We start from the raw sequence: 57,027 nt of genomic DNA on the forward strand, positions 1-57,027 counted from the left end.
CTGGGTCAGCTGTCGGTATTCCATACTCTGCTTCACTTTGGTCGGTGAGCCGAGAAGGGTACCGGCGCTGGCCCTCCTGCCTCTACCGTGCGGTCCAAAGTGCTGCGGTTATTCTATGAATCCAGGAGCCAAAGAGAATTATGCTGTCGATTAAGTTGATTTAAATATACCTGCGAGCAACCAAAATATATGATGGTCTTTGCATGCTCCTAACTTCATGCCCACCATTTCTGAGGCAATCATGACACGCACACTAATAACAACTGTACTCATGCTTACCATTACAGGTTGCTCTACTACGCCAATTTCATCATTAGATGCCGACCCCGTCCCTCCTGAACGAATCTATGCACACAATCAACCTTTACAGGAGGAGCATGGGACATTGACTCTGACCCGTGATAGTGGGCTGTTAGGCAGCGCTTGCGGGATCATTGTAAAAATCAATGGAGTTCTAACCGCCAAGCTTGACCCTGCAGAAACTGTCTCGCTGGATCTTACTCCGGGTACATATATCGTCAGCGCTTCAGCGGATCAAGGGCTTTGTGAGACTGGAGTAAAAGAAGTGAAAGACACCATTACTCCCAATACAACAATACGCTATAGAATGGGGTATGACCCAAGCGGAACACTGGGGCTTTTCCCGACAATGTATTGACCAAAATCACGACAGGCGGCCGCTGGCCTCCAGTTGATCGAACATGTCGTGCAGCGTCGCCTCGAGGGGCCGGTAGATCAGACCCAGCTGCTCGCGGCTGCGGGTATTGTCGAAGACGAAGGGGTGGCCCACGTTGCGCGCGACGACCTTGCGGGTCACGGCCTTGTTGGCCAGCGGACCCGCCAGCCACACCAGCCATTTGGGTAGCTGGCGAGTGGGAATTGCGTAGTGCGGGCCGGCGTGTTGACTCAACAGGCGCCCCAGCGCGATGAAGCTTGAGGGATGCCCGGCGACCAGGTGACGCCCATTGGCCGTGGGCAGAAATCCCGCCGCCAGATGCGCCTCGGCCACATCCCGCACATCCACCACGCCCATGCCGTAATCCGGCGCGCCTATCCTGAGCGTGCCATCACATAGCTGTGTCATCAGGCTGAAGGATTCACCGCGCGTGTCATCGCTGATCGCGGGGCCAAGTACCAGAGAGGGATTGATCACCACCAGCCGCCAGCGTGACTGCCGCTCGGCGACCTGCCACGCGGCCTGTTCCGCCAGTGTCTTGGAATGGGAATAGGCCTGATGCTCAAGCGATGCCGTGGTGTTCCAGACGCTTTCGTCGAAACATCCGCGTGGGGTATCCAGCGCATCGGCATTGTCGCTGTAGATGGCGGCACAGCTGCTGGTCAGCACCACCCGTTCGACACTGGTCTGACGATTGGCTTCTTCCAGAACATTGCGCGTGCCGTACACCGCCGGACGCACCAGATCGCGTTCGGGGTCCAGGACGCTAACCACGAAGGGTGAGGCGGTGTGAAAGACCACCCCACAGCCTGCCATCGCCTGTGCGTAGGAGCCCTGTGTGAGCAGATCACTGGCAAAGACGCGTAGCTTGCCCGGCAAGCGCTCGGCCAGCGTCTTGAGCGCCGCCAGACGTTCGCTATTGCCGGGATCGCGCACGGCGGCATGCACCGTCAGGCCCTCTTGCAGCAAGCGACGAATCAGCTGCCCCGCCACATAGCCGGTCGCGCCGGTCACCAGTACCGGGCGCGATCGCTCCAGCCCTGCCAATGAAGCTTGCGTAGACGCATTGAGCGGCATGTAAGACTCCCAGAATGCAGTCATTGGCGATCTGACGGCACAATGTACGCGGCAATGGCGTCAGGCAGACAGTCTGACGAACCAGGTCCACAGACCGCCCAGAATCAGCGACTCGGCGGCGAAGCGGAACAGATGGCGCATCTCGATGCCATCCAGCATCAGTCCCATCAGACGGGCCGTCATGATGCCGGCGATACCGGCCACCGCGAGCGTCACCAGCACCGGCAACAGACCCAGGCCGATCGGCGGATACATCAGCAGGTACCCCACCGCGATGACCCAGCCCCAACGAATGCGCCGCGAGATCGCCGCGCCGGTTTCCTTCGGAACAGTCAGCGGGGTGTCGTTCGGCCCCTTGAAGCGGTTGACCAGCTCCGGCACTGCCGCCAGCAGCACCCCTGCTGTCAGCACGAAGCCGCCCAGAATCTGCAATACCATCATCATCTCGCCATCTTCCCTTATCCGGTAATCAATGGCGCACATGCTACCAATACTGTCGGGCAAATGCCTGACTTAAGCCGCCGGCATCAGGTTGGCTCAGCCTCGTTCACGGCTGGCAGGTCGCTGGGCTCACGCCACAACGACATGAATGTAGCAACGCACATCAGGATCATCAGCAACGAAAACGGCAGAGAAGCGATGAGCATTGCCTTCTGAATCGCCGCCAGGCCACCCGCCAGAAGCAATGAGCCCACCACCAGTGTCAGCAACACACCCCAGATGATGCGGTGACGGCGCTCGTTGGTTTCCTCTCCCCCGGCCATGATGGCGTTGAGCACCAGCACGCCCGAGTCCGCACTGGTCACCAGATACGTGATGATCAGGATCAAGGTGCCGCCGACAATGACATGGATCAAGGCGCCGGTATCCAGGTAATCCAGCGTCACGAACAACACGGTGGCGATATGATCGCGCACGGTTGCCAGAATCGTGCCTTGCGCCAATCCGCTGGTTTCCATGTGCAGACTGCTGCCACCCATGTAACAGATCCATACGAAGCACATGAGACTGGGAGCCACGACCGCCCCCAACACGAATTCACGAATCGTGCGACCACGTGAAATACGCGCAAGGAAGAGCCCGACAAATGGCGCAAAGGCAATGAACCAGGCACGCTGCAGAATGGTCCAGTCGACCTGCCACTGGCCTAACGCACTCGTCACCGGCCAGGTTTGGAAGCTGCGTTCCGGCAGGGTTCTCAAATAATCCCAGGTCGCGGAAACCAGCAGTTCACTGGCAAACAGACGACTGCCGAACCAAATAAAGACGGCCAGCAGGGCAAAGGACAGCAGCATGTTGAACTGGCTGAGCCAGTTGACACCGCGCTTCACTCCGGTCACGGCGGACAGTGTCGATAGCCCCATTATCACGACGAGTGTCAGGATCAACGGCCAGGGGCGTGGAATACCGGCGGAGTCCAGCAGCTCGGTACCCGGCATCACGAAATCCAGCCCTGCCACCAGCTGACTGACACCGGCGCCCATGGTGGTGGCCACGCCCAGAGTGGTCGCGACCACGGCGATGATATCCACGGCGTGACCCAGGGGGCCATCCAGCAACCGCTTGCCGAAGATGGGCATCAAGGTACTGCGAATGGTCAACGGCAAGCCACGACGATAGGCGAAATACCCCAGCGCCAGCGCCACAGAGGCATAGATTGCCCAGGCATGCAGCCCCCAGTGCAGGAAGGTATAGCTGACGGCACTTTCAATGGCCTGTTCGGACCCCGCCTGCACCTGGCCTGCCGCGATATCCGGATTGAAATTGAAGTGCGAGACAGGTTCCCCGATGGAGTAGAACAGCAGCCCGATGCCCATCCCGGCGCCGAACATCATCGAAAACCAGGCAAAACGCGAAAATTCAGGCACTTCATCATCACGTCCCAGTCGCTTGCGCCCCAACGGCGACACACACAGCACCGTGCAGAACACCAGATAGAAGGCGACGGCATAGACGTAATAGAGATTGAAGTGCTCAAGCATGGTCTGATTGATCGTGGTCAACAGCGCTACGGCCCGATCAGGGAGGGCCACGGCAAATACCACGAGAAGAGTGATGATCAGTTTGCTGATCAGCGTCACTGGAATGTTGAGTCCTCGGTACAACCCCGTTTTCTGGCAAGTGATAGTGATGCTGCTGTCATTCACATCGGACGACATGTCTTTACCTCACATCAGTAGGCGCGCAGCCAGCCGTCCCTCACGCGCCATAGACACTGGTACATGAAGGAAGCAGACAATGGCGGCACGATCATTTATTGGAATTATGGTGATCTGTGTCTCTACATCTGTGTCACTACGAAACGCGTCAGGAGATTGCGATCAGGCAGCTGCCCGACCGAACGCCCCGGAGTATGAAAACAACGTCATTGCGGACGGCAGACTGCGGGCCAACGAGTGTCATGGCGCTGCTTGATCAGCAGCGCCATCCTGAAATCATCAGTTCAACAAGGCTTCCTCGAACGGGAACTTGCTCAGGATCTCGAGGCCGTCTTTGCGCATCACGCACTGCTCCTCGAGCTTGACGCCTTCCCCGGCTTCGGGGTCGCCGATATAGCTCTCGACGCAGAGCACCATGCCCGGCTCGATCACGCCGTCGTAGCCTGAGACGGCAAAGTCGGCATGGTGATACAGGTAGGGATATTCGCCGGTCATGCCACAGCCATGGGCAGAGAGGTAATAGCGATTGGCATGGAAACGCTCGGGGATGTTCCAGGCCTTCTCGGAATATTCACGGAAGCTCATGCCGGGACGCAGGATGTCGAGATTGTGCTGTACCTGCTCATGGGCGGTGCGATACAGCAGCTTCTGGGTCTCGGTCGGCTTGTCAGGGCCGACGTGGAAGGTGCGCGAAAAGTCGGAGTAATAGCCGTGGCAGCCGACGACGTCCGTATCCAGTGCCACCAGCTCGTTGGCGGCCAGTCGCTTGGTCGCGGTTTCCTGGAACCAGGGATAGGTGCGCGGGCCTGAGTTGAGCAGGCGAGTCTCACAGTAGTCGCCATTGTCAGCGATGATGGACTGATGCAGCACCGACCACAGCTCGTTCTCGGTGATGCCGGGGCGAATCGCTTCACGCAGACGTCCTACGCCGCGCTCGGTAGCACGCAGCGAGGCTACGACACACTTGAGCTCTTCGTCAGACTTGATGGCACGTGCACGTTCAAGCGGTGCCTGGGCATCGACGACGCGCGCGCCCAGACGATCAAAGGCGATGGCGGTCCCGGCATTCATGCGCTCCATGCCGATCACCGCTTTCAGACCGCACAGCTCGGTAATGGTCGCCAGCATCTCGCGCGCCCATTGCTGTTCACGCTCAGCGATATCGTGACCTGCCGCAACGAAACTGGCAGTCATGGCCGGGCGCACTTCGTCGATGGTTTCCAGGCCATCGGCGAGATGCTCACAGCCCGTGAATTCGAACAGCACACTGCGATGCTGGGTCAGCAGCAGGTAACGCGCCGGAGTATTGCGAGCGCTGAAGACCTGCATGTTGCGTGCGCCGCTGGCGTAGCGGATGTTGACCGGGTCCGAAATGATCAAGGCATCAACGCCCTGGGTGCTCATCTCTTCGCGCAGGCGATTCTGTCGATAACGACGCACGGCCACCAGGTCGATGCCTTCACTTTCAGGGGCATTGTCCTGAAGCTCCAGCGGGTGAAGGTCACTACGGTCGGCATGCCAATCAAGTTCATTCATGTTTGCTACCCAGTCAGGTCACGGAGTGTCATGCTGATAGTCCGTGGTCATCTACGGAATACCCTATGCATCACGATGACATCAGTGTGAACCTGATGATTCCAGCTGTGTATAGCCTCAATCCTGATCAACCTTGATAACCTGAAATCATCAAGCATTGACCTATCAGCCAACGTTCCCCTCCTCGTCTCGGAGCCCTGCATGAAGAGCTTTCGTCATCGCCTTCCGCCTCTCAACAGCCTGCTGACCTTCGAGGCAGCCGCGCGTCACGCCAACTTCACGCGTGCCGCCAGCGAATTGCATATCACCCAGGCTGCCGTCAGCCGTCAGATCGCCATCCTTGAGCATCACATCGATACCAAGCTGTTTCATCGCCATGGCAGACGCGTCTCTCTGACCGCAGCAGGACAGCAGTTGAGCCAGCGCCTGGCGACCAGTTTCGACTTCATGATCGACGCACTGGAGAGCGTCAGCCGCCCTTCTCCCAATGCCCGCCTGACACTGGCCGCCAACAGCGCCATCTCACATCTATGGCTGGGGCCGATGTTGAATCGACTTCGCGCCACCCAGCCGACGCTTGCCAGTGGCCTGCGCCTGATCACTGCAGATCATCATCGCGACATCCTCACCGAGGATGTGGATCTCGCCATCTGCTATGACATGGCGCCGCATCCGGACTGGCAATTGACCCCTCTGTTCACCGAGACGCTCTATCCGGTGGCGTCACCCGACTTCCTCGCCGAGCAGCCACAAGGTGCCCGCGACTGTCGGGAGCTACCTCTGCTGGCGGCTCTGCCACTGCTCGACTACGAGCGCCTCGAACCCAACTGGATCAACTGGCCACGCTGGTTCAGCGGCATGGGCAAGCCGGGGCTGGCACTCAATGTGCAACGTCAATTCACCAGCTACCACCTGGTGCTGGATGCCGCATTGGCCGGGCAAGGCGTCGCGCTGGGCAGTCATCAGCAAGTCAGTGCATTGGTAGCACGAGGGCAGCTGGTGCGGCTGGGGACGCTGGAGTATTCCTCCGGCTGTGATTACTGGCTCGCAGCGCGTCTCGAGAGCCAGAACCCTCGTCAGGCAGCATTGGCCAGCTGGCTGCATGAGCAGGTCTGAGTTGGCCAGCACGAATACTGATGGCTGTCAGCCCAAGACAGGGGGATGAAGATCGAGCGCTGAAGATCGAGCGCTGATGACCGAGAGCAGAGAGCACACTTCCCATCTGCGGCACGCTGATCTATCATCGCACCATCGTCATTTCGACAAGTCTCGACATATGGACAGATCAAATGAATGACTCCGACAGCCTGCCCGACCCGCAGGCCACGCTGGACACCTTCGCGGCGCTGTCCCAGGCCACGCGTCTGGACACGTTTCGCCTGCTGGTCCGCCATGAGCCACAAGGCCTGCCCGCCGGCGAGATCGCACGCCGTCTCGAGGTGCCGCACAACACGCTCTCGACCCATCTGGGCGTATTGAGCCGCGCGGGGCTGATCCACTCCCAGCGCGAAGGCCGTTCGCTGATCTACCGCGCCAACCTCGAGCATATGCTCGCCACCGTGCAGTTTCTGGTACGTGACTGCTGCGCGGGCTCCTCGGTGGTCTGCGACCCACTGCTGGCCTCGCTCACCGTGCCCGACTGCAGCGCCTCTGCCACCCCCTGTGCTTCTCAGGAGCCTCGCAACGATGACTGATTCCGCCCGTACTTCCGGCAAGATCATGATGTATCACAACCCGGCCTGCGGCACGTCACGCAATGTGCTGGCCATGCTCAAGGCCTCCGGCGAGACACCGGAGGTGATCGAGTATCTGGTCACGCCGCCGACGCGCGAGACGCTGGAATCCCTGATTGCCGCCATGGGAGGTGGCCCGCGCCCGCTGCTGCGCCGCAAGGGCACGCCCTATGACGAGCTCAATCTGGATGACCCGTCCATGAGCGATGCCGAGCTGATCGACGCCATGATGGCCCACCCGATCCTGATCAACCGCCCCATCGTCGTGACGCCCACGGCCACGCGTCTGTGCCGCCCATCGGAGACGGTACTGGAGCTTCTGGACAATCCGGTCGCGCAATACACCAAGGAAGACGGCGACGTCGTCCACGCCCCCAAGGACTGAATCATGAACGCACACACTCCCGACACGTCTCACCTGCCGACAGGTGACACCATGACCAATGAACTCATGACCGATGAGATGAAAGCGGCACTGGCCGACCTGCCCAATATCGATGCCGAACACTGGCGACCGCTGGAGATCGATCGCCTGGTCGGGCCGGATGCCCCGCGTCACGCGCCGCGCATTCTGGTGCTGTACGGCTCCCTGCGTAAGCGTTCCTTCTCGCGCTTCGCCGCCGAGGAAGCGGCGCGCCTGCTGCGCGCCTTCGGTGCCGAGGTGCGCCTTTACTCGCCTGCCGGCCTGCCATTGCCGGATGATTGCGAGGCCGATCACCCCAAGGTGCAGGAGCTGCGCGAGCTGGCCCAGTGGTCCGAGGGCATGCTGTGGGCGAGCCCGGAGCGTCACGGCGCGATGACCTCGATCATGAAGGCACAGATCGACTGGATTCCCCTGTCACTGGGCGGCGTGCGCCCCACCCAGGGCAAGACGCTGGCCATCCTGCAGGTCAGTGGCGGTAGCCAGAGCTTCAACAGTGTGAACCAGATGCGCATTCTGGGTCGCTGGATGCGCATGCTGACCATCCCCAACCAGTCATCCGTGCCCAAGGCCTTCAATGAATTCGACGAGCATGGCCGCATGCGACTGTCGCCGCTGTATCTGCGCATCGTCGATGTCTGTGAAGAGCTGATGAAGTTCACCTGGCTGAACCGCGACCGCAGCGCCTATCTGACCGAGCGCTACTCGGAGCGTGTCGAGAGCGCCGAAGAGGTCTCCCGTCGCGTCAATCAGAGCACGATCTGACGCCATCCGTGGCCGCACACGCGGCTTCTCACTGACTCTTCACCCTCGACAAGGAGACGTCATGCTTGCCTTGGCAATCTTCGCCATCACGCTGGCACTGGTGATCTGGCAGCCACGTGGGCTGGGCATCGGCACCAGCGCCCTCGGCGGCGCCGTGGTCGCGCTAGCCTGCGGCGTGGTCAATCTGCCGGATGTGCTGGTGGTCTGGGATATCGTCTGGGACGCCACCTTCACCTTCGTGGCGCTGATCATCATCTCGCTGATCCTCGATGAGGCGGGCTTCTTCAGCTGGGCCGCACTGCATGTCGCACGCTGGGGCGGCGGCAATGGACGCAAGCTGTTCCCGCTCATCGTGCTGCTGGGCGCGGTGATCGCGGCCTTCTTCGCCAATGATGGTGCCGCCCTGCTGCTGACGCCGATCGTGATCGCGATCCTGGTGCGCCTGGAATTCTCGGCGGCGGCCTCGCTGGCCTTCATCATCGCCACCGGCTTCGTGGCCGACTCCACCAGCCTGCCGCTGGTGATCTCCAATCTGGTCAACATCGTCAGCGCCAACTACTTCGACATCTCCTTCACGCATTACGCCGCCGTGATGGTGCCGGTGGATCTGATCGCGCTGGCCGCCACGCTGATCGTGCTATGGCTGATGTTCCGCAAGGAGCTGCCCTCGCACTACGCACTGGAGAAGCTCGAGGCACCGTCGAGCGCCATCAAGGACCCGCAGGTATTCCGCGCCGCCTTCCCGCTGCTGGGGGTACTGCTGGTGGCCTACTTCGTGACCGCGCCGCTGGGCATCCCGCTCGCCGCCGTCACCGGCAGCGCCGCGCTGGTTCTGCTGACCATCGCCGGGCGCTGGCTGGGCAGCGGTGAGGCCGTGATCGAACTCGGCCCGGTACTGCGCGGTGCGCCGTGGCAGATCGTGCTGTTCTCGGTGGGCATGTATATGGTGGTCTACGGGCTGGGCAATGCCGGCCTGACCGATCACGCCAGCGACATCCTCGCCTGGCTTGCCAGTCAGGGCGAGCTGGTCGCCACCCTCGGCACCGGCGTGCTGGCCGCCGTCACCGCCTCGGTGATGAACAACATGCCGGCCACGCTGATCGGCGCGCTGGCCATCGACCACCTCAGTGCGCAACAGGTCAATGACGCGACGCGCGAGCTGATGGTCTATGCCAACGTGATCGGCAACGACCTGGGGCCCAAGTTCACCCCGATCGGCAGTCTCGCCACACTGCTGTGGCTGCACGTGCTCGATCAGAAGGGCCATCACATCAGCTGGGGGCAATACATGAAGGTCGGCTTGATCCTGACCCCGCCGGTACTGATCGCCACCCTGCTGGGGCTGTGGGCCTGGTTGGGTGTGCTCAACGGCTGATCGCGACCCGCCGGGGTCATCGACGATGATGGCAATGAGCGCCAAGGGAGGATTAGTAATCCACAGGCAACAATAACGTGAATTGCACCGCGATTATCTCTTCTGCGGTGCATGCCATACTGCATGCCGTTGTCTGATTAGTCCTTTCCTGGAGTCACTCATGAAGAAATTGATCGTCATCACCGGTGCCAGCGCCGGCATCGGTACTGCCATTGCTCAGACACTCAGTGCTGCCGGGCATCCGCTACTGTTGCTGGCACGCCGCGTGGACGCACTCGAGGCACTGGCGCTCCCGAACACGCTGTGCGCCAGCGTGGATGTCTGCGACAAGGCCGCCATCGAATCGGCCATCGCCGAAGCTGAGGCCCACTACGGTGAAGTAGATTGTCTGGTCAACAATGCCGGCACCATGCTGCTGGGCCAGATTGCCGACCAGGACCCCGGCGAGTTCCAGCGCATGCTGGATGTCAATGTGATGGGCGTCCTCAATGGCATGCAGGCCGTCCTTGGCAAGATGCAGGCACGCAAGGGTGGCACCATCATCAACATCAGCTCGGTGGCAGGACGCAAGACCTTCCCGGGACACGCGGCTTACTGTGGCACCAAGTTCGCGGTACACGCCATGAGCGAGAACGTGCGCGAGGAAGTCGCCGCCGACAACGTCCGCGTGATCACCATCGCGCCCGGTGCTGTCGAGACGGGACTGATCGATCACACCACCAGCGACGAGATCAAGGACGGCTACAAGGCGTGGAAAGAAGAGATGGGCGGCGTGCTGGCACCGGAGGATGTCGCTGCCAGCGTCCACTTTGCCTACCAGCAGCCTCAATCCGTCTGCATCCGTGAAATCGTGTTGGCACCGACAGGCCAGCAGCCCTAACGCGCATTTCCGGATCGCGCTTCACGTGTTCCCGAGATGAACCCGGGCACGCCTCAGCCCCTGCCGAGCCTCTCGGTGGGGGCTTTTTCGTGCCAGCCAGTCCATGCCAGGCAGTTCATGCAATCCACCCACTCAGGCGTCAGATATCAGGCATCAGCAATATATCCACTATCCGCCACCTCGCCCTCAGCGGCGATCTGCTCGCACATCCAGTCTCGGAACTGTTTTACGTGCGTCGCGGGCTGCGGATGATGAAACAGCCAGTAGGCACGCTGACGGTTGGCAGCCATCTCGAACAGGCATTCGAGGGTTCCGTCCCCAAGCTCATTGCGGATCAGACGTGGAGGACACAGCGCGACACCCTGCCCCGCAACCACCGCCGCACTCAGCAGGCTGAAGTCCTGATAGAGATCGCCCTTGTCGAGCTGAGGGGGATACAGGCCACAGTTGTTGAACCAGTCATGCCAAGGCTGGCGCGACTGATCATGCAGCAATTCAAGCTTGAGAAGATCCGCTGGCTGACTCGGGCGGCGGTGGTGCTCCAGATACAGGGGGCTGGCCACTGGCTGGGTGGCCCCGGAGAACAGCCGGACTCCCTGTACGGTCCTGGCGGGAAGTTCATCCTGCCAGGTGATCATCACATCGACTTCCGGCAACAGCCCTCGTGCACTGATCCCCGCATATTGCAGGCTGACCGCGATGTCGGGGCACTGCTCACGGAAACTGTTGAGTCGCGGTATCAACCAGCGCACCGCCACCGAGGGCAGGCAACTGACACGTAGCTGGCGTCGGTGCTGCCTGCCGAGTGATCCCACCTCGAACTCGGCCACTGACTGCTCGATTCGGGCAAAGCCCGCCTGCAGGCCATCCGCGAGTCGGCGTCCGGCATGGGTCAGCACGACACCGCGTCCCGCCCTTTCCAGCAGGCTCACCTCCAGAGCAGCTTCGAGTCGACGTATCTGATGGCTGACCGCCGACTGGGTGATATTCAATTCGTGGGCCGCTGCACTGAGGCTGCCCAGGCGCGACACGACTTCAAAGGCATTGAGCGATGAAAGACTGGGGCGCATCGAGTTTTCCTGTGATCAAGCCAAGCGAGCCGCCAGCGATCGACGCTCAAAGTGACGCATGACGACAGGCCATGCTCTGCAGATACGACGTCCTGTCATGACGATGGCGTCATCACATCTGACTCATGACATTCAGTCATGTATCAAACGATAAATGGTCACTTTTTTGCAACCCGGCTCATGGATAAGGTGAGGGTGTCAGTGCCGGCACACTCGCTGTCAGGCAGCCACCTGCTGCAGCACGACACCAAGCACGACACCACTGTTGAACAATAACAAGACGCCTTGGCGTCACCATGAGGTCTCCCGGGATGAACTTACCTGTCCTGCTGTCATTCGGACTCTATTTGCTGCTGATGCTGGGCATCGGCATCTACTTCTATCGCATCACCCACGATCTATCGGATTACATCCTCGGGGGACGCTGCCTGCCGCCCAGCGTCGCTGCCCTCAGTGCCGGGGCCTCTGACCTGAGCGGCTGGGCGCTGATGGGCCTGCCCGGCGCCATCTTCAGCGGTGGCCTCTCCCAGGCCTGGATCGCGGTATGGACGCTGGTCGGTGTCTACCTGAACTGGACGCTGGTCGCCGAGCGCCTGCGTGTATTCACCGAAGCCGCTGGCAATGCATTGACGGTGCCGGACTACCTGGAAGCGCGTTTCGAGGACCGCTCACGCGTGCTACGCACCCTATCATCCGTGGTCATGCTGGTGTTCTTCACCTTCTATGTCTCGGCGGGTCTGGTCGGTGGTGCCGTGCTGTTCGAAGGCCTGTTCGAGATCGATTATCGGGTTGCCCTGTGGCTGGGTGCACTGGTCATCGTCGGCTATACCTTTCTCGGCGGATTTCTCGCGGCCTCCTGGACCGACCTCGTCCAGGGCCTGATGATGGCGGCTTCCCTGTGTGCCGTGGCTGCCATGACGGCTGTGGCGCTGTTCGGCGATGGGGCAGCCGCTCCGGCAGCGGCGCAGGATGTCGCTCCCATCGGTGGCATGCTGGAAGGCGTGACCTTCCTGGGCATGCTGTCACTGGCCGGCTGGGCCATTGGCTACTGTGGCCAGCCCCACGTAGTGGTGCGCTTCATGGCCGTACGCAAGCGGGAAGATATCAAGGTCTCCCGACGTATCGCCCTGCTGTGGTCCGCCATCACGATGGCGGCGGCGGTCGCGGTGGGTGTGCTGGGGTATTACTGGTTCGGAGGTGAGCTGGGTGACGGTCTCACGGACAGCGAGCGCGTCTTCATCACCTTGAGTCAGATCATGCTCAATCCCTGGGTGGCAGGCTTCATTCTTGCGGGTGTGCTGGCCGCGATCATGAGCACCGTCGACTCCCAGCTGCTGGTGTGCTCCAGCGCCATCGCCGAAGACATCTACCGCGGCCTGATTCGTCCCAAGGCGTCACAGCAGGAGCTGGTCTGGTTGAGCCGTGCCAGCGTGATCGGCATCGCGCTGCTTGCCACCGTAATGGGCAGCGAGCGTGACAGCAGCATCCTCGGCCTGGTGTCCTACGCCTGGGGTGGATTCGGCGCCGCCTTCGGTCCCGTCATCCTGCTGTCACTGTTCTGGCGCGGCATGACCCGCAACGGCGCCATTGCCGGCTTGATGGTCGGCGCGCTCAGCGTCGCGATCTGGAAGCCGCTGAGCGGCGGGCCGCTGGGAATCTTCGACATGTTCGAGGTCGTCCCCGGCTTCCTGTTCGCCCTGATCGCCGTCGTCATCGTCAGCCGCATGAGCACAGAACCTGCCGCTAGCGTCTGCTTCGACCGTCTGATGAAGCACTGGCACCGCGAACAGGCATGATCCCGCGCGAGAGAACCAAGAATTTCTCTCTGGCCCCCACAGAAACCGCCACTGCCGGCCATCACACTTGCCGGCAGTGCTCGCAAGCCCCGGCCGGGCAGCGAATTCCAGGCAGTCCGGCCTGGTCATCAGATCCAATTTCGACTCACGAGGAGTCCTGCCATGAGTGATGTACCTGCCGCCTATCAAGCCAGCAAGGGGTCGATTCTGGACGTCGATCGCGACTTCTACGACAGCCTCACCGAAGGCAAGGCTGAGCGCACGCTGATCGCGACCCATAGCGTGCCGCTGCGTGATGGCCTGGCATGGGAAGTGCCGGCGGGCCACGTACTGCGCATCAAGATCACCGAAGGCTCACAGGTCGGCGATTTCAACATGTGGAATCTGCACAACCCGCGTGAGCGCATGTGGGCGTCTCGCACCCGCCAGCTGCAGCGCGCGCATGTCAGCACCTATGATCGCCTGTGGTCGACACTGCCCTACCTGCGCCCGATGGCGACCATCATCGATGACACCCTCGCCGACTATGGCGTCGATGCCGAAGGCGGCCGCGTGCATGACCTGCTAGGCACGCGCTGCGACCCCTACGTGAATCGCCTGTTGACCGGCGAGGACTTCGATCACCACTGTCACTCCAATCTGGTTCGCGCAGTGGCGCCCTGGGGGCTGACCGAATTCGATATCCACGATGTGCTCAATATCTTCCAGTGCACCGGTCTCAACAGTGAAGACAAGTACTTCATGAAAGCCTGCCCGGCACGCAAGGGCGATTACCTCGAGTTCTTTGCCGAGACGGACCTGCTATGCGCGATGTCCTGTTGCCCGGGCGGTGACCTGTCAGTCGACCTGTGGGGCCCTGATGCGCGTGACCCGCTCGAGACCTGCAACCCGCTGGGTGTCGAGATTTACCGACTGGAAGGCGATGTTCTCGCAGGCTGGGAGTCGCCCAAGGTCGCGGCTTACGCTGGCAACCACGGCCGCCAGCACCCCACCACCGATTGGGCCGCCATCAAGCGTGAGCGCTGCTGCTGAGGCGGCTCATGGCTCGCTGATCGCCTTTGGCGGGTACTGATGTAGCAAGGCCCCCTGCCGAGACTCTCGACAGGGGGCCTTGTGTTTGCAGGACTGCACCACGTGAGCTGACACCAGCGCCTCATCCTTGACTGGTCAAGGCAAACAGGCGGCGATGCTCGGCATGCAGTGGCCTCCACAGTGGCGCCATACGGGCAACCAGGCGCGGGTCGAACTGCTTGCCGGATTCCTCGCGAAACAGTCTGACCAACCGCACCAATGACCAGCCCGGCTTGTAGGCACGCGGCGAAGCCAACGCATCGAAGACATCCATCATCGCGACGACCTGACAATACAGCGGCAGGGATTTGCCGCCTGTTCCGGTGGGATAGCCCGTGCCATTCCAGGCTTCGTGATGGGTGATCGCCACCTGGCAGGCAAGCGCTCGCAGAGGGCCACGCAATGAAAGCAGCAGGCGCCCGCCATGACTGGCATGGCCGCGCATGGTGATACGCTCTTCTTGACTGAGCGCACGCGGTGCCGTCAGGAGCTCGTTCGAGATGTCGATCTTGCCGATATCGTGCAGCAGAGCGGCACTGTGCAGGTCGGACAATGGCACATTGCGCTTTGCAGCCGGCAGCAATTTCGAATAGAGAAAGACCGCAAGTCCCGCCACTCGCCAGGAATGTGCCAAGGTATCGCTGTCATGCTGGTACAACACGCGAAGCAGGCAGATGACTGCCGGCTCGAGGGGCTTTTCCCCGGGGGGCGGCAAGGCGAGATAGCCCGGCAAGGGGTCATCACCGTCAAGCACGACCCGTGTCGCGAACAGGATATCTTCCATGGGGGCTCCTTGTGCAATCTGCCTGTCAAGGGGCGTGAGTCATCAGGGGGCTCATGATCGATGCGCCACCGGGGTCGCATCAGCCCGGAATGACGAAAGACTATTTCTTGTTCGTTTTTTTAGATTTGTGTTTCACATTCATCTGGCAAGCTCAAGCCTTCACATCCATTTTGAAGACCAGCTCTTCCAAGCCCCTGCATTTGCTAAAAAGGATCTGATAGACAGCACGTGATAAAAAAGTACCTAGTGAATATTAGGCGATATCAATGACGTATCTCAATGTTTCCTTCATCAAGTCTTTACCTTATTCGTATTGAAGCATGACGCATACCGCGCTCAGAGACGCGCATATCATCTCGCGAACCATTCCAGCAGATGCTCGATCAAGCGCACCGTGCGCAGCGGGCGATGGCGCTCACGATGATAGATCAATGATAACGGCACATCCGCCGGCTGCCAGTCGCTCAGCAACTCCTGCAGCTCCCCTCGCGCGAGGGCTGATTCACAGTAGAGCCTGGGCACGCGAATGATGCCGTTGCCGGCGATGGCACCACTGACCAGCACATGCCCGTTGCGGCATTCAAGCTGGCCACCGACGTCTACCTGCAATTCGCGAGACTCTGCCCCACGCGCGGTGAAGGACCAGCGCGAGACCGAGCCGACCAGGCAGCGGTGATCCACCAGCTCGCCGGGCGTGTCTGGCGCGCCATGGCGAGCGAGATAGTCGGGGCTCGCCACTACCACGTAGGGCAGTGTCATCAGCGGACGCGCAATGAAATCGGCATCCTCGAGGGCACCCATGCGCAGCGCGATATCGAAGTCATCACGAATCAGATCCACGCGATGGCTGCTGAAATCCAGCTCCACCTGCACGCCCGGCCACGCCTGCATGAAGGCGTGCACGGCGGGTGCCAGCAATTGCTCGCCCACCGGTCCACCGACGCTGTTGATGCGCAGCCTCCCGCGCATGGCGTTGCGCTCCTCGCGTACCAGCGTGACGATCTGGGTGATGTCGCCCAACGCACTGCGACACTGGGCATGCAGCAGATGACCGCTTTCAGTGAGACGCAGCGAGCGTGTCGAGCGCTGCATCAGCGACACGCCCAGTGCCTGTTCAAGCGCAGTGACCTGTTTGGAGACCTGCGACCGCGAGACACCCAACTGCTCGGCGGCGCGGGTGAAGCTGCCATGATCCGCCGTCATGACGAAGGCACGAATATCGGCCAGAGGAAGCGATTCGAGCATGGGGCTCTCCAGGCAGGTTGGATGTCGAGAGGGAACACAGAGGCAGCACGCCAAGATACTCAATCGAAGATACTCGACCGCAGACATGCGATCGAAGACAGTCAGTGACAGAGCATCATGTCAGCAGTCTACCAGCCGCATCGACGTCTTCAGCGGCAGCGCAGGCTTTCATCACGAAGTTTCCCCGACGACGAGTGGCTCGTGGGATCTTGAGCGGTAAACAACACATGCAAAAAGGGGCGCTGATGAGCGCCCCTTTTTATTTCTAGATCACCAGTCTATTTCTAGATCATCAGTCTATTACCAGATCACCAATCTATGACCAGGTCACCAGATCACCCGACTCCCGAAACTGACTTATATCGTCTGTCTTGGCTGTCTGGATGTCTTGCCTGCCTGAATGTCTTGCCTACCTGGATGTCGTGACTGTCTATATGCCGTGACTATCCTGGCATCTAGCCACCCCTGGCGAGTCAGCCTGCCAGAGGCGGCCGCATTACCAGCCGACGCTGGCAGACAGGGTGATTTCCATCGGGTCACCCACCAGCACACGGGTATCGCCACCACTGCCGTAGTAGTAGCCGGTATCGAACAGGTTCTTGGCATTCAGCTTGAATTCGGTGTCCGGGCCGAAGAAGTCATGACGCCATCCGACGAAGGCATCTGCCACGGTGTAGGCATCCATCGAGAAGCTGTTGTCGTCATCGCCTTCACGCTCGCCGACATAACGTACGCCACCCCCGACACGCCACTCCCCATAGGACGGATCGATCGCCAGGTCATGTGCCAGATAGAGGCTGGCCGCGTTGAGCGCCGCATTCGGCAGACGATTGCCCTCGGTGCCTTCGGTATCCTCCAACACTTCGGTATCGGTATAGGCATAGCTGAACAGCAGGGACGTGCGATCCGTCAGGGCCCCTTCGAGGCTGAATTCCAGGCCCTGCGAGCCGGCTTCCCCGATGGTGCGTGTCACACCGTTGTCAGTGACTGCGACGTTTTCCTTGCGGATCTGGTAGAGCGCCACGGAGGTCGCCAGACGCGGATTCCACTGACGCTTGTAGCCGATCTCGTAGCCCTTGCCGAGCTCGGGGTCGAGGCTCTCGCCGCTGTCACTGTCGCTGCCGTTCGGCACGAAAGATTCGCTATAGCTGATATAGGCGGAGCTGGCATCGTCAATGCGATACAGCAGATTCGCGGAGGGCAGGAACAGGTCGTCGCTGTAATCGGGGTCAGACACGAAGTCTTCGCCCTGCCCGCTCTGCTGATCGAACCAGGTGTAGCGCCCGCCAAGGCCCAGAATCCACTTGTCGGTCAGATACCAGCGGTCGCTGACATAGACCCCGATGGCCTGGGTCTCGTCGAGACGATTGCTGCGCGAGGTATTGATGTCGTCGGGGGTCACCTGGGCCAGCTGGCCGTGGTTCACGTCAGTGACGGTGGAAACCGTGACCGAATCGCCGAAATAGCGCTCATCCAGATAGTCGCGAGTGGTCTCGTAGTCCGCCCCGATGACCAGCTGGTGACGCTGCCCCGCGATCTCGACATCGCCCATTGCATCCAGCGCCGTGTAATGCTCGCTGCGATCATAGCCCTGGTTCTCTTCCGCTCGCACGGTCACATCACCGCTGTCACTGACATTCGTGACGTTGGCGCGTGCATCACTGTACTGGCGCCGCGTCCAGCCGTAGGTCAGTTTCATGTCCCAGTTGTCGGTGACTTCCTGCTTCCACCAGGCATTGACGGACTCGTCATGGCCATAGACACGGTTCCAGGACTCATCGAAGCGCGTGCCCCGTGTGACGTCGGCGGCACTGCCATTGTAGAAGACGGTGCCACGGTCGATATCCAGCTCGTAGTCCTGGTAGACATAGCTGATCTGGGCACTGCTGTGCTCGCCTTCCCAACGCAGTGACGGAGCGATGGTGGTACGACGGTCATTGCCGTACTCGCGCCAGGAGTCTTCATCCTCATGCGAGAGGATGAAGCGATAGGCCAGACCGGTGTCCTCGATGGGGCCGGTGGTGTCCAGGGTGGTATTGCCACCGCCGAAGGAGCTGACTTCGCCACTGATCTCGGTGTGCGTCTCGTACTGCGGACTTTTCGTGACCATGTTGATCACGCCGCCGGGATTCTGCTGGCCCTGGAAGAGCGATGACGGCCCCTTGAGCACCTCGACGCGGTCCACGGTCGCCGTGGTGTAGGTACGCCGCGGCTGACGAATGCCATCGATCAGCATCGAGCCATCACTGTTGCTGCCGAAGCCACGCTTGACGAAGCCGTCTTCGGTGCCCCCCAGGGTGTTGCCCAGCTGGATACCCGCGACCGGCTGCAGTGACTCTTCCAGATCATCCAGATTGAAATCCTGCATGACCTGCTGGGTCACGACATTGATGGTGCGCGCCTGCTCGAGGAAGTCCACCGACTGCTTGTTGGCCAGGCTCGAGGCCTCGGCGCGGTAGCTGCCCGGCGCCACTTCGCCTTCACGCTCTCCGGTCACCACGATCACCGAATTCGCGACTGGCGACTCGCCTGAGATGGTGTCTTCTGCCGCCAACGAAGTGCCCGGCAATGTCATCAGACTGAAGATCAGGCAGGAGAAATGCCCCTTGTTCGTGCTTGAAGCGCTATCCCGAGAATGATTTGGCACCTGAAAACCCTTTGTACGCGATGCGACAGCGTCCTGCTGAACCACACCTTTCATCTGCCCAGTGAGCAGAAAGTGGCCATGACTGACGCCCCCCGCGCCAGCAAATGAGTCGCGAATGCTAATCTTTATCAAATGCTATCGCAACGAAAAGTGCGTGATTTTTCCGCGAATTGACCTGAGCTTTGCCTTATTCAACGCTCAGAAAACCCCTATTTGCGTAATTCTACTGACATCGAAGCGTCACACACGCAATGCGCGACTTCAGGCCATGGGAGCAATGACACAAGGCTTGGGAAACGCTGCATTGACACAGGGAGAGCGATCGCTCTACTCTGCATCGCAACTCGAGTAGAACGATCGATCTCCCTGATATCTGAACCACGGTCCCGACATGATTCAGCACGATATCGCCGCCCGTCTGGAGACGCTCTTCAGCCAGCGCGGCTTCGCAGAACCGAGTGTTGCCGAGCTCAAGGCAGCGTCAGACGTCAGTCTGCGCACCCTCTATCGCCACTTTCCCTCCAAGGAGAGCATGGTGATCGGTGCGCTTCAGCATCGCCATGAGCGCTACATGGCCTTCCTCGACGAGGGAGTGCCCGAGGATGGCGTTGCTGCGCTCAGCCACCTTTACCAGCGGCTGGGCCACTGGATGGCGTTAGAGGCACCCAACGGCTGCATGTCGGTCAATGCCCTGGCGGCCTTTCCCGACAACCCGCAGGTGCGCGAAGCCGTGGACCGCCACAAACACGAGATTCTCCAGTGGCTGGGCCAGCGTAGCCAGCGTGAAGATCTCGCCACCGAACTGTTTCTGATCCACGAAGGCGCCTCTTCGGCCTGGCTGGTCCTCGGCGAGAAAGCCATCGAGGCCGCACGCTCCACCACACTCACCCTACTGGGAGCACCACACCAATGAGCTCACTTGCCACAAGCGATGCCAGCATGCACGGCGTCTACCTGACCGGCCATGGCGGCCCAGAAGTCCTGGAAGTGCGTAATGACATCCCTCGCCCAACTCCCGGCCCGCGTGACGTGCTAGTGCGAGTCGGCGCGGCAGGCGTCAACAATACCGACGTCAATACACGTCTGGCCTGGTATTCCAAGGGAGAAGGTGACGCGGAAGATGCCAGCTGGTCTGGGCAACCGATCCATTTCCCACGCATCCAGGGCGCCGATGTGTGTGGCGAGATCGTCGCGGTCGGCTCCGAGGTCAGCGAGGCGCGCATTGGGGAACGGGTATTGATCGAGCCCTGCCTGCAGGAGCATGACAGCCAGGCGCTGGCATCCGCCTGGTACTTCGGCGCCGAATGCGATGGTGGCTTCGCTGAATACGCCAAGGTAGCGGCGCGCCATGCCCACCGCGTTGAGAGCTCGCTCAGCGATGTGGAACTCGCCTCCTTCCCCTGCTCCTACTCCACCGCCGAGAATCTGCTGACCCGCACCCAGCTTGCCAAGGGCGAGCGCGTGTTGATTACCGGTGCTTCAGGAGGCGTCGGCTCCGCGGCAGTCCAGCTGGCCAAGGCACGTGGCGCCCATGTCATTGCCGTTACTAGTACGGCCAAAGCGGATGCCCTGCGCGACATCGGCGCCGATGACATCGTGCTTCGCGATCAGGCGTTGGAAGACGCCCTGGCAGGCAACAGTGTCGAGGTGGTGATCGATCTTGTGGGTGGCCCGCAATGGCCAGAGCTGCTGGATATTCTCGGACACAAGGGACGCTATGCGGTAGCCGGTGCCATCGGCGGTGAAATGGTGGAACTTGATCTGCGCACGTTATACCTGAAGGATCTGAGCTTCTTCGGCTGTACCGTGCTGGAACCGGAGGTCTTCCCCAGTCTCGTGCGCCATATCGAGCAAGGCAACATCAAGCCGCTGGTCGCTGACACCTTCGCGCTGGCCGACATAGCCACCGCTCAGGAGGTCTTTCAGCAGAAAGGTCACGTGGGCAAGGTCGTGCTCGAGGTCCGTCACGACTGAAAGCCCCCTGCCTGCGTGACTGGCCAGAACGCAAAAGGGCTACCCGATGGGTAGCCCTAATTGTGACTGAACGCTCATTGCTCGATAAAACCGCCAGACAACAAGTCAGCCAGGCAATCGCGTCGCGATAATCAGTCGCTACGCTTGTCTTCGGTGTTGGTCTCGAAGTCGCTCGCCGAATGGCGCTCGATCAGCTGCTCCTGCGGCTCTCCCCAGAAACGGTTGACCATGCGCCCCCGCTTGACCGCCGGACGTTCGGCAATCGACCTGGCCCAGCGCTGCACGTGCGTGTAGTCCTGCACGGAAAGGAACTCGGCAGCGTCATAGAGCTTGCCTTCGACCAGCGCGCCATACCAGGCGTAGATGGCGATATCCGCGATGCTGTATTCGTCACCGGCGATGTAGGCGTTGTCAGCCAGCTGACGATCCAGCACGTCCAGTTGACGCTTGGTCTCCATCGCGAAGCGGTTGATCGGGTACTCGAGCTTTTCCGGCGCGTAATTGTAGAAGTGACCGAAGCCACCTCCCAGATACGGCGCGGAGCCCATCTGCCAGAACAACCAGTTCATGACTTCGGCACGCTTGGCGGGATCCTTGGGGATCAGAGCACCGAACTTGTCTGCCAGATGCAACAGGATGGAACCGGATTCGAAGACGCGAATCGGCGTCTCGCCGCTTCTGTCCATCAGCGCGGGGATCTTGGAATTGGGGTTGATCGCGACGAAATCACTGCCGAACTGATCGCCCTCACCGATGCGAATCGGCCAGGCATCGTACTCGGCACCGCTATGCCCAAGCGCCAGCAGCTCCTCGAACATGATGGTGACCTTCACGCCGTTGGGGGTCGCCATGGAGTAGAGCTGGAAGGGATGCTCGCCGACCGGCAGCGCCTTGTCATGCGTCGGGCCCGCGATCGGCCGATTGGTACTGGCGAACTTGCCGCCACTCTCGCTTTCCCATGTCCAGACCTTGGGTGGCTGATAACTGTCGCTCATACCCTTGACTCCTTGGCATCCTGTTGAAGCTTCAAGACTGAAGTTTCAAGACTTCGGTGGCGTCAGACACGTCGGCGTGGCGCCGCTCTGACTCGAAAGACAAGTTATGAAGGTCAGGGGCTTGTGACACAAGGGGGTGAAATGACAAGTTTTAGTTGCTAGTATGCCACCAGTTTTTGGGGAGTAGCCCGCTCTCGTCACCCAACGAGAGTCTCGGATGTCAACATAGTCGGCAGGCATTGCCGTGGCACCGAGGACCCACCTATCCGATCATGCCCGTGATCAGTCAGGACGAGGTTCGGCGAGACCAATGACAGTCAGACGCTTCCGGCCGGTGGTGTCTTGCTGTTGTTGACTCGCAACCGGCCTGGAACATCCTGACTCATGCCTCTGCTACCGACATTTCTGCTCGCCTTCTCCATGTCCTGCGACGCCTTTGCTGCCGCCTTGTGCAAGGGAGCCGTCATACGTCGTCCCTCTTTGAAAGACGCCCTGCGCATCGGCCTCATCTTCGGGGTCATCGAAGCCATCACGCCCGTGATCGGCTGGCTGATCGGTCGCTCACTGGCCGTCCATGTCGAACAGTGGGACCACTGGATCGCCTTCGCCCTGCTGCTGCTGCTCGGTCTGCACATGATTCATGAGGGGCTTTCCAAGGACGAGGAAGACGAGGACTGCACCACCCCGCAGTCGTTGCCCCGCCTGATGCTGACCGGGCTTTCTACCAGTATCGATGCCATGGCCGTGGGTGCCGGGCTTGCCTTTGCGGGCGTGAACATCGTCACCACTGCGCTGGCGATCGGCACCGCCACTTTCGTGATGGCCACCACCGGCGTGATGCTGGGTGGTGTGCTGGGCAAGATGGTCGGCAAGCGCGCGGAAATCATCGGTGGCCTGGTGCTGATCGGCATCGGCACGACCATCCTGCTGGAGCATACCGGCTATCTCGGCTGAGCCCCGCCCATGAGGGTCTTGCCGATATTGATTCAGGCAACACCTCGTTGCACGGCAGGGCATTGAAATATTCGCCAGCAGCGCCATTGTTCGTGGACACGGCAATTCGCCCACCAGACATTCTGGGAGTCAGACAGCATGTATACACACAAGCTCCATTCAGGCAGTGAATTCCCGGCCATCCAGGTCAAGCGCAGCGACGGTGAGACACTGACCCTCGGCAAGCCCCAGGGCGAGCATGACTGGCAGCTGGTCGTGGTCTATCGCGGCAAGCATTGCCCGATCTGCACCAAGTTCCTCAACAAACTGGAGAGCTATCGCGAGCGCTTCAGCGCCGAGGGCGTCGACCTGGTCGCGGTGTCTGCCGATGATCAGCAGCAGCTCACGCAGCATCGCGAGTCGCTGGAGGTCAACTTCCCGCTCGCCTATGGACTGACCCTCGAACAGATGCAGACGCTTGGGCTGTTCATCTCGACGCCGCGCAGCGAAAAGGAAACCGATCACGACTTCCCCGAGCCTGCCTTCTTCGTCGTCAATGGCGAGGGCAAAATCCAGATCCAGGAAATTGCCAACGCGCCCTTCGTGCGGCCTGACCTGGATACCCTCATCGTTGGCATCGAGTTCATCCGCAAACCGGATAATGACTACCCGATTCGCGGCACCCGCAATTACGACTGAATACTTCAGGGTTCACGCCGTCACACAGACGCCTCGCAGCCTCGTGCTGCGGGGCGTCTGTGTATCTGGGTCTATTGCTTGCCACCTGGCCTTCACCCTGCACTCCTGGCGCTTCTGTCCTCATTTCATGACGCCGCTGATAGGCGCTGAACACAGGCGATGAATGACCCACGAAAAAAAATGTGATCCCGTGACATCCAGACGAGAAAAGCCAGCGTTATGAACAGTGCAAGGGAGACAACGACACACCTGCAACCGCTAGCTGAACCTTATCTGTCTACGGAGTCGTCAAGATGAAAACAATCGCCTGTATCTCTGGTATTTTCGCTGCCCTCGCATTGAGCCCGCTGGCTCAGGCCATGGAGGTTCCCGAGAGCGTCACGGTGCCAGAAGGCAATGAAGTCGCCATGGAAACCGTCGGTGTCGGCAAGATCAAATGGGCCTGCGAAGCCAAGGACGATGGCACCATGGGCTGGGTCTTCAAGGGGCCGGATGCCGCGCTGAATGATGCCGATGGCAAGCAGGTCGGCAAATACTATGGTCCGCCCGCCACCTGGGAATCCATGGATGGCTCCAAGATCACCGGCACACAGTTGGCGGTAGAGCCCAACGGCAAGGGCAACATCCCGCTGCAGCTGGTCGAGGCCAATCCGGCCGAAGGTGAAGGGCATATGCAAGGCGTCACCTATGTTCAGCGCCTCAATACGCAGGGCGGTGCCGCACCTGACATGGCCTGCGATGAAGCTTACAAGGACAAGGTCGAAATCGTGATGTACCAGGCCGATTACCTGTTCTACAAGGCCATGTAATCTCAAGCCTTTAACAACATGGATTCACCACTCGATGCCGTGTGACAACGCGCATTGACACAGGGAAGGTGCGATCATGAAAAGCCCCGACATGCATAGGCATGTCGGGGCTTTTTCGTCACCAATCCCGGCAGGGAAATGATGATTCAGCATGAAATTGAACAAGCAAAACCTTGTGATCATGCAGGCGATAACAGCGGCGCAAAAGAGGTGATCAGGGAGGCCATCGCGAAGTCAGGCGGCTTCATTTCTACGCAAGAGCCGTGAGACTGTTTCCCCACGGCGTGAAAATATGCCTGATCCGACGAGTTGCCGTCAGACCAGTGCCAGCATCGTATAGGGCGCTTCACAGGAGTGGCGCTCATCGCGTTCATCCACGCTACCCAGCTCATGGTTGCGATCATTGTCATAGACAACGAACAGCCGTTCGCGATCCAGTACCGCAAGGCCTTCCGCCTTGTGCTCGAACTCCAGCACGCGACCATCCTCATGGGTCACCAGCGTCGGAGGCCTGCCCGCATGAAAGTCGCCCAGCGACAGCACCCACAGATAGCCCCCGATCACCTCCTCACTGCCCTGCTCGGTCTCGAAGCTGGTCACCAGATAGAGACGTGCGTGATAGGGATCATATTCCAGGCTCGAAAGACCACACTCGTGATTCACGCCCTCATACTCGGCGGGGTCAAAAGCATAGACGTCGTGAAGGTCCTCGATGAACTCGATATTGTCGCTGTCGGTCATCGCATAGCGCGCCCCGATGACGCGTCGCACGTACGCGAAGTCATCATGCGAGTTGCCTTGTTCGCGCACCCCGAACAGGATCAGCCCATCGCCCTTGTCACTCGGCACGACCGCCAGACCTTCGATCTTGTAGTACGGGTGGCCGATGGCCGTGCCCAGCTTCTGACGAAACTCCAGTGAGCCCTCGACTCCATCACGCGGGTCCGGGTCGACCACCTGCACCTTGTCAGGCTGTCCCAGGGGCCAGATCAGCAGATGGTTGTAGTCGTTCAAGGCATGGCTCTCGCTGTCGATACGATCAAACCCGGTGGTCGCCAGCATATGGCGGCCATCGGTGGTCAGCGCGAAATCCTCATACTTGACCGCCTGCCGGATCAGCGGAGTGGTCAGATACTCAAGCTGACTGTCATCCGGCCCTTGCGAATCCAGTGGCAAGGAAAAGACCGCCGAGCGTCCCTCGCCCGGAATCGGCTTGTCACTCGCCATCAACAGACGCTCACCGTCATAGGCCACGGCGGAAATCTCGGCGTTCACCAGCTTGCCATCCTCATCCTTCAAGCCGGCCGGAAAACAATGGATCGTGCCCTGTTGCGTGATACGTACCTTCGCCATGCATGGCTCCTTGAAATGAAACGTCATGACAGTGGGACAGGCCATGCGGGATTGAGTTCGGGGCAATCACTGCACGCTGGCGATGCCATGCATCGGCAGTCGTCAGTGCAGTACATTGCGAATGAAACGCAGCATTCCGGTGCCCGCATTGTGATAGCGGTAGGCCTGATCACTGGGATAGACATGGAAGTCCCCGGCGTGAATGACGATTTCCTCACGCTCTAGCGTGAGGGTCAGCTCACCTTGCGTGACCACCAGCATTTCATGCCAGCCGGCATCATCGGGCGCGGAGTCATAGTGCTCACCGGGGGCGAGGGTCCAGTCCCATAACTCGACTTCCTGGGTCGCCGGTTTGCTGGCCAGCAGGACGGCGCGGCTTTCAGGTGCCTGTCCGACCCACGCCAGCTCATTGATGCGTGCCGAGTCTTCGCTTTCCGGGGGCTGCACCAGCGCGTAGAAGAGCACCCCAAGCGCCTCGGCGAGCTTGTCGAGCGTGCCCAGGCTGACATTGACGTCGCCCTTCTCGATGTTCACCAGCATGCGGCGGCTGATTTCGGCCTGATCCGCGAGTGCCTGCTGACTCAGCTCGGCGGCCAGACGCAGACGGCGAACATTGGCCGCGACATGGACCAGAACATCGGGTCGATCTTTCCTGTTGTGCAATATAGTGCGCATCCGTACAATCCCGCTGACGATGAGGGAGGCCGGCATAAGACTGGGCTCAAGCTCACTCCCCTTGCTACCTCAATGTCCCTGAATCATGCCGCATGCGTTCTTGACTGACCATGCCCGTCATCCACTGGATCGCTCAAGGAGACTTCAATGTCAGTTGCCGTCGCCGCCTCCTCTTCTCGTCTGTGGCCCGTCGCCATACTGCTGGTCGCCATGTGCTCGATCCAGAGCGGCGCTTCGCTGGCAACCTCCCTGTTTCCGATGATCGGCGCGGCGGGCGCAACGGCGATTCGTCTGATCATCGCCTCGACTCTACTGCTGGCCATTCTGCGCCCGTGGCGCAAGCCGGTGACGCGCAAGGCCTGGAAGGCCATCGTAATCTACGGCGTGGCGCTGGGCGTGATGAACCTGCTGTTCTACCAGGCCCTCAAGACGGTACCGCTGGGCATCGCCGTGGCACTGGAATTCACCGGCCCGCTGGCCGTGGCGCTGCTGAGCTCGCGACGCTGGATCGACCTTGGCTGGGTGGCGCTGGCGATCACCGGGCTGGTATTGCTGCTGTTGCTGGGTGAGGACACCGCCGCGCCGATCGACCCCGTCGGCGCCGCCTTCGCCCTCGGCGCTGGCCTCTGCTGGGCACTGTATATTTTGTTCGGCCAGAAGGCTGGCGCAGGCAATGGCACCCAGAGCGCGGCACTGGGCATCACGATCGCGGCGCTGGTCGTCGCACCCGTCGGCCTGATGGAGGCCGGTAGCGCCATGTTCTCCCTCGATATCCTGCCGCTGGCACTGGCCGTCGCGGTGCTCTCGACCGCGCTGCCCTACACCCTCGAGATGGTGGCCTTGCCGCGCCTGCCGACCCACACCTTCGGCACCCTGATGAGCCTGGAACCCGCCATCGGGGCGCTCTCCGGCCTGTTGTTCCTCGGTCAGACGCTGGGCATCTTCCAGTGGCTCGCCATCGGTCTGGTCATCGCCGCCTCGGTGGGTACGACGCTGACCGGTCGCAGCAAGGAAGTCTTCGATGGGCCGGTGCCGGATTGAGGGTGTCCCCGCCGTCTGCACGGTTCAGCTGAGCCGTTCAGATGTTCGGTTCAGCTGAACCGTGCAGACGTGCCTCTCAGTTAAACCGTTCAGGTGCACCTTTCAGGAAGAACGGGACGGTGAATCAGGACGCAGCGTGGGATATCGTGTCTTTCTCTATCACGCTTTTCGAGACAGGAGACCGCCAGATGACATCGCCACGTTCCGCGTCTTCCTCACCCTCCGCTGCGCGCTCCACCGCCCAGATGGTGGTGTGGTTCGGGCTGAGCTTCCTTACTGCCGCCATCGGCGCGCTGGCCTCGGTGGATGCGAAGACCTTCTATGCAAGCCTCACCCAGCCGGCATGGGCCCCGCCGGCGGGTGCCTTCGGGCCGGTGTGGACGGCGCTGTTCGTGATGATGGCGCTCGCCGCCTGGCGTGTCGCGCGCGATGGCTTGCATGCCAGCAATGGCTTCCGTCCGCGCCATCGACTGGCGCTCGGGCTGTTCGTGATGCAGCTGATCGTCAACGGGCTGTGGAGCTGGCTGTTCTTCGCCTGGCATCTCGGTCAGGCGGCGTTTATCGACGTGCTGGTGCTGTGGACGCTGATCGCCGTCACCCTGATCACCTTCTGGCGTATCAGTCGCTTGGCCGGGCTGTTGATGCTGCCCTATCTGGCATGGGTGACGCTGGCCAGTGCGCTGACCTGGTCCGTCTGGCAAGCCAATCCGGCCCTGCTGGGCGGCTGAACCGTCAGCGATCGCCCTGACGACAGAAGAGCGGCCAGCACTCGTGCCCCGACGCCAGAACATTCCCCCCCCCCGCGGACACCAAACGACAACGCCCGGCCGACACTCGCATGAGTCTCGGCCGGGCGTTGTCATATCCAGCGTCGTCTTGCTGGAGCGATCAGGTCTTCTATCAGGTCTCCTGACGCGCCTTCAAGCGCCCTTCCTCTACTACCAGCACCCGATCCGCTACCTTGCGCAGCAGCGCCTCATCATGACTGACCAGCACCAGCGCCGTGCCCTGCTCGCGCACCATCTTCACCATGCAGGCGATCACCTCCTGCTGAACCAGCGGGTCGAGGCGTGAGGTCGGCTCATCAGCGAACACGAAGCGCGGCTTGATCAGCATCAGACGCAACAGTGCGAAACGCTGCAGCTCGCCCCCCGAGACCTGGCCCGGCAAACGTGAGAGCAATTCCGGCGCCAGGCTCAGTTGCTCCATCAGCTGCGGCAGCTGGCTGTCATCGAGACGATGACGTGCGCTGAGATCCTTCAACAGGCGCCCCAGTGTCCGGCGTGGCGGGAAAGTTGCCACGGGATCCTGATAGAGCTTCTGATACTCCAGGCGTTCGGCATGCTGGACCACGCGTCCTGAATGCGGTGCCAACAGGCCGAGCAGCGCATCGCCCAGCGATGACTTGCCACAGCCTGAAGCGCCCTGGACGCCGATGATCTCACCGCCCTTCACGCTGAGTTCCACGTCACGCAGCAGTGTGGTCTCCCCGCGCGCGATGGTCAGATTCTCGGCGTGGATGATGGTCTCGCCTGCCGCCTTGCCATCACCGCTCACACTGTCGGCTGCCGGCTTGAAGGCGGCCTCCGGCCAGGCCTGCGGCGCGGCATTCACCAGGCGTCGGGTATATTCATGTGTCGGTGCGGCCAGCACGTCACGCGTTGCGCCCTGCTCGATCACCTGCCCCTTGCGTACCACTATCAAACGGCCGCCGATCTGGTGCGCCAGCGCCATGTCATGAGTGATGACCATCAAGCCGGCACGCGGTGTCTCGGCCAATGACTTGAGCAGCAGATCGCCGATCTCGCTGACGCGGGCGGCGTCCAGCCCCTTGGTCGGCTCGTCGGCGATCAACAGCGGTGCGCCACCAGCACGGGCGGCCGCAAAGGCCACTCGCTGCGCCATGCCACCGGACAGCTTGCCCGGCAACTGCTCGCTGGCCGAGGCGACGCCGAGCTGCTCCAGATCACTGCGCGCGGCCGTATGGGAGGCCTGCGCCGAACGCCCCGCAACCAGTCGATAGGCATCTCCGACCTGACGAATCACCTTCATCAGCGGGTCCAGCGCCAGCCAGGGCTCCTGGGGCAATACCGCCAGGCGGCGACCCCAGAGCGGGCGACGATTCTCTGGCGTGTGCAAAGGATATTGCTCGCCGTCGAGCCACAGACTGCCGGAGGCCACAAGCTCCCGGGGCAGCGTGCCCAGCAGTGCCTGAGCCAACAGGCTCTTGCCGGACCCCGTCTCACCGATCACCACCAGCGGCTCGCCCGCCTTGAGCGCAAGTGAGACAGGCTCCAGCAGCGCCGTCTGCGCGCCCTGGACCCGCACGCTCACATCCTCTGCACTCAGCACCACATCATCCGCTGTTGCCCCATGCCGCGTGTGAGAGGCAGGCGTGGTCATTGTCGCGACATTCATGGGCGCGCTCCTTCGAGGGTGTCCGCGGCGGTTGACGTTCTGGCCTTGCTGCCAGACATCAGCAACAGCCCCAGCAACAGCAGGAAGGTGACCAGCACCGGCGTCAGCAGCGCGAACGGCGCTTCACGCCAATACGGCAACAGCTCGACCATCATGGTGCCCAGCTCCGGCGTGGGCTCCGGAATGCCGACGTGCACGAAGCCCAGCGCGGCAATCGCCATCAGGGCATTGGCCATGCCGAAGGCCATTGCCGTCATCATCACGGGCGCCATTTCCGGCCACAGGTGATGACGAAAACGGTACCAGGCCCCGAAGCCCAGCAAACGGCTGGCCTCGACGCCGGGACTCGCCAACACGCTGCGACCGGTGGCGCGGGCCAGGCGGAAGAATTCCACCCACAGCACCAACGACAGACCCAACCACAATGCCAACGGCGTCGACGGCAGGATGACGCTGACCATCAGCACCAGCAATAGTCCCGGTAGCGCCAATAGACTGTCAGCCACCAAGCTGAACACACGTTCGACCCAGCCACCGCGCCCCGCCGCCAGCAGGCCCAGCGAGATGCCCGAGAACGCCGCCAGAATCACCGCCCCTGCAGCGATAGAGAGCGAAAGTCCCAGTGCTGCTACCAGGCGGTGATACAAAGAGCGGCCGAGATGGTCATACCCCAGCGGCGCGCTGGTGATCACCTCACCAGCATCAGAGACACCGACGGCATCCGCGCCCTGCAGTGCCCGATAGAGATGCTGCTCCAGCGGGTCCCCCGGTATCACCAGATTGCCCAGCAAGGCCAGAAGTACCAGACTGGCGACCATCACGGCACCGATCACTCGGCGTAACGGCCAGTTGAAACGCGAACGCCGCGCGGCGTCCACGCGCTGCGGTGCAAGTCCTTCCACCACCTGATTCATTTCACACCCCGTGGGTCCAGTTGGCGACCCAGCAGATCGACCAGCAGATTGATCAAGACAAAGCCGACGCCCAGCACCAAGGCGGTGCCCTGCACCATCGGCACATCGCGCGAGAAGATGGCGTGAACCAGCGCATGGCCGATGCCCGGCCAGCCGAAGATGCTCTCGATCACCACCACCCCTTCCACCAGGGTCACGAACTGCAGTCCCAGGTAGGTCACCAGCGGCAAGGCCACATGGCGCAGGCCGTGACGCCAGAAAGTCTGGGCGTTGCTGAGGCCCTTCCAGCGTGCGAAATCATGAAAGGCCGTCTGGGTGACGGCGGCCATGGCATCGCGTGCCAAGCGTGCCGATACCGCTGCCAGCCCAAGCGCCAGGGTCATCGCCGGCAGAATGAAGTGCTGAGGCTCACCGTGACCGGCGGCCGGCAGCAGGCCCATTTCCACTGAGATCAGCAGGATCAGCACCAGCGCCAGCAGGAACTGCGGCGTGGCGCGCAGCAGACTGCAGACGGCCAGCAGGCTGCGGTCGAGCCATCCGCCGGCACGCAGACCGGCCAGCAACCCCAGCGGCGGGCCGATCAACAGCGAGATGCCCAGCGCCGCGCCGGCGAGTGACAGGGAGTTGCCCAGCTGATGGCGGATCTCCACCCATACCGATTCCCCGGAAATCAGCGAGGTGCCAAGCTCCAGGCGCAGGATATCGCCCAGCCAGTGAAGGAAGTGCAAGCCACCCTGTGCCTCGAGGCCCAGTTCGGCGCGTACTGAGGCCGCAGCGGCCGCATCCAGCGCGTCATAACCATAGCGGCCGGCCGCGATACGTCAGGCGGCATCGCCGGGCAGACTCTGCATCATCAGATAGCTGGCGCCGCCGACCATCAGCACCACCATCAATAGCTGCAACAGACGTGAAGGGAGATTCATTGTGCCCACCGCAATTCTGAAAGGCCGAAACTACGCTCCCAGGGGTCTACCTGGGCGCTTTGCAGTCGATTGGAGATCGCCAGGTTCTGGTAGTACCAGGCGATGGGGATCACGGGTAATGCCTGCTGGATCACGCCGCTGGCCCGGGCACGCGGGTCCTCACCTTCGGGGGTGGGTCCGTAGCCCTCACGTGCCATGCGCTCAAGCTCTGCGCTGAAGTCTGCATCGAACCAACCCATCGCGCCCCAGTCGCCACCGGGGGACTCGGGGGTTCCTGCGTAATCGCTCAGCACGTTGCCGATGGGGTCCGGCACCATGGCCAGATTGCGCGCGAACAGCGCCATGTCGAGGCTGCCATCGTGGTGGCCGGCCGGGATCGCCGAGAAGTTGGTGATGTCCAGACGCGTCTGGATACCGATGGCGTGGAACTGGCGCTCAAGCACCGTGGCGACCAACGGCAGCTCCGGTCGGTCCGAGAAGGTGATCAGGCTGATCGCGAGGCGCTGACCGTCCTTTTGACGAACGCCATCCTCCGCGACCTTCCAGCCAGCGGCATCCAGCAGTGCGCGCGCTTCGGCGACGTCCTGATGCAGCTCGGGCAGCGCGGGGTCATGCCAGCCTTCCACCATCGGCGGGAATAGCTGACTGGCCCCGCGCGGGTAACGCAGCACCACCTGCGCGATGGCGGTGCGATCGATCGCCAGGCTCAATGCGCGCCGCACATCCGGGTCCTGGAAGGCCGGGTGATTGGCGTTGACCTTCAACAGCATCGTACGGGGTGTCGCGGCCGCTGCCAGACTCACACGTGGCGAGCTGGAAAGCCTCTGGCGACTGGCGGGATCGAGCCCGTAGGTGAAGTCGGCATCTCCGCTCTCGGCGATCAATGCCCTGCCCTCGGCTCGGCTGACCGCCTGATAACGCGCCTGACGCACCTCGGGCTGCGGGCCCCAGTAGTCCTCGAATGCGGTGACTTCAAGGCTCAGCGGCGGCGTCATACGCAGCATGCGATAAGGGCCGGTACCAATGACCTGCTGGGCAGTACCTGACTCATCGAAGGACTTGGGTGCCAGAATCTGCTGGCGATAATCGGCCAGATAGGCGGGCAACGCGGCGAAGGGCTCGTCGAGGGCAATCACCAGCGTCTGGTCATCCTCGGCGACGATCCGCTCGATCGGCACTGACTTCAGGATGCCCGGCTTGGCACTTGCAATCTCGAGACTCTGACGCGCGACTTCGGCATTCAACTGGCTGCCATCATGGAACTGCACGCCGGAACGGAGCGTGAAGCGCCACTCCAGGCCGTCGTCCGAGACCTCCCAGTCCACTGCCAGCCCAGGCAGCAATTCTCCCGTGGCATCCACCTCGACCAGTGTCTCGACGATCTGCATGCGCTGGAAAAGAATGCCACTCAGGAGCGGGTCTGCCCCCTTGATATCGAAGGGCGCGACGATCTCCAGACGTCGTGTGTCAGCCGCCGATACCTGCGCCGCTGAGGCATCTTGCGCATGGCTGGGCTGCACCATGGCCAGGCTCAGCGCGACGCTGACGACGGCCAGCTGACTGCGAAAATGAAGGGAGTTTCGGTATGGCCACCGAAGCTCTGAAAGCAATTTGACCATCGATATCGCGTATCCGAGCAAGAGCAAGAGCAAGAAGGTTGAGGCCGACGCATAATTGGCGCCAACGAACGAAACGCGATGTTATAGTATAACTATTACAATTTGACAACTCTCGACTCACCTTCCTCGATTAGGGCAACCACTGGCCAGGCGCTTGACAACTGCAGAAGAAGTACTGGACAGGCATTTACTTGTCAGTGGCAAACCAACACCTCATGATAGATGGCAAACTACATTAGTACGCGCTAACCGACTGATCTGCTATCAGGGACGCACAGTCATCAGTTCGCGCATCTGTGCCCTTACCCTCAACAATAAGTGACAGGATCATGGATGATCTCAGCATTACCCCTATCAGCGATTCGGCTTGCAGCAGCTATCTGAGCGCCGCAGCTCGGCGACTGTGCTGCGGCAACATGCTCGCGACCTACAAACGGCATGGCATGAGCTGGGACGAGGAGCTGTTCAACGAGCGCTGGCGGGACAACGAGAATTACGCGATTCGCATCAATGGCGAATGGGTCGGCTTCATCAGCCTCAAGGCCCTACCGGATATCCTGTATCTGCGCGACCTGCAACTGGTGCCACATTGGCAAGGCCGTGGTGTCGGCTCCGCCTGCCTGAAATGGTTGATCCAGCTGGCAACGCAGCAGGAGTATGGCCAGTCGCTGATGAAAGACCGCGCCTCCGAGCTTTCCCCGGGCGCTCAGCCCTGCCTGCGCGCGCTGCGCCTGAGAGTCTTCTCCGACAGCCCGGCATTGGCACTCTACCAGCGCCACGGTTTTACCCTGGTCAATGAGCAGTGCACCCCGACGCGCAGTGGCAGCATCATGGCACTGGAAAGACCCCTCGCCTTCCAGACAGCGCCGACGCTCGCCCCGCGGGATGATCACGCGCCCCTGCCCCCGGTAGGCAATGCCTCTCTCGACACGATCATCGACGACCTTACCGAGGAAGACGCCTTGACGATCACCGCCAAGCGCAAGCGACAGTCCCCTCCGGGCACGCGGAATAACGCGCATCATTAGGCGATTTCCCGTGCGCGATTTCCGCCAGATACGACAATGCCCGGTCTTGTGACCGGGCATTGTCGTTCAGGGCTCATTCACCATCATGGGAGAGCTTTTACTGCGCTGATGGCTGATGGGCTTCTCCTCAGCGGGCGAGGAAGTCCAGGATATAGCGCACGGTATCCTGCGGCTTTTCATCCGTCACCCAGTGACCGGCGTCCTTCACCCAGATCAGCTCGGCACCCGGAATGGCATCTGCCAGCATCGGGGCGTAATCCGGCTTCTGGAAGTTGTCCTTGTCCCCCCAAAGCACCAGAGTCTTGATCTCGATATTCTTGAGCTCACCGGCGATGGCCTGGGTGTATTCCTTGTTGAGACGACGCATGTTGCGGAAGAAAGCCGCCTTGCCTTGCTCGCTGTTCCACTGGGACACATAGCGCTCGACCATCTCTTCGGTCGCGACGGCCGGATCATGCACACCACTAGGCATGAAGCCGCGCATGGTGCTGATGAATTCCTCGACGCTGGTCGCTTCCTCGACGCCCGGCTCCAGCAGCTGCTTGAACTCCGGAATCGGCCAGGAATCGAAGCATACGCTGTCGATCAGTACCTGACGGCGAACACGCTCGGGATGATTGACGGCCATCAGCTGACCGATCCCCCCACCGATATCATGCGAGACGACATCCGCACTCGCCACACCCAGTGAATCCATCAGCTTGATGAAGATGCGTGTCTGGGCATTGATGGAAACGTCAGCATCCACCGGCATGTCCGACTCGCCATAGTTGAGCATGTCCGGGGCGATGACACGATAATGCCTGGCCAATTCCGGCATCACATCACGCCACATCAGCTTGTTGGTCGGAATGCCGTGGATCAACAACAGCGGCTGACCTTCACCCATTTCCTTATAGGCAATGCGGTGACCTTCGATCATCGCATAACGGGTTTCCAGGGCTTCCATTGTCACGTTGTCGTGGCTCATTGCTGACCTCTTCGCTTGATGAATACTCAATCACGGCCTGGCGAAACAGTGCTATATCGCGGTGTTGCCGTGAACGTGGGACCACCTTACTGATTACTGAGCGATCACTCAAGAACAATTTTGATTGATTGCTCAAAATGCGCTTTAATGACCCCATCAAATTCAAGGGAAACGCCCATGGCCTGTGTCATCAACCGCAGTCTGCTCGATCTTCGCCGTCTGACCATCAACCTGGTGACCTACCCCGAAGGCCACAGCGTGATGCGCCACAACGACCCGATGGGCAGCGGCAGCTACTACAAACTCAATGTCATCCTCAAGCAACCTCCTCTAGGTGGCGTGTTCGAGACCGATGACACCATCTTCAATCTCTTTGATCGCGTCATCCTCTTTCGACCGGACCTGCACGAACACAGCGTCAGCCGCATCGAGCGCGGCAAACGCGTACTGCTGAGCATCGCCTTGCACGCGCCCTGGCGCTGACCCGCAATGGGACTGCGCAAAAGAACCTGAGGCAAAAGCGAATAATGAGACAGATAGCGGGTAGCGCCTGGCGACAAAAAAACGCCAGTCAGCAATCGCTGATTGGCGTTTTTTCCTACCGGAATCCAGGCCAGTAACTTCGTGCTCGACCCAGTAACTACGTGCTCGACAATGCACTGCCTCGGCTATTCCATCCGGTCCAGCCCGACGCGATAACGGGCAAAGCCCATCTCGTCCTGATCCACCAGGGTCATCGGGTAGACCGCCTGAGCATCAATGAACTGCTGCGCATCCTCGCCGGGGGCGGTGGTAAAGCGAATGTCCAGCGGGGTGTCGGTGTCGATCGCGGCCAGCCGCCAGTTGTGATCCGCCGCCGGGTCCACCGCGCCCTGCTGCTGCGTCTGTCGCGAGATGTACTGGGCCAGAATGCTGCGATTCTCGTCCGGTGATGCGAAGGCGACATGCGACTCGCCGGTGCCGGGAAAGTCTTCGCCGTAGGCGCGATAGTTGTTGGTCGCGAGCAGGAAGACATCGTCGTCCTTGACCGGCTCACCCTCATGGGTGAGGCTCTGGATACGCTGAGCATCGGCATCGATCAGCGCACAATTACCGTCGTAACGCGCCGGCTGTGTGACATCCACCTGATAGTCGACGCCGTCGATCACATCGAAGTTGTAGCTGCGGAAGCCGTCCCAGTTGATCAGCATCTGAGGGGCGTTGCTTTGCGGGTCGATACGGTTGAACTGACCGGAGCTGCACTCGAGCCACTCCCGCACCTCCCTGCCGGTGACCTTGAGCGCCACCAGCGTGTTCGGATAGAGATAGAGGTCGGCGGCATTGCGGAAGCTCAGCTCGCCCGCCTCCATCTCGGTGAACTGGGTCGGGTCATTGTGGCGGCCGCCGACCTTGAAAGGCGCGGCCGCCGAGAGAATCGGCAAGCCTTCCAGGTCCGGGTCGCCTTCGACGAAGCGTTTGACGTAATCGGCCTGGGCGCGATTGACGATCTGGATCGTCGGGTCGTCCTGCACCAGCGCCAGATAGCTCTTCATCGCCGCACTGGCGCGACCGATGCTGCGATTGACGAACTCGCGCGTGGCATCGTGCTCATGATCGACCAGCGCCGCCAGTTCAGCATCTTCCGCCACCTGTGCCTCGCCACCCACCTGAATCGGCCGGGCTTCTGTCTGGCCGCTCACTACCCGCCACTGGCCCGAGGCATTGCTCAGTTCGAGATCCATCACGCCCACATGGCTGCCCCAGTGCCCCGGCATCATCGCCGGCACGCCATTCAGGGTGCCCCTGGCGATATCGGCCCCCGGTATCTCGGCGAATTCCTCGCTGGGGAAGACGGCATGGGCATGCCCGAAGGCGATGCCATCGATGCCCTCGACCTGCGAGAGGTAATACACCGAATTCTCGGCCATCACCCGGTAGGGGTCGGTCGAGATGCCGGAGTGCGGGATGGCGATCACCACATCCGCGCCCACCCGGCGCATCTCGGGCACCCAGCGCCTGGCGCTCTCGGTGATGTCCTCGGCCGTCAGGCGGCCCTGGAGGTGCTTGCGGTCCCAGGTCATCACCTGCGGCGGCGCGAAGCCGATATAGCCGATCTTCAAGGTCTGAGCGTTGCCCTCACTGTCCGTGAAGGCATGGGGGGTGATCTGGTAGGGCGTGAAGTACGGCTCGCCTGTCGTGGCGTCCAGCAGGTTGGCGTTCACATAGGGGAACTGCGCGCCGGACAGCGCCCGTTCGAGATACTCGAGCCCGTAATTGAATTCATGATTGCCAATGTTGCCGACATCGTAATCCAGCTGATTCATGACCTTGTAGGCCGGGAAGACATCACCCTCCTCGAGACCTTCTGCCGCCATGTAATCGCCCATCGGGCTGCCCTGGATGAGATCGCCATTGTCCAGCAGTACGCTGTTGGCCACCTCTGCGCGCGCCTGCTTGATCAGACTCGCCGCGCGTACCAGGCCGATGCGCACGCTGGGACGGTCCTTGTAATAGTCGTAATCCATCACGTTGGCGTGGATGTCGGTGGTCTCGATCACGCGCAGTGACAGCGTCGCGGCATTGGCTGGCTGAGCGATCATGAAGATACCTCCGAGACTGGCCAGGCCCAGGATGGCTGCCCGCAGATGCGGCTTGCGCCGACGTCCGAGTTGCTGCGCAACACCTGGCGCGTCAGACGCCCGTTGATCTTCGCTAGCCGATGAAGCATTCGCCATCTCTCACTTCCTTGTCATGGGGGGATTTGCCAGTGCCCCTTGGGGGCAGCGCTCCATTATTCAGATACCGACGCCTCAGGCAACTGACGGTCCCTGCCCGCCAGCCAGCCGACACCCGCCATCAGGACACTGAGGACGGCACAGACCATCAGTGCCAGCTGCCAATTGCCCTGCATATCGTAGAGCGCGCCGATCAGCGGCGGCCCCATGGCCGCGAGCAGATAGCCCAGCGTCTGCGCCATGCTCGACAGTGACGCCGACTGCATGGCATCGCGCGCCCGCAGCCCCATGAATGACAAGGCGAGAATGAAGCTGGCCCCGGAGCCCGCGCCCAGCAACAGCACCCACACCAGTGCCCACTTTGGCATCAGCCATAGCCCGATGAACCCCGCCAGGGACATACAGGGCGTCGCGAAGGCGATCAGGCGTTGATCCTTCAGGCGCGGCATCAGGGGCACCAGAATCAATCCCGGCAAGGCCGAAGCCAGCTGGAGCAGACCATGCAACGAGCCCGCCTTCTCGGCCGAGAAGCCATTGTCCGCCAGCATGCTCGGCAGCCAGCTGTTGACGGTATAGAACAGCAACGAATTGATGCCCATGAACAGCGTCACCTGCCAGGCCAGTGGCGAGCGCCACACCGCTGCCTGACGCACCGGAGGCGCGGTACTCTTCTCGACGTCCTTCTCGGCACCCTTCTCGGCTTCCTTCGCCGCCGGCAGGGAGCGACGTGACAACTGCGGCCACCACACCCCCATCGTCACCAATGGCAAAGCTACCACTATGAGCATCGCGTACTGCCATCCAGCGCCGCTGCCCTGTGCCAACGGCACCATCAGCGCCGAGGCAAGGGCGGCCATGATGCCCATGGTCAGCACATAGCAGGAGGTCAACAGCGCGACATGCTGCGCAAAGCTGCGTTTGACCAGACTGGGCAGCAGCACATTGCCCACGGCAATGCCTGCCCCGATCAGGCCGATACCCAGATAGAGGGCCAGCATGCTGCCCTGCACCCGCAGTACGATGCCCGCGGCGATCGTCAGCAAGGCGAGGAAGAGACTGCGTTCAAGCCCGAGACCTCTGGCAAGGCGCGGCACCCAGGGTGAGACGACGACGAAGGCCAGCAGCGGCAGGATCATCAACAGGCCAGCCGCCGTGGCATTGAAGCCCAGCGCCGCCTGCAGGCGCTCCAGCAGTGGCGCGATACTGGTGAAGGGCGCACGCAGGTTCATGGCGATCAACAGGATACCGGCGATCAATACGGCCGGGTGGCTCAGTCGCCGGACAGGAGACGAGTGGCAGAGTTCAGTCATGAGGCGCTCGCAACGATCGTGAAACGGGGTAATGGCGGGACGACACCCAAAGGTGAGTCCGCATACAGAGTGAGACTAGCTTAATCCCCTCGCCCACTGCAGAATTGAGCCATCATGACATCAGATCACTGAAATCAGACAATCTGCGAGCCGCCATGTCAGTGACCACACCCGTCCTGCCGTCATCGCCCGGGGTCAGCACCCGTGGCCCCGATCAGGTGCCCTTCTCCAGCAGCGTCTGCGAGCATGACCCGGACATCTACGAGATTCCGGCCAGCGCCCTGCATGTCGAGACCGGCCAGCAGGTGATGGAGGTGCCGATCCACCAGCATCGCAAGGGGCAGCTGGTCATTGCCCTGCATGGCGTGGTGACCAGTCGCGTACCGGAAGGTCTGTGGATGGTGCCGCCGCACAGCGGGGTCTGGATTCCCGGCAACCTGCCGCACAGCAATCATCTGACCCGTGGCGGCCGCGTCTGCCACCTGTTCATCGAGCCCGGTGCGCTCGAGATGCCAAGCCACAGCTGCACGCTGTCGATCTCGCCCCTGCTGCGTGAGCTGGTGCTGCGTCTGGCGGAGCTTCCCCAGCCGTATCCTGAACAGGGGCCGACAGCGCGGCTGGTCGGCGTGCTGCTGGAAGAGCTGGCCTGCATGCCAAGCGAACGTCTGCATCTACCCTTGCCTGAAGACCCGCGGCTGACCCGCATCAGCGATGCTCTGATCAAGACCCCGGACGACCGACGCACCCTGGCCGAGTGGGCGAGCGAACTTGCGATGAGCGAACGCACCCTCGCCCGGCTTATCCAGCGTGACACCGGCCTGAGCTTCAGCCGCTGGCGTCAGCAACTGCACTTGGTAGTAGCAATTCGCCTGCTGGCCGAGGGCATGAGCGTGCAGCGCGTCTCGGAAGACGTCGGTTATCAGTCCGTCAACGCCTTCATCAGCATGTTCAAGAAACTGCTCGGCACCACGCCCGCCCGCTACCTGCAGGAACGCGAGCAACGCCGCTCGGGCAGTGGCATGGGCGGCGCGTGACGGCGGCAGGCTGGTCTCGCTGCTGGATGATCTGGGCGGCCCCACCCTTGAGGTAGCCTGCTATTGCCGCAATGACAACAACAGCACAGCGACCGATGCACTATGGCAACTGCTCAACGAGAGCCCGCCTGCCGTATGACATCGTGAGTCTCTCATCACTTTTCATTTCCAAGAGCCCGCCATGAATCGCATCAACCCCGAGAAACTGTTGCAGAGCAAGTGGACTGCCGTGTCTCCCCGCCATCGTGAGCGACATTTCATCGTCACGCGCCTGATTCGCGATGAGCAGGATGAGCATGTGGTCGAGGTCGTGCTGCAGGCGGTATTGACCCGCAAGGATTACACCCTCGCCTGGCGCGAGCTCAAGGAAGACGGCGTTTGGCAGATGGGCTGGAAATGATGGCCCGGCATGAGCACCGTTGAACGCAGAAACGCCGCCCGAGGGCGGCGTTTCTGCGTTCAGGCGACGGATCTAGCCATGATCCCAGACCACGATCTCAGGCCACGACCTCGGCTTCCAGCTGGTCACACAGCATGGCCATGCGCTGCACCGCTTCCAGCAGGGTGTCATCCGGTACGGTCAGGGCGACACGCACCAGGGGGGTACCGCAATCACCGAACACACTGCCGGGCATCACCGCCACCTGCTGCTGTTCCAGTAGCCGCCAGGCGAATTGCTCACCGTCAAGGCCGGTGCGGGAGACATCGACCATCAGGAACATGCCGCCCTGGGGCAGGCTGGAGGACAGCTGCGGGATGGCCGCCAGCGCCTCATGCACCAGACGCGCGCGGCGCCCGAGAGAATCGCGCAGACGCTCGGTGGTATCGAAATCCCCGCGCAGTGCGGCCTCGGTCATGTCGGCGATGAAGGGCTGGTTGCCGAACAGCATGGTTTCCGAGACAGGCAACAATCGACGACAGAATTCCGCCGATCCGATGGCCCAGCCACTGCGAAAGCCTGTAGCGGCATGGCTCTTGGAGATGGAGGACACCACCACGGTGCGCTCACGCAGTGCCTCGATTTCCAGCGGCGAGACGAATTCCCCCGTGAAGATCAGCGCTTCATAGACTTCATCGCAGACGATCCACAGATCATGCTCGCGACATAGCTCACCGAGCTGCTCGAGGGTCGCACGGTCCATGACCGCGCCGGTCGGGTTGTGCGGGGTATTGAGCAGCAAGACACGGCTCTGCGGCGTGATGGCTGCGGCCAGGTCGTGTGGCTGCAACACGAAACCATGCTCCATGCGCAGCGGCACCGGCTGCAGGTCCCCACCGGCGCCACGTATCACGCCCTCATAGGTGGCGTAGTAGGGGTCGCCGGTCAGCACACCGGCTCCCTCCTCCACCAGTGCCAGCATCACCGCGAACAGCGCCGTCTGGGTGCCGGGGAAACACAGCACGTTGTCTGCGCTGATCTCGGGCATGCGCGCGGCGTAGCGCTCGGCCAGCGCCGCGACCAGCCCAGGTTCACCACGGCCATCGGAATAGCGGGTACGACCGGCGCGCAGCGCCTCGACACAGTGCTCGACCAGGGCCGGATGCGTGGCGATATCCGGCTCTCCGATGGTCAGCTCGATGATCGGCTCGCCGGCCTGGATACGTTGGCGGGCGGCGCTGTGAACGGCCCATTTGTCACCGCCCAGATCACTCAGTCGTTCGGTAATGGTGGCGTAGCGCATGCTCAACTCCTGTGAGGTGGGGGTGATGTCGTGATAGCGACGTGCTCAAGCAAGGTGCCCTGTGGCAGCCGCAGGATGCCCTCTGCCGCCCGCATGGCAATCGCGGGCAGCCGCTCGACCGGATAGAGGCCGTGTTCCAGCCCACCTTCCAGCCACAGGCCATCGATCAAGCCATTGAGGGCAATCGCCTGCTCCTGACATTCGCTCTCGGTGGCGGGCAGTGCGTGGGCGCTCAGCACCGGCCGGACCAGCTGTGCGAGCAAGTCGAGAAACTCGCGATAGGTTTCCTGGTGCACCGCCGAATAGCTGGCATCGTGGCGCACCCGACCGATGAAGGTCGCCCACAGGGAGATCTTGTGGGCGGCCAGGTTGGGCTGGGTGAGACTCGCCGCGATGAAGCGCGCCAGACGACACGCCGGGGAGTCATCGCTGGCTGGGCTGGCATCGGCGATATCGGAGGTCAGCTGGCCCATCATGTAGGCATAGGCGGCCCGTACCATGTCGTCCTTGGTACCGAAGTGGTGACGAATCAGCCCGGGCGAGACGCCGGCTGCCTCTGCTACGCGGCGCACGCTGGCGCCAGCCAGACCGTGCTGCGCGACACAGCTCAGGGTGGCCTCCAGCAGATCGCGACGACGCTGATCCTGGGAAAGCCGCTGAAATGCCTTGCGACTCATGTCAGCAACTCCTGTTGTGTGTCACTGATGCGCGCAGCAAATTGGCAATACTCAACAACGATAATCACAGCCAAGACTCTCCAGCAGTCGCAGATGAGCGTCCCATTCCAGTGCCAGATCACCCTCCTCGTGAATGGCCATGTCGTACTGACCGACCACATGCTCACAGATCTCGGGTGACAGGCGGCGCACCGGCTGGCCCATGGACAGGGTCGCGACCTGGATCTCGCAGCTGCGCTCGAGATAGAACATGTTGTTGAACATCTCGGCGGCAGAGGCACCGGTGGTCAGGAGGCCATGATTGCGCAGGATCAGCGCCGGATTGTCGCCAAGGCTTGCCACGATGCGCTCGCGCTCATCCAGATCCAGCGCGATACCCTCGTAATCGTGGTAGGAGACGCGGCCATGGAACTGCAGAGCAATCTGGTTCAGGGGCAGAAGTCCCTCCTCCAGGCTCGATACCGCTACGCCGGCACGCGTATGGGTATGCATGATCCAGCTGGCTGAGTGACTTGCCGCATGGATCGCCGAGTGAATGGTGAAACCGGCCGGATTGACCCGCGCGGCGCTGTCATCGACCTTCTGGCCGTTGACGTCGATCTTGACCAGCGAGGACGCCGTGATCTCCTCCCAGCGCCAGCCATAGGGATTGATCAGAAAATGCCCTTCCTCATCCGGCACCCGCGCCGTGATGTGGGTGTAGATCAGGTCGGTCATGCGATAGTGCGCTGCCAACCGATAGCAGGCCGCCAGGTCCAGACGTGCTTGCCACTCCGCGTCACTCATGGTCGATGCCGGCATGTTGCTGTCTCCTGTGATCACAATGTCGCTGTCTGGGGTCGAGAAAGGCTAGACTGAGCCCTCAAAAGCATTGAAGCATCCACCTTCGGGGCTCAAGCGCCGTGGGCCTCGATCGCTGCGGCCCTCAATAGCCGCGCTGGCGATCCACGCCCAGCGTGAGCGGCAGGCCATCACGCAACTCACGTGCCGTGGCCACCACCTGCTCGGCCACCACCTCGGGCAGCGAATCACTGGCCACGTGCGGCGTGATGCGCAGGCGCGTGTCCTTCCACCAGCGATGAGTGGGCGGCAACGGCTCCTCGCGGAAGACATCCAGCGTTGCTCCCGCCAGTTGCCCGGCGTCGAGCGCGGCTTCAAGGTCCGCTTCCACCAGGTGCTCGCCACGGCCAATCTGCACCAGCCAGGCGCCACGGCGCAGCCGGGCGAACAAGGCAGCGTTCAGCACGTTCTCGGTCACCGGAGTCAGTGGCAGGATATTGACCAGATAATCGGCACTATCGGCCGCCGACATGACGGCGTCATCACCGGTCAGATAGCGTACACCCGGCACCGGCGCAGCCGGTTCGCTGCGACAGGCGACCGTCACCGAGAATCCCAGGGTCGTCAGCGAAGTGACCACGGCGCGCCCCATGCTGCCGTGGCCCAGTACTGCCACCTGTGCCTTCTCTGGCGCACGCATTGCCAACGGCTGCCATTCGCCACGCGTGGCATTGTCGGCCATGACGGCAAACTCGCGCTCGCGATGCAGTACCTCGTGAGCGGCGAAACCGGCCATCAGATACGCCTGATGCGGGTCGCGCACCCGTGCGACCTGAACCTCGGCCGAGAGCCCCGGATGCCCCAGCAGGGCGTCCACCCCCGCCGCGATCGACATGGCAAGCGTGAGATTCGGGTACGGCGTGAAGGCGTCCTCTCCCGGCTGCCAGCAGATGGCGAAGCGCACCTCTTCAGGGTCTTCGATCTCATGCGGATGACGCAGCACGACATCGTCGCCCAGCTGGCGCAGCGCTTCACCGTAGACGCTGTCCAGGTCCAGGGACTCACTCAGATAGACACCCAGAATCGGGGCTTGGCTTGGCATTGGCTCTCCTTGTGACACGACTGGCGACCGATGGATTAGAGCGGGTTTTCGACACTATTGCACAGTCGTATAACTAGTGCCAACCATCGTGTGCTCACCCCCGCCTTGCTGGCCCGAACCGGGCCTTGATCATCGCTCTGATCGTGCAACGCCCCTGCCCCGAAAGATCCCCACCACACAAGCAGTGCCCATGAGCAGCGCACACGAAAACGCCCGCGATCAGCGAGCAGGGGCTCGTGAACGCGGGCGTCAGCCCTCAATGGCTTTTCACCTCTTCAATGGCGCTTCACGCGGCTCAGTCCTGCTGATTCTCCAGCAGCGACTTCAGACCATGCGGCTGGCATCGCAGGTACTGGGGCGCGGCCTTGACGGTGTCACCCAGCGCAGCGGCCGCGTGCCACGGCCAGCGCGGGTCGTAGAGGATGCCACGCGCCAGCGCGATGGCATCGGCACGCTCGTTCGCCAGCAAGTCTTCGGCCTGCTGCGGCTCGGTGATCAGGCCAACGGCAATCACCGGCATCTTCACCTGCGCCTTCAGGGCCTCGGCGTGCGGCACCTGATAGTTGGGCGCTACCGGAATCTGCTGCTGCGCGCTGAGCCCGCCACTGGAGACATGCAGATAGTGGCAGCCACGAAGGTCCAGCGCCTTGGCAAGTTCAATGCTCTGCTCGAGGTCCCAGCCGCCTTCGACCCAATCCGTGGCGCTGATACGAATGCCCAGCATCACATGCTGCGGGATGGCAGCCCGTACGGCGTCAAAGACTTCCAGCGTCAGACGCATGCGGTTCTCGAGCGAGCCTCCATAGTCATCGTCGCGCTGATTGCTGAGCGGCGACAGGAACTCATGCAGCAGATAACCATGCGCCGCATGCAGCTCGATACCATCCAGGCCGATGTCGACGGCGCGCTGCGCCGCCGCCACGAAGTCCGCGATGGTGCGGCGGATCTGCTCGCCACTCATCGCCTCGGGGAGCGGCCCGCCTTCGCTGAAGGGAATCGCGCTGGGGGCGAGTACCTGCCAGCCGTTTTCGTTGCCGGGCGCGATGGCAGCACCGCCCTTCCAGGGCTTCTGGCAGGATGCCTTGCGCCCCGCATGACCGATCTGCACCGCCAGCGGCATCGGCGAATAGCGGCGGATACGCTCGACGACTCCCTGCATGGCTTGCTGGCAAGCCTCATCGTAGAGTCCGACATCGCCATGGGTGATGCGCCCTTCCGGGGCAACGGCGCTGGCCTCGAAGATCAACAGCCCAGCCCCGGACTGGGCGAGATTGCCAAGATGCTGATCATGCCAGGCCTGCATCCGGCCCTCCTCGGCGGAGTACTGACACATCGGTGCGATGATGATGCGATTGTCCAGCGTGAGCGGGCCGAGTTTCAGCGATGAAAACAGTGTGGACATGGAGTTCCTCTGGAGGCAGACAGGGCGGGTTCGGCAAGACGCAGGCACTAACATGGCGAGAAGGTCCGTGCCAGGTCCGTGCTGTCAATGCCGATGCAGTGCAAGCACAATGCGGGCACCGAACAGGCGCCACAAGCGCAGGTTGGCCGTGATGACGGCAACGCTGAGTTGCCCATACTTCACGCACGCCATGCCAGCACCCCACCATCAGCGACTCGCCTCAGCCTCCAGCACTTGCTTGACCAGCAGACGCCCGACATCGGCAATCGCGGCATTGCGCGCTGCCAGTTCCGCCTCGCTTTCGGTCAGATAGACCGCCACGATCAACGGAGCACGCAACGGCGGCCACAGGATGGCAACGTCATTGTTGGTGCCATATCCCCCACCACCGGTCTTGTCCGCGATCTGCCAGTCATCGGGCAAGGCCGCCCGCAGCTTGTCATCGCCGGTGGTGTTGGCCAGCATCCAGCCCTGCAGGGCCAGGCGCGATGGCTCGCTCAGCGCATCCCCCACCAGCAGTCGCTGCAGGGTGGCCGCCATCGCGTGCGGCGTGGTGGTATCGCGCGGATCACCGGGAGTGGCCTCATTGAGCGCCGTTTCACGTCTGTCCAGCCGCGTGCTGTCATCGTCCAGACGCCGCAAATAGGCCGTCAGTGCGGCAGGCCCGCCCAGAGCATCGAGAATCAGGTTGCCCGCGGTATTGTCGCTGGTCGTGATGGTGGCATGGCACAACGCCTCGAGCGTCAGCCCGCCATCCTGGGTGTGATGCTCGGTGATGGGGGAATAGGTCACGAGATCCGCCGGGCGAATCTCCACAGTGCGTGACAACGATTCCTGGCCTTCGTCCACCCGGGAGAGAAGATGACCGCAGGCCAGCACCTTGAAGGTGCTGCTCATGGGGAAGCGCTCATCCCCCCGCCAGCTGAAACGGGTGCCATCGGCGGTATCCAGAACGGTGACACCGATTCGCGCGCCGACCTCTGATTCGATGGCCTGAATGGCCGACACCGAGAGCGGCTTGTCAGCGGCCAGCGCATCGTCTGCGGCCTGTGCGCCCAGCGGCAAACAGGCAAGCACGGCGGCCGCCAGCCACTGCTGCCAGCGCCTTGTGGGCCTGACGGCAGGCTTTGCCGGGAGGCTGGCGGAGTACAAGCGAAACGAGGGGTGATCAGCACCGCACCGGTGCTGAGGAGTTGAAGGCATCAATGACATGTCCTGATCATGGGGAGCGGCCGTGTCGCAAGACACAACTCAATATGCAGCATGCTACATATACCATAGTGGCTCGAGCGCGGACATGCCGGCCATCTCACTACGGGCCGCGGACTGGCAGAGACTTGATCTGGGTCAATGCCAGCGCACGCTGACCTCACTCATCAAGAACCTTGAGCGTCTTGTTGCGTTTGGCGCCGGGCTTGGCATGCCATGACAGGCGAATATCGAGGCGATGATGATCATCTTCTCGCCGCGCCGTGACCTTGAGGGTCATCAGGCCGCGCGGTGCCAGCCGTATCTCGCCGTCCTCATCGCGAAATGACAAAAGCCCCTTGCCCAGCCCCTTGATGATGGCCTTGAGAATGTCCTGAACGCCATCGATGGATTGCAATGATTCATGTCGGAACAGCGACTTGTCCTGCTTGTCGTCTTTCACCTGCCTCTCCTGTGCCTGTTTCAGGGCGCGTAGACCTTGACCTCGGGATGGTCATTGCTGATGCCGACGATGCGTCCACAGGCTTCTATCAGCGTCGCCCCCATGCCCACGCCATTCAGCCCTTCCTTGCGGCGTGAATTGCGATCCAGGGTGACGTCGCCCTCGATATGCAGAAGCCCGTGGCGCCAGCCCAGTTGCTGGCCCGCCTGATGATTGACGTGACCATGCATCACGGCACGAATGCCGACCTTGTGCAGGCGCTTGACGCCCGCGGCGCTCAGCACCATGTCGCTCTTGCGATATTTGGTGCGCAGTACATTGGCCAGCTCACCGTAATAGAAGGTGAACGGGTCTTCGCGCAGGATGCGCCGGAATTCCTGATTGACCTGCGAGACCTTCTGGCGGCCGAGTCGTCTGGCGAAGGTATCGTCCACGCCTGCGTGAACATGCAGGAAGGCGCCACTGCGATAGGCGAGGCGCATCTCGTCGAAGAACCAGGCAAAGCGCCCGCCGGGCTTGAGAAACAGCTCGTGGGCCTTGAGCGCGGCGGCATAGGTCTGGCGCAACGAGAGACCATGTTTCTCACAGACATGCTCGAAGCCATCCGCCTTGGCGCTCAGGCGAGTGATCTCCTTTTCCAGCGCCTCCCCCTTGAGCACATGGCCTGCCGATTTGCGAAACTGCTCCGCCCAGTCCGGCCCCGGGTACAGGCGCCGCCGGCACTCACTTCGCGAGGGAATGCTCTTCATCGCCCGCGGTCTGTCCGCCAGATAGTGATCGAAGACTTCCTTGAGCAGCGCCAGGCCCTTGGCGCCCATGCGCACGAACAGATGATCGGTCCGCGCCGAATCATCATGACTCAGCCGCATCAGCGCCAGCATCAGCCGCATGTCGTGATTGCCCGCCAGCAACTTGAGGCGTGCCCCGCTGCGCATCAAGGTGCGCAGGGCTTCCAGCAGTTCCAGATTGCTGGGCCCCTTGTCGAGGCAGTCACCGCCGATGACGAAGACACTGCGCTTGCCCCGCGCCGTCAACACCAGGTTGTCCCGCGAGGTCAGGCGCACGCCGCCACTGGCCACCAGAGACGCGATGAAGGCTTCCGCGTCGGCATGCGCATCGGAGATGAAGATGACATCGCGGCGTGGCCAGTCCTTGCTGCCGAGCTTGCGAGCGGCGCGGGACACCTTGTCACCGGCGCGCAGGTGCTGATGTGTCTCGGGCCACTGAGCCGCGTGACTGGGCAGCGCCTTCAGATAACGCGTCGGGCCTCGGTAACGCGGTACGGCGTCGCTCATGGGGGGGCTGAGGGTCATTGGGCTATCTCCTTGTGGCATCTGCTTGCCTCATTGAACTACCGGCTTGTGGCAAGCAAGCGCCTTGCCGCCCCTTAGGGCCCATCCGGGGATGAGGAATGTGGGTTAGCTCGCGAGCACAGGGCGACAAGCTTATGACCGTTTGATCACAGAAAGATGACAGACTCGCATCACGCTGGTGCGCTGGCCTGCTTCTCTGCTGTAAATCACTCCGCCCACCCCCTGCTCTCCAGCACTCCGCCCATTCTTTGCACTTCAGTACCCCGCCGACTGGCCGCCAACTCAGTCCTGCGCGGGCTCGTGACGCTGGCGCACCTTCCACTCGCCAGCCACATGCCGCCATGACCCTGACGGAGTTTCCTCGATGACCACCGGCCGCGCATGGTGCATGCTCAGCCCGGCAATCTGGTCGAAGTCCAGCACGCCCAGCAGATGGGCCGCATGCCGCAGCGCTGCGCCATGGCCGACGATCAGCGTCAGCGTAGCGCCCGATGTGGGGGTTGATGTGGAAGCCGGCAACGAAGCAATGAAGTCGGCCACCCGCTGACCGGCCTGCATCAGGGATTCAGCCCCCGGCAGCGGCAGGCGAAAGTGGCTGTTGGATTTCCAGTCGGCCGGCAGGAAATCCACACGAGGGTCATGACGCACCGCTTCGGCGATCTGCGCCGTGGTCAGATTGGCGGCGCTGCCCAGACTGCGCTCCCACAGGGCATCATGTGCCATGAGCGAGAACTCACGCTCTGTCCTGTCTCCCATGACCTCGTTCATCACCTGCGCCGTCTGCCAGGCACGCAACAGGCTGGAGGCATGTACCGTGCTGGCCGGTTGCCAGCCATGTGCCTGACACAGCGTCAGCACTTCCTCGGCTCCCTCTCGCGCCTGACGCTCACCGCGACGGGTCAAGGGAAACGGCTGCAGCGCGCTCGGGGTATCAATCTGCTGGTGATAGTCGGCATGACGAATCAATGCCACACGTCGGATTGTCGGTTCATCAGTCATCGGCCGTCGCTCTTCCCGTCTTCACTCGGTATTGATTCATGCTGGCGGTCCTCGCCATGCGTCGCCTCGTACGGGGCAAGTGGCGCCAATGGAGCTAAAGGCGCCTGTCTCCCGCGCTCACGTCGCCTGGCGCGACTGCTCAAGCCGTGCCAGCAGCGCCATGACGGCGTGCCCCATCTCGTGGTTCTTCAACAGGCTCGGCACGACCTCCGCCGCCACCCAGCGCCGACTGCGATGCGGTTCCTCCCGTTCGCTCTCCTCCTGCTCATGTACGACTCTCACGGCGTGCAGACTGGCCGCGACAGGAGCGCCCCACTTCTCGTAACTGAATTCCAGCGCTGCGTGGTCCAGCGCCTCCGCCTCGATGCCCGCTTCCTCGCGGGCTTCCTTGAGCGCGGACTCAAGCGGACTCAGCCCCGGCTCGACGATCCCCTTGGGCAGGCTCCAGTGACGATTGGAGGAAGAACCGATCAGCAGCACCTCCCACTGGGCATCGTCGCCTTCCCCCTGCAGACGACAGGGCAGGACGGCCGATTGACGGTAGTAATAGGCGGGGCGTTCGCGGCGCTCCTCACCGGCGGGGAATGGCCAGGGGAAGCCATCCGGCAAGGCACGCACGCGCTGGATCAGCTCCAGACTCATCTGGCCGGAGCGCAGGTCTTCCCAGCGCCCCTCGAAGGTCAGCTTGACCACCGCCGCCGTCGGCAGCAGCTTGGTCTCCTTGGGCGGACGCGGCCGTTTGCCGGTCAGCCACACCAGCGCATCTTCCAATGCCGGGTTATGACCGATGATCATCAGTCGCTGCACGCTGTCCGGGCAGGCGCGCACCGTCTTGAGCAGCGGCGCCTCGTCCTCGCAGTAAAGCGCAGGCTTAAGCTCGATCATGTCGACGCCGAGGCCCATCGACTTCACGCACTTTTCCGCTGTGGCGCGCGCGCGAAGGGCCGGCGAGCTCAGGATGGCATCCGGCACCAGCGCCTCTTGGGCAAGCCAGGCTCCCATGCGCTGGGCGCCCCGCTTGCCGCGCTCCTTGAGGGGGCGATGGAAGTCGTCAGCTGCCACTGACCAGTCCGACTTTCCGTGGCGCATCAACAGCAGTTCACGACGCATGTTCAAGCCTCCAGCAAGGGGGTCAGGTGGTTCTCGACCAGCGCGGCGAAGTCCACGCGCCCGGTCACCTCAAGCACGCGGATTCCCGCCAGGCGCTCCAGATACGGCGCGGGATCAAGGCTTGCGCCATTGGGCACGAAACGGCCATCCCGCTGCTGGTGGAAGGGCCCCGGTGTCTTCATCACCGCGCGTATCAGCGCTTCGCTGCGGCTGACCTCGACCTCGCGCACCTCGAGCGGCGCCTCGCTGCCACGCGTCCAGTTGAGTATCACCATGGCTGCAAGCTCGCCGCTGGCGCGGATACGCCCGGGGCCGTAGACGTCCTCGATGATCAGGTCGTGCTTCTCTTCCAGGTCCCACAGCGCATCACGCGGCATCGCTTCATAGCCTGCGATACGCGCGGGGTCCAGCAGCGGCCGCAGTCGTGGATTGTTGAGCATGGTGCCAGGGTTGATACGTGGCAACTTGGCGACGCCTCGGGCACGCAGCGTTCCATCAGGCCCCGGGAAGTCCAGGAACAGCCGGTCATTGCTGATGAAGTCGAACTCGGGATTGTCGAGCGCCTTCACCATGGTGGTGGACTTGCCGCCGCCCGAGAAGGCGGCGATGGCCACCGCGCGATCGCCCTTCGATAGCGCCGAGGCGTGACAGATCAAGCCGTCATTCTGCTGCAGATGCGACATGTGCAGATTGAGCAGGAAGTTGATCACCTGGCTTTCGTTGTCTTCACAGGGCCCGAACGCCAAGTTGTAGTTGTTGCTGCGCAGAAAAGCCATGCCCGTGCGCACCTTGTGGATCAGGCGCCCATCGGCCAAATCGATGATGGCGTCCTTGCGGCGTGTCTTGCCGGGCTCCGGTATCCAATCAACGAAGGCTTCGGGCAAGAGGCCGAGGCTCGCTGCCGATGGCATGTCCTTGAGTGCCGGCGCCTCGAGCACATGCACGAGCTTGACTTCTACCGGGACCGTGTCGAGCGCCACGATGCGCGCGCAATGGCGGAAATATGTCGCCAGACGTTGCAGCAGCCGTGGCATGTCCGTCATCACGCACAGGCGAAAGTCATCCACCTCAAACAGCAGCGCCTCGCTCAGGCACTGGCGTGACGGCGTCAGCGCCGTGAAGCAGGCGGCGGCCCTCCACTCTGCAAAGGGCAGCGTGGCAAGGCTGGCCGGGCTGTCACAGGTCGTCGCGGTCATGCCAGACACTCCATCACGTGATCGAGATAAGCGGCCGCCGCATCGACACCGGCACCTTCCAACGCACCACGGAAACCACCGAAGGCCGAGACTTCAAAGATGATCGGGCCGTCGTCGGTCAGCGCGACATCGACGGTGGTGAAGTCGAGCTTGAACGGTGCCTGGGCACGCTGCGCCAGCGCGATCAGCTCCTCAGAGGGCTCGAAGGGCGCGTACTTGCCACCGGCGTGGATGGTGGTATTCCAGGCATCACCCCCACTGACCCGCGCGTAGCTGCACAGATAACGCCCCCCAACGAAGACCATGCCGTAATCCTGGCCCGGCAGATCGAGGCGCTGCTGCAGATACATCATCGGGTGCTTGGCGGCGAACTCACGCACGGCAGCTTCCAGTGCGGCATCATCGCCGGTGTCCTCGATAATGCACATGCCCCGCGCCTTGGTGGAGAAAAGCGGCTTGAAGACGGCGGCCTTGAAGCGCTTGACGGCCTCGCAGGCCGCTGCCACGTCTTCGGTGACCAGCGTGGCCGGCATCGGGATGTCGGCATTGGCCAGTGTGACGGTGCAGCTCAGGCGGTCGATCAGGCGAATCATGCTTTCCGCGCTGCTGAAGACACGCACGCCCTTGGCCTCGGCGACACGCAGCAGCTCCAGGCGGTCCAGGCTGCCCGGGGAATATTCCGCGCTGATCTTCTTTACGATCAGGGCATCCAGCTCGGTCAGGTCATGACGTACCCCGGCAGAGTCAAGGAATTCGAGGCAGTTGCGGGTCAGGTCCAGCGAGACGTCTGCCATGTCGATCACGAGACGAAAGCCCGTCCGTGCTTCGATGGCATCCGCCAACACTTCAGTCGACCACTTGCCGGGAATACCCACGACGCCAATCTTGAAATCAGTCAACGAACAACTCCTCCAGGGGAATACGGTAATCGGCCGGCCGTTCAGGGTCGGCGCCTAGCACATGCTCGAGTATAAAGCGTGCGCGGTTGAACATGCGCCCTGCCAACCCGGCATCGAGAATGAAACGTGTCGAGGTGGCAAAGGAGCGCGCCAGGCCAAGTGCCAGACGCCATTCAAAGGTGGTATCGCCCTGCTCATGGGCAAAGCGACGCATCTGCTGACCGAAACTCAAGGCCAGCGCCAGAATACGGGCCCGCAGCGCCGCATCCGTCAATTGCAGACGGTAATGGGACACCATGTGCACGGACACGTCCTGCACATAGTCCTGATAGGCCGAGCGGTGAAGATCGATGAAGCGGATGCTCTGCTTCGCCGGATCGAAGAGGATGTTGTCGACATTGAAGTCGCCGTGGATATAGACGGCGAAAGGAGCCTCGAGCGAACGCTCCAGCTCTGCGGCCTGCTCAATCAACGCTTCCAGCGAGGGCATCTCGCGCCCACACAGCGAGGCGCCGCAGTGGCGAAATTCCGGATGGATCTGATAGACATCACTCAGCCGCTTGAGCAACTGACGCATGTGCCCTGCAGTGACCGGCTTGTCGCGACGGGTGGTGGTCCACACCGAGTGTAGCGTCGAGACCAGTGCCTGCTGAGCGGTGCGATTGAGGCGTGACGATTCGTTTATCAACAGATGCTCGAGGGTCATGCCCGGCAGGTGCTCGATCAAGAGTGCCGCGCTATCGCCCTGCTGATGATGCGAGAGGATGCGGGGAGCGATGCCGGGGTAGATATCGTGCCAGCGCTCGACGCCCTGCCGCTCCTCCTCGACCTTGCGACCCAGGCCATCCTTGAAGATGGCCAGATACTCCGGCGAGGTCAGCGGCAGATCGCCGGTTGATTTGCTGTCCTTGGACTTGCTCGCCTTTGTCTTGCGGCCCTTTTGCTTGCTGCGCTTTTGCTTGTGGTTGGCCGGCTTGCTCTTCGCATCGCCCTTGTCACTGCCCTTCTCACTGGCAATCCCAGAGATCCGGCTACCGGAACGTGTCTCGGCTAGGGTGTCGACGCGCATCTCGCCCGCCGTCTGATGGCCATCGCCGAGTTCATTGACCAGGTGCGTCAGCGAGGCATAGCGCTCGAAGTTGAGTGACTGACCGAGGGTTGCCGAGATGACCGCCTCACCCAACTGCCCCAGCACCTCGCCCATCTGGCTGATTTCACGGGCCACGAACAGCAGATGTGTCAGGTCTTCGGCGGGAGCGCGCTTCTTCTTGAGCTGGCCGGTGAGTGCCCGGATGCGGCCTTCACTGTCCCGTTTCAGCTTCTCACGACTGCGCGCGAGCTTCAGGGCAAGAGACAGGGAGCCGTTCTCCAGCGACATCTCGCTGCGCAGAATGCCGCGACGCACACGGCGCAGCGACTTGACCAACACGACATCATCGACCAGCTGGACATCATCGACGCGAATCAGCTGCTCCAGACAACTACGCGCCAGCTCACTGAGCCGTGCCAGACCACTGGCGACCTCGACCAGGCTCTGCTGGAAGCGGGCCCGCGCGTGCGAGCGCTTGTGATTTCGGGCTTCAGGGCATGCCTGTTCGATACGCTGGCAGAGGTTCTCGGCGTACCCCTGGCGCTCCAGCAGCTTGCGCGCCATGGCCGCCGTCGGCGCGGACACGAACGCCTGCAGCCAGCCATATTGGCTATCCACTTCCGAACACAGAAATCGAAGGTTGTCGCGCGTGCTTTCAGGCCAGGCCTGATCCATGCCATCTCTCCATCCAGTCGGAAGTCATCCCAATGCCTTATTATTCCACGCAAAGATGACAATTCGCGACACGCGATGGAGGAATCGACTGTCTTGTGGGTGGTCGGCCGGGCTGAAGCGCGGTTTTTTCATTGAATTCCACCACCCGAACGCTTCCCCCTAGACGTATCGCCTATAGCTGGACATGACCCGATTCGGTGACAGTGGCGCAAGTGACCCTGCCAGCCCCCGCGCGACCCACCACGGATGGAGACCCGGATGACCATCACCTGCATCAATGACCTGCAACGCCTGGCGAAACGCCGCGTGCCGAAGATGTTCTACGACTATGCCGATTCCGGCTCGTGGACGGAGTCCACCTATCGGGCCAACGAGGCCGACTTCGCCGCGATCGGGCTGCGCCAACGAGTGATGGTCGACATGGACAATCGCACGCTGCGCACGAAGATGCTCGGCGAGGAGGTGGCCATGCCGGTGGCGATCGCACCGACTGGCCTGACCGGCATGCAGCATGCCGATGGGGAGATGCTGGCCGCGCGCGCGGCGAGTGACTTCGGTATCCCCTTCACGCTCTCGACCATGAGCATCTGTTCCATCGAGGACGTCGCGTCCGTCAGCTCACGGCCCTTCTGGTTCCAGCTTTACGTGATGCGCGACAAGGATTACATCGGACGACTGATCGATCGCGCCAAGGCCGCGGAGTGTTCCGCGCTGGTACTCACCGCTGACCTGCAGATCATCGGCCAGCGCCACAAGGACCTGATCAACGGCCTGAGCGTGCCCCCTCGCCCCACCGTGGCGACCGTGCTCGATCTGGCCACCAAGTGGCGCTGGTGTGCCGGCATGCTCAAGACCAGGCGCCACACCTTCGGCAATATCGCCGGCCACGTGAAGGATGCCGAGAATCTGAGCTCCCTCTCGAAATGGACCGCCAGCCAATTCGATCCGAGCCTGAGCTGGGACGACATCAAGTGGATCAAGGACCGCTGGGGCGGCAAGCTGATCATCAAGGGCATCATGGAACCGGAAGATGCCGAGCTGGCCGTGCAGGCAGGCGCCGATGCGGTGATCGTCTCCAACCACGGCGGACGACAGCTGGATGGTGCCGCCTCCTCCATCTCCGCCCTGCCGGACATTCTCGCGGCAGTCGGCGACAGGATAGAGGTCCACATGGATGGCGGCATCCGCTCCGGACAGGATGTGCTCAAGGCGGTGGCGATGGGCGCCAAGGGCGTCTATCTGGGGCGCGCCTTCCTCTATGGGCTCGGCGCCATGGGCGAACAAGGCGTGACCAAGTCTCTGGAGATCATCCACAAGGAACTCGACACCACGCTGGCCTTATGCGGACTGCGTGATATCCACGACGTGGACACGCGCATTCTCAGGCCCGGCACCTATCCACTGGCCAGCTCGCAGAGCGAAGCCGAAGCAGCGCGAGAATCACGCCGCAGGGTGCCTCATGACCCGCTGGGCACCACCTCCTGAACACGACGGCGCAGCAATAACGCCATGAAAAGCACAAGGCCGACATGCACCAGTGGAATCCACCACGGCGCATGTCGGCCTGTCATCACTGGCTGGCGACTCTCTCGAGGCTCACTCAAGCGCCTCTCTAGAATCATTCAAGAGCCTCTCTAGAATCATTCAAGAGCCTCTCTAGAATCACTCAAGATCCGCTCAAGACTCAGTGCACCTTTAGACGCGGCCCCATGCTACGCCGCAGCACGTCACTGACCACCTCGGCGGAGCCCTTCAGCGGCCCTAGCAGCAGGAACTGGTGCTGGCGCTGCAGCCCTTGATAGGCGGC

At 61.9% G+C, this 57,027-nt stretch carries 53 protein-coding genes (1 of these 53 only partly in view); 21 read left to right on the forward strand and 32 right to left on the reverse strand.

Features of this window, described 5'->3' with window-relative positions:
- Positions 1-241 precede the first annotated feature (241 nt).
- Positions 242-658, forward strand: a complete 417-nt coding sequence (locus NH396_RS03075; protein WP_152965372.1) for a hypothetical protein — start codon at positions 242-244, stop codon at positions 656-658.
- A gap of 6 nt (positions 659-664) precedes the next feature.
- Here the strand turns inward: NH396_RS03075 and NH396_RS03080 are convergent, their stop codons facing one another.
- The 4 genes from NH396_RS03080 to NH396_RS03095 all read right to left on the reverse strand — a co-directional run bounded on the left by NH396_RS03080 (position 665) and on the right by NH396_RS03095 (position 5,448).
- Positions 665-1,753, reverse strand: coding sequence for an NAD-dependent epimerase/dehydratase family protein (locus NH396_RS03080; protein ID WP_253061564.1), 1,089 nt, complete (start codon positions 1,751-1,753; stop codon positions 665-667).
- Between the two features lie 60 nt (positions 1,754-1,813).
- The gene (locus tag NH396_RS03085; protein WP_176676965.1) at positions 1,814-2,197 is read right to left on the reverse strand and encodes a hypothetical protein; all 384 of its coding nucleotides are present in this window, start codon (positions 2,195-2,197) and stop codon (positions 1,814-1,816) included.
- An 83-nt stretch (positions 2,198-2,280) separates the two neighbouring features.
- Complete coding sequence (locus NH396_RS03090; protein ID WP_290441688.1) at positions 2,281-3,912, reverse strand: BCCT family transporter; 1,632 nt, start codon at positions 3,910-3,912, stop codon at positions 2,281-2,283.
- 279 nt (positions 3,913-4,191) lie between these two features.
- Positions 4,192-5,448: a Xaa-Pro peptidase family protein gene (locus NH396_RS03095; protein WP_253061568.1), complete on the reverse strand. Its 1,257-nt coding sequence runs from the start codon at positions 5,446-5,448 to the stop codon at positions 4,192-4,194.
- 201 nt (positions 5,449-5,649) lie between these two features.
- On the opposite strand from NH396_RS03095, the gene NH396_RS03100 reads away from it, so the two are divergent.
- The 6 genes from NH396_RS03100 to NH396_RS03125 all read left to right on the forward strand — a co-directional run bounded on the left by NH396_RS03100 (position 5,650) and on the right by NH396_RS03125 (position 10,622).
- On the forward strand, positions 5,650-6,564 hold the full coding sequence (locus tag NH396_RS03100) for a LysR substrate-binding domain-containing protein (protein WP_253061570.1): 915 nt from the start codon (positions 5,650-5,652) through the stop codon (positions 6,562-6,564).
- Positions 6,565-6,737: 173 nt separating this feature from the next.
- On the forward strand, positions 6,738-7,142 hold the full coding sequence (locus NH396_RS03105; protein WP_225347997.1) for a helix-turn-helix transcriptional regulator: 405 nt from the start codon (positions 6,738-6,740) through the stop codon (positions 7,140-7,142).
- A complete protein-coding gene (arsC, locus tag NH396_RS03110; protein ID WP_253061572.1) occupies positions 7,135-7,566 on the forward strand; it encodes an arsenate reductase (glutaredoxin) in 432 nt (143 codons plus the stop codon). The genes NH396_RS03105 and arsC overlap by 8 nt, the downstream gene beginning before the upstream one ends.
- 66 nt (positions 7,567-7,632) lie before the next feature.
- Positions 7,633-8,367 (forward strand): arsenical resistance protein ArsH, encoded by a 735-nt coding sequence (arsH, locus tag NH396_RS03115; protein ID WP_253062178.1) that lies wholly within the window; start codon positions 7,633-7,635, stop codon positions 8,365-8,367.
- A gap of 61 nt (positions 8,368-8,428) precedes the next feature.
- Positions 8,429-9,742: an arsenic transporter gene (locus tag NH396_RS03120; protein WP_253061574.1), complete on the forward strand. Its 1,314-nt coding sequence runs from the start codon at positions 8,429-8,431 to the stop codon at positions 9,740-9,742.
- A gap of 160 nt (positions 9,743-9,902) precedes the next feature.
- Positions 9,903-10,622 carry an SDR family oxidoreductase gene (locus NH396_RS03125; RefSeq protein ID WP_253061576.1) on the forward strand — a complete coding sequence of 240 codons (720 nt, stop codon included), beginning with the start codon at positions 9,903-9,905 and terminating at the stop codon, positions 10,620-10,622.
- A gap of 146 nt (positions 10,623-10,768) precedes the next feature.
- Here NH396_RS03125 and NH396_RS03130 read toward each other — a convergent pair whose 3' ends face one another.
- On the reverse strand, positions 10,769-11,692 hold the full coding sequence (locus tag NH396_RS03130; RefSeq protein WP_253061578.1) for a LysR substrate-binding domain-containing protein: 924 nt from the start codon (positions 11,690-11,692) through the stop codon (positions 10,769-10,771).
- 311 nt (positions 11,693-12,003) lie between these two features.
- Between NH396_RS03130 and putP the strand changes: the two genes are divergently transcribed.
- Positions 12,004-13,488 carry a sodium/proline symporter PutP gene (gene putP, locus NH396_RS03135; RefSeq protein ID WP_253061580.1) on the forward strand — a complete coding sequence of 495 codons (1,485 nt, stop codon included), beginning with the start codon at positions 12,004-12,006 and terminating at the stop codon, positions 13,486-13,488.
- 162 nt (positions 13,489-13,650) lie between these two features.
- A complete protein-coding gene (locus NH396_RS03140) occupies positions 13,651-14,520 on the forward strand; it encodes a DUF1989 domain-containing protein (protein ID WP_176676955.1) in 870 nt (289 codons plus the stop codon).
- A 121-nt stretch (positions 14,521-14,641) separates the two neighbouring features.
- Here NH396_RS03140 and NH396_RS03145 read toward each other — a convergent pair whose 3' ends face one another.
- The 3 genes from NH396_RS03145 to NH396_RS03155 form a co-directional block, all read right to left on the reverse strand.
- Complete coding sequence (locus NH396_RS03145) at positions 14,642-15,343, reverse strand: HD domain-containing phosphohydrolase (RefSeq protein ID WP_253061582.1); 702 nt, start codon at positions 15,341-15,343, stop codon at positions 14,642-14,644.
- 351 nt (positions 15,344-15,694) lie between these two features.
- On the reverse strand, positions 15,695-16,588 hold the full coding sequence (locus tag NH396_RS03150; RefSeq protein WP_253061584.1) for a LysR family transcriptional regulator: 894 nt from the start codon (positions 16,586-16,588) through the stop codon (positions 15,695-15,697).
- 496 nt (positions 16,589-17,084) lie between these two features.
- A complete protein-coding gene (locus tag NH396_RS03155; RefSeq protein ID WP_253061586.1) occupies positions 17,085-19,235 on the reverse strand; it encodes a TonB-dependent siderophore receptor in 2,151 nt (716 codons plus the stop codon).
- 391 nt (positions 19,236-19,626) lie between these two features.
- Between NH396_RS03155 and NH396_RS03160 the strand changes: the two genes are divergently transcribed.
- Together NH396_RS03160 and NH396_RS03165 are read left to right on the forward strand one after the other, a co-directional pair.
- Positions 19,627-20,148: a TetR/AcrR family transcriptional regulator gene (locus NH396_RS03160; protein WP_253061588.1), complete on the forward strand. Its 522-nt coding sequence runs from the start codon at positions 19,627-19,629 to the stop codon at positions 20,146-20,148.
- Positions 20,145-21,209, forward strand: a complete 1,065-nt coding sequence (locus NH396_RS03165; RefSeq protein WP_253061590.1) for an alcohol dehydrogenase family protein — start codon at positions 20,145-20,147, stop codon at positions 21,207-21,209. The genes NH396_RS03160 and NH396_RS03165 overlap by 4 nt, the downstream gene beginning before the upstream one ends.
- Before the next feature lie 131 nt (positions 21,210-21,340).
- On the opposite strand, the gene yghU is transcribed toward NH396_RS03165, so the two are convergent.
- A complete protein-coding gene (gene yghU / locus NH396_RS03170) occupies positions 21,341-22,204 on the reverse strand; it encodes a glutathione-dependent disulfide-bond oxidoreductase (protein ID WP_253061592.1) in 864 nt (287 codons plus the stop codon).
- A 384-nt stretch (positions 22,205-22,588) separates the two neighbouring features.
- On the opposite strand from yghU, the gene NH396_RS03175 reads away from it, so the two are divergent.
- The 3 genes from NH396_RS03175 (at position 22,589) to NH396_RS03185 (ending at position 24,645) form a co-directional block, all read left to right on the forward strand.
- Positions 22,589-23,158 (forward strand): manganese efflux pump MntP family protein, encoded by a 570-nt coding sequence (locus NH396_RS03175; RefSeq protein WP_253061594.1) that lies wholly within the window; start codon positions 22,589-22,591, stop codon positions 23,156-23,158.
- A 138-nt stretch (positions 23,159-23,296) separates the two neighbouring features.
- Entirely contained in the window at positions 23,297-23,836 is a 540-nt protein-coding gene (locus NH396_RS03180; RefSeq protein ID WP_253061596.1) for a redoxin domain-containing protein, read from the forward strand.
- A gap of 293 nt (positions 23,837-24,129) precedes the next feature.
- Positions 24,130-24,645 carry a DUF3455 domain-containing protein gene (locus NH396_RS03185; protein WP_253061598.1) on the forward strand — a complete coding sequence of 172 codons (516 nt, stop codon included), beginning with the start codon at positions 24,130-24,132 and terminating at the stop codon, positions 24,643-24,645.
- A 315-nt stretch (positions 24,646-24,960) separates the two neighbouring features.
- Here NH396_RS03185 and NH396_RS03190 read toward each other — a convergent pair whose 3' ends face one another.
- Positions 24,961-25,998, reverse strand: coding sequence for a hypothetical protein (locus NH396_RS03190; RefSeq protein ID WP_253061600.1), 1,038 nt, complete (start codon positions 25,996-25,998; stop codon positions 24,961-24,963).
- A gap of 102 nt (positions 25,999-26,100) precedes the next feature.
- Entirely contained in the window at positions 26,101-26,673 is a 573-nt protein-coding gene (locus NH396_RS03195) for an XRE family transcriptional regulator (RefSeq protein ID WP_253061602.1), read from the reverse strand.
- 147 nt (positions 26,674-26,820) lie between these two features.
- Between NH396_RS03195 and rhtA the strand changes: the two genes are divergently transcribed.
- Both rhtA and NH396_RS03205 read left to right on the forward strand, forming a co-directional pair.
- The gene (gene rhtA / locus NH396_RS03200; protein ID WP_253061604.1) at positions 26,821-27,714 is read left to right on the forward strand and encodes a threonine/homoserine exporter RhtA; all 894 of its coding nucleotides are present in this window, start codon (positions 26,821-26,823) and stop codon (positions 27,712-27,714) included.
- A 188-nt stretch (positions 27,715-27,902) separates the two neighbouring features.
- Positions 27,903-28,442: a TspO/MBR family protein gene (locus NH396_RS03205; protein WP_253061606.1), complete on the forward strand. Its 540-nt coding sequence runs from the start codon at positions 27,903-27,905 to the stop codon at positions 28,440-28,442.
- Between the two features lie 172 nt (positions 28,443-28,614).
- On the opposite strand, the gene NH396_RS03210 is transcribed toward NH396_RS03205, so the two are convergent.
- The 4 genes from NH396_RS03210 to NH396_RS03225 form a co-directional block, all read right to left on the reverse strand.
- A complete protein-coding gene (locus NH396_RS03210; RefSeq protein WP_253061608.1) occupies positions 28,615-30,132 on the reverse strand; it encodes an ATP-binding cassette domain-containing protein in 1,518 nt (505 codons plus the stop codon).
- The gene (locus tag NH396_RS03215; RefSeq protein WP_253061610.1) at positions 30,129-31,046 is read right to left on the reverse strand and encodes an ABC transporter permease subunit; all 918 of its coding nucleotides are present in this window, start codon (positions 31,044-31,046) and stop codon (positions 30,129-30,131) included. The genes NH396_RS03210 and NH396_RS03215 overlap by 4 nt, the downstream gene beginning before the upstream one ends.
- On the reverse strand, positions 31,043-31,774 hold the full coding sequence (locus tag NH396_RS03220; protein ID WP_253061612.1) for an ABC transporter permease: 732 nt from the start codon (positions 31,772-31,774) through the stop codon (positions 31,043-31,045). Before NH396_RS03220 ends, NH396_RS03215 begins: the two co-directional genes overlap by 4 nt.
- Before the next feature lie 191 nt (positions 31,775-31,965).
- Positions 31,966-33,492: an ABC transporter substrate-binding protein gene (locus NH396_RS03225; protein WP_253061614.1), complete on the reverse strand. Its 1,527-nt coding sequence runs from the start codon at positions 33,490-33,492 to the stop codon at positions 31,966-31,968.
- A gap of 425 nt (positions 33,493-33,917) precedes the next feature.
- On the opposite strand from NH396_RS03225, the gene NH396_RS03230 reads away from it, so the two are divergent.
- Entirely contained in the window at positions 33,918-34,616 is a 699-nt protein-coding gene (locus tag NH396_RS03230) for a GNAT family N-acetyltransferase (protein ID WP_253061616.1), read from the forward strand.
- 127 nt (positions 34,617-34,743) lie between these two features.
- On the opposite strand, the gene NH396_RS03235 is transcribed toward NH396_RS03230, so the two are convergent.
- Positions 34,744-35,586, reverse strand: coding sequence for an alpha/beta hydrolase (locus NH396_RS03235; protein WP_225996418.1), 843 nt, complete (start codon positions 35,584-35,586; stop codon positions 34,744-34,746).
- Positions 35,587-35,763: 177 nt separating this feature from the next.
- On the opposite strand from NH396_RS03235, the gene NH396_RS03240 reads away from it, so the two are divergent.
- Positions 35,764-36,069 (forward strand): hypothetical protein, encoded by a 306-nt coding sequence (locus NH396_RS03240; protein ID WP_253061618.1) that lies wholly within the window; start codon positions 35,764-35,766, stop codon positions 36,067-36,069.
- Between the two features lie 185 nt (positions 36,070-36,254).
- Here the strand turns inward: NH396_RS03240 and NH396_RS03245 are convergent, their stop codons facing one another.
- Both NH396_RS03245 and NH396_RS03250 read right to left on the reverse strand, forming a co-directional pair.
- Positions 36,255-38,165 (reverse strand): bifunctional 2',3'-cyclic-nucleotide 2'-phosphodiesterase/3'-nucleotidase, encoded by a 1,911-nt coding sequence (locus tag NH396_RS03245; RefSeq protein WP_253061620.1) that lies wholly within the window; start codon positions 38,163-38,165, stop codon positions 36,255-36,257.
- A gap of 191 nt (positions 38,166-38,356) precedes the next feature.
- Positions 38,357-39,610, reverse strand: coding sequence for an MFS transporter (locus NH396_RS03250; protein WP_253061622.1), 1,254 nt, complete (start codon positions 39,608-39,610; stop codon positions 38,357-38,359).
- A 155-nt stretch (positions 39,611-39,765) separates the two neighbouring features.
- Between NH396_RS03250 and NH396_RS03255 the strand changes: the two genes are divergently transcribed.
- Together NH396_RS03255 and NH396_RS03260 are read left to right on the forward strand one after the other, a co-directional pair.
- A complete protein-coding gene (locus NH396_RS03255; protein WP_082388511.1) occupies positions 39,766-40,644 on the forward strand; it encodes a helix-turn-helix transcriptional regulator in 879 nt (292 codons plus the stop codon).
- A 181-nt stretch (positions 40,645-40,825) separates the two neighbouring features.
- A complete protein-coding gene (locus NH396_RS03260; protein ID WP_253061624.1) occupies positions 40,826-41,044 on the forward strand; it encodes a TIGR02450 family Trp-rich protein in 219 nt (72 codons plus the stop codon).
- Between the two features lie 97 nt (positions 41,045-41,141).
- On the opposite strand, the gene NH396_RS03265 is transcribed toward NH396_RS03260, so the two are convergent.
- From NH396_RS03265 to NH396_RS03325, 13 genes are all read right to left on the reverse strand, one after another.
- Positions 41,142-42,326, reverse strand: a complete 1,185-nt coding sequence (locus NH396_RS03265) for a pyridoxal phosphate-dependent aminotransferase (protein ID WP_253061626.1) — start codon at positions 42,324-42,326, stop codon at positions 41,142-41,144.
- A 2-nt stretch (positions 42,327-42,328) separates the two neighbouring features.
- Complete coding sequence (locus NH396_RS03270) at positions 42,329-43,003, reverse strand: TetR family transcriptional regulator C-terminal domain-containing protein (RefSeq protein ID WP_253061628.1); 675 nt, start codon at positions 43,001-43,003, stop codon at positions 42,329-42,331.
- A gap of 51 nt (positions 43,004-43,054) precedes the next feature.
- Positions 43,055-43,804, reverse strand: a complete 750-nt coding sequence (locus NH396_RS03275; RefSeq protein WP_253061630.1) for a class II aldolase/adducin family protein — start codon at positions 43,802-43,804, stop codon at positions 43,055-43,057.
- A gap of 124 nt (positions 43,805-43,928) precedes the next feature.
- Positions 43,929-44,885, reverse strand: a complete 957-nt coding sequence (locus NH396_RS03280) for an NAD(P)-dependent oxidoreductase (protein WP_253061632.1) — start codon at positions 44,883-44,885, stop codon at positions 43,929-43,931.
- Positions 44,886-45,180: 295 nt separating this feature from the next.
- Entirely contained in the window at positions 45,181-46,287 is a 1,107-nt protein-coding gene (locus tag NH396_RS03285) for an NADH:flavin oxidoreductase/NADH oxidase (protein WP_253061634.1), read from the reverse strand.
- A 207-nt stretch (positions 46,288-46,494) separates the two neighbouring features.
- Complete coding sequence (gene bla, locus NH396_RS03290) at positions 46,495-47,364, reverse strand: class A beta-lactamase (RefSeq protein ID WP_253061635.1); 870 nt, start codon at positions 47,362-47,364, stop codon at positions 46,495-46,497.
- 292 nt (positions 47,365-47,656) lie between these two features.
- The gene (locus NH396_RS03295; protein ID WP_054555998.1) at positions 47,657-47,938 is read right to left on the reverse strand and encodes an amphi-Trp domain-containing protein; all 282 of its coding nucleotides are present in this window, start codon (positions 47,936-47,938) and stop codon (positions 47,657-47,659) included.
- Between the two features lie 20 nt (positions 47,939-47,958).
- Positions 47,959-49,251, reverse strand: a complete 1,293-nt coding sequence (locus NH396_RS03300; protein WP_253061636.1) for a metallophosphoesterase — start codon at positions 49,249-49,251, stop codon at positions 47,959-47,961.
- A 282-nt stretch (positions 49,252-49,533) separates the two neighbouring features.
- A complete protein-coding gene (locus tag NH396_RS03305) occupies positions 49,534-50,250 on the reverse strand; it encodes a histidine phosphatase family protein (protein WP_253061638.1) in 717 nt (238 codons plus the stop codon).
- Positions 50,251-50,367: 117 nt separating this feature from the next.
- Positions 50,368-51,360: an NUDIX domain-containing protein gene (locus NH396_RS03310; protein ID WP_253061640.1), complete on the reverse strand. Its 993-nt coding sequence runs from the start codon at positions 51,358-51,360 to the stop codon at positions 50,368-50,370.
- A gap of 2 nt (positions 51,361-51,362) precedes the next feature.
- Positions 51,363-52,556, reverse strand: a complete 1,194-nt coding sequence (locus tag NH396_RS03315; RefSeq protein ID WP_253061642.1) for an HprK-related kinase B — start codon at positions 52,554-52,556, stop codon at positions 51,363-51,365.
- Entirely contained in the window at positions 52,553-53,455 is a 903-nt protein-coding gene (locus tag NH396_RS03320) for a GAK system ATP-grasp enzyme (RefSeq protein ID WP_253061644.1), read from the reverse strand. Before NH396_RS03320 ends, NH396_RS03315 begins: the two co-directional genes overlap by 4 nt.
- Positions 53,448-55,220 carry an aminoglycoside phosphotransferase family protein gene (locus NH396_RS03325; RefSeq protein WP_253061646.1) on the reverse strand — a complete coding sequence of 591 codons (1,773 nt, stop codon included), beginning with the start codon at positions 55,218-55,220 and terminating at the stop codon, positions 53,448-53,450. Before NH396_RS03325 ends, NH396_RS03320 begins: the two co-directional genes overlap by 8 nt.
- A 258-nt stretch (positions 55,221-55,478) precedes the next feature.
- Here NH396_RS03325 and NH396_RS03330 point away from each other — a divergent pair, with 258 nt between their 5' ends.
- Complete coding sequence (locus NH396_RS03330; protein ID WP_290441689.1) at positions 55,479-56,705, forward strand: alpha-hydroxy acid oxidase; 1,227 nt, start codon at positions 55,479-55,481, stop codon at positions 56,703-56,705.
- Positions 56,706-56,904: 199 nt separating this feature from the next.
- On the opposite strand, the gene NH396_RS03335 is transcribed toward NH396_RS03330, so the two are convergent.
- On the reverse strand, positions 56,905-57,027 hold the end of the coding sequence (locus NH396_RS03335) for an FAD-dependent oxidoreductase (protein WP_253061648.1). It continues 1,323 nt past the right edge of the window; the window shows 123 of its 1,446 coding nt (coding positions 1,324-1,446); its start codon lies beyond the right edge, outside the window; the stop codon is at positions 56,905-56,907.

It is taken from the genome of Cobetia sp. Dlab-2-AX (genome assembly GCF_024124625.1).
Classification (GTDB): Bacteria; Pseudomonadota; Gammaproteobacteria; order Pseudomonadales; family Halomonadaceae; genus Cobetia.

What these genes read in the sequence shown, in the direction of transcription:
- NH396_RS03075 (WP_152965372.1), top strand. Translation starts at nt 242, where the DNA reads ATGACACGCACACTAATAACAACTGTACTCATGCTTACCATTACAGGT.
- NH396_RS03080 (WP_253061564.1), bottom strand. Translation starts at nt 1,753, where the DNA reads ATGCCGCTCAATGCGTCTACGCAAGCTTCATTGGCAGGGCTGGAGCGA.
- NH396_RS03085 (WP_176676965.1), bottom strand. Translation starts at nt 2,197, where the DNA reads ATGATGATGGTATTGCAGATTCTGGGCGGCTTCGTGCTGACAGCAGGG.
- NH396_RS03090 (WP_290441688.1), bottom strand. Translation starts at nt 3,912, where the DNA reads ATGTCGTCCGATGTGAATGACAGCAGCATCACTATCACTTGCCAGAAA.
- NH396_RS03095 (WP_253061568.1), bottom strand. Translation starts at nt 5,448, where the DNA reads ATGAATGAACTTGATTGGCATGCCGACCGTAGTGACCTTCACCCGCTG.
- NH396_RS03100 (WP_253061570.1), top strand. Translation starts at nt 5,650, where the DNA reads ATGAAGAGCTTTCGTCATCGCCTTCCGCCTCTCAACAGCCTGCTGACC.
- NH396_RS03105 (WP_225347997.1), top strand. Translation starts at nt 6,738, where the DNA reads ATGAATGACTCCGACAGCCTGCCCGACCCGCAGGCCACGCTGGACACC.
- arsC (WP_253061572.1), top strand. Translation starts at nt 7,135, where the DNA reads ATGACTGATTCCGCCCGTACTTCCGGCAAGATCATGATGTATCACAAC.
- arsH (WP_253062178.1), top strand. Translation starts at nt 7,633, where the DNA reads ATGACCGATGAGATGAAAGCGGCACTGGCCGACCTGCCCAATATCGAT.
- NH396_RS03120 (WP_253061574.1), top strand. Translation starts at nt 8,429, where the DNA reads ATGCTTGCCTTGGCAATCTTCGCCATCACGCTGGCACTGGTGATCTGG.
- NH396_RS03125 (WP_253061576.1), top strand. Translation starts at nt 9,903, where the DNA reads ATGAAGAAATTGATCGTCATCACCGGTGCCAGCGCCGGCATCGGTACT.
- NH396_RS03130 (WP_253061578.1), bottom strand. Translation starts at nt 11,692, where the DNA reads ATGCGCCCCAGTCTTTCATCGCTCAATGCCTTTGAAGTCGTGTCGCGC.
- putP (WP_253061580.1), top strand. Translation starts at nt 12,004, where the DNA reads ATGAACTTACCTGTCCTGCTGTCATTCGGACTCTATTTGCTGCTGATG.
- NH396_RS03140 (WP_176676955.1), top strand. Translation starts at nt 13,651, where the DNA reads ATGAGTGATGTACCTGCCGCCTATCAAGCCAGCAAGGGGTCGATTCTG.
- NH396_RS03145 (WP_253061582.1), bottom strand. Translation starts at nt 15,343, where the DNA reads ATGGAAGATATCCTGTTCGCGACACGGGTCGTGCTTGACGGTGATGAC.
- NH396_RS03150 (WP_253061584.1), bottom strand. Translation starts at nt 16,588, where the DNA reads ATGCTCGAATCGCTTCCTCTGGCCGATATTCGTGCCTTCGTCATGACG.
- NH396_RS03160 (WP_253061588.1), top strand. Translation starts at nt 19,627, where the DNA reads ATGATTCAGCACGATATCGCCGCCCGTCTGGAGACGCTCTTCAGCCAG.
- NH396_RS03165 (WP_253061590.1), top strand. Translation starts at nt 20,145, where the DNA reads ATGAGCTCACTTGCCACAAGCGATGCCAGCATGCACGGCGTCTACCTG.
- yghU (WP_253061592.1), bottom strand. Translation starts at nt 22,204, where the DNA reads ATGAGCGACAGTTATCAGCCACCCAAGGTCTGGACATGGGAAAGCGAG.
- NH396_RS03175 (WP_253061594.1), top strand. Translation starts at nt 22,589, where the DNA reads ATGCCTCTGCTACCGACATTTCTGCTCGCCTTCTCCATGTCCTGCGAC.
- NH396_RS03180 (WP_253061596.1), top strand. Translation starts at nt 23,297, where the DNA reads ATGTATACACACAAGCTCCATTCAGGCAGTGAATTCCCGGCCATCCAG.
- NH396_RS03185 (WP_253061598.1), top strand. Translation starts at nt 24,130, where the DNA reads ATGAAAACAATCGCCTGTATCTCTGGTATTTTCGCTGCCCTCGCATTG.
- NH396_RS03190 (WP_253061600.1), bottom strand. Translation starts at nt 25,998, where the DNA reads ATGGCGAAGGTACGTATCACGCAACAGGGCACGATCCATTGTTTTCCG.
- NH396_RS03195 (WP_253061602.1), bottom strand. Translation starts at nt 26,673, where the DNA reads ATGCGCACTATATTGCACAACAGGAAAGATCGACCCGATGTTCTGGTC.
- rhtA (WP_253061604.1), top strand. Translation starts at nt 26,821, where the DNA reads ATGTCAGTTGCCGTCGCCGCCTCCTCTTCTCGTCTGTGGCCCGTCGCC.
- NH396_RS03205 (WP_253061606.1), top strand. Translation starts at nt 27,903, where the DNA reads ATGACATCGCCACGTTCCGCGTCTTCCTCACCCTCCGCTGCGCGCTCC.
- NH396_RS03210 (WP_253061608.1), bottom strand. Translation starts at nt 30,132, where the DNA reads ATGAATGTCGCGACAATGACCACGCCTGCCTCTCACACGCGGCATGGG.
- NH396_RS03215 (WP_253061610.1), bottom strand. Translation starts at nt 31,046, where the DNA reads ATGAATCAGGTGGTGGAAGGACTTGCACCGCAGCGCGTGGACGCCGCG.
- NH396_RS03225 (WP_253061614.1), bottom strand. Translation starts at nt 33,492, where the DNA reads ATGGTGCAGCCCAGCCATGCGCAAGATGCCTCAGCGGCGCAGGTATCG.
- NH396_RS03230 (WP_253061616.1), top strand. Translation starts at nt 33,918, where the DNA reads ATGGATGATCTCAGCATTACCCCTATCAGCGATTCGGCTTGCAGCAGC.
- NH396_RS03235 (WP_225996418.1), bottom strand. Translation starts at nt 35,586, where the DNA reads ATGAGCCACGACAACGTGACAATGGAAGCCCTGGAAACCCGTTATGCG.
- NH396_RS03240 (WP_253061618.1), top strand. Translation starts at nt 35,764, where the DNA reads ATGGCCTGTGTCATCAACCGCAGTCTGCTCGATCTTCGCCGTCTGACC.
- NH396_RS03245 (WP_253061620.1), bottom strand. Translation starts at nt 38,165, where the DNA reads ATGATCGCTCAGCCAGCCAATGCCGCGACGCTGTCACTGCGCGTGATC.
- NH396_RS03250 (WP_253061622.1), bottom strand. Translation starts at nt 39,610, where the DNA reads ATGACTGAACTCTGCCACTCGTCTCCTGTCCGGCGACTGAGCCACCCG.
- NH396_RS03255 (WP_082388511.1), top strand. Translation starts at nt 39,766, where the DNA reads ATGTCAGTGACCACACCCGTCCTGCCGTCATCGCCCGGGGTCAGCACC.
- NH396_RS03260 (WP_253061624.1), top strand. Translation starts at nt 40,826, where the DNA reads ATGAATCGCATCAACCCCGAGAAACTGTTGCAGAGCAAGTGGACTGCC.
- NH396_RS03265 (WP_253061626.1), bottom strand. Translation starts at nt 42,326, where the DNA reads ATGCGCTACGCCACCATTACCGAACGACTGAGTGATCTGGGCGGTGAC.
- NH396_RS03270 (WP_253061628.1), bottom strand. Translation starts at nt 43,003, where the DNA reads ATGAGTCGCAAGGCATTTCAGCGGCTTTCCCAGGATCAGCGTCGTCGC.
- NH396_RS03275 (WP_253061630.1), bottom strand. Translation starts at nt 43,804, where the DNA reads ATGCCGGCATCGACCATGAGTGACGCGGAGTGGCAAGCACGTCTGGAC.
- NH396_RS03280 (WP_253061632.1), bottom strand. Translation starts at nt 44,885, where the DNA reads ATGCCAAGCCAAGCCCCGATTCTGGGTGTCTATCTGAGTGAGTCCCTG.
- NH396_RS03285 (WP_253061634.1), bottom strand. Translation starts at nt 46,287, where the DNA reads ATGTCCACACTGTTTTCATCGCTGAAACTCGGCCCGCTCACGCTGGAC.
- NH396_RS03300 (WP_253061636.1), bottom strand. Translation starts at nt 49,251, where the DNA reads ATGACCCTCAGCCCCCCCATGAGCGACGCCGTACCGCGTTACCGAGGC.
- NH396_RS03305 (WP_253061638.1), bottom strand. Translation starts at nt 50,250, where the DNA reads ATGACTGATGAACCGACAATCCGACGTGTGGCATTGATTCGTCATGCC.
- NH396_RS03310 (WP_253061640.1), bottom strand. Translation starts at nt 51,360, where the DNA reads ATGCGTCGTGAACTGCTGTTGATGCGCCACGGAAAGTCGGACTGGTCA.
- NH396_RS03315 (WP_253061642.1), bottom strand. Translation starts at nt 52,556, where the DNA reads ATGACCGCGACGACCTGTGACAGCCCGGCCAGCCTTGCCACGCTGCCC.
- NH396_RS03325 (WP_253061646.1), bottom strand. Translation starts at nt 55,220, where the DNA reads ATGGATCAGGCCTGGCCTGAAAGCACGCGCGACAACCTTCGATTTCTG.
- NH396_RS03330 (WP_290441689.1), top strand. Translation starts at nt 55,479, where the DNA reads ATGACCATCACCTGCATCAATGACCTGCAACGCCTGGCGAAACGCCGC.